This window comes from Micromonospora sp. 15K316, assembly GCF_004348525.1.
Taxonomy (GTDB): domain Bacteria; phylum Actinomycetota; class Actinomycetes; order Mycobacteriales; family Micromonosporaceae; genus Micromonospora.
Map to the genome: position 1 here is coordinate 1 of NZ_SMKG01000029.1, position 42,490 is coordinate 42,490.

The following is a 42,490-nucleotide window of genomic DNA, read 5'->3' on the forward strand; positions in this document are numbered from 1 at the left end:
GGTCAGGTGGTGAGGGCTTGGGCGAGCGCGTAGCCGACGGCGGCGGCGGCCAGGCCGGCGGCGACGCTGCCCAGCGTGTTGGCCAGGGCGGGCAGCCGGCGACCGGACTGGGCCAGCCGCAGCGTCTCGTAGCTCAGCGTGGACCAGGTGGTGAGCGCGCCGCAGAAGCCGGTGCCGACCAACGCGCCGACCGCGGGCGTGACCGGCAGCCCGACCAGGGCGCCGAGCACCAGCGAGCCCAGCACGTTGACGGTGAGGGTGCCCCACGGGAAGGCCGAGCCGAACCGGGCCTGCACGGCCCGGTCGGCGAGGTACCGGAGCGGGGCGCCGACCGCCGCGCCGAGCGCGACGAGGAGCATGCTCATCGGCCGCTCCGCCGCAGCAGCCGACCGGTGAGCGTGTCACCGGTCCAGACGGCGAGCAGCGCCCCCACGACCGTGCCCACCAGGTACGCGAGGGCGATGCCCGGCGCCCCCACGACGAGCGCCTGGTGCACGTCGACCACGTACGTGCTGAAGGTGGTGAAACCGCCCAGCACGCCGACGCCGAGGAACGGCCGGGCCAGTGGCGGACCGCCGCCGGCCGCCCGCAGCACCGCCATCAGCACGCCGATGAGCAGGCAGCCGGTCAGGTTGATGCCGAAGGTGGCCCAGGCGAAGGTGGCCGGGCCGTGCGGAAGGGCCGCGTGGAGGCCGGCGCGGGCCAGCGAGCCGAGCACCCCGCCGGCGGCGATCGCGCCCAGCACCGCCAGGGGGCGGCGGGTCACCTCCCGCCGGTCGCCCGGTAGCCGCAGGTCGACGTCGGGGTCGACCCGCCGCCGCGGCCGCTGCGTCACCCGTACCCCTCTCGTCGCGGATCGGCCGTGCCCGCCTCGCTCACCGGCGCGCCGACGCCGACCCACGACGCCGGGGCGCGCTGCCCGACGGAGCGCCGGCCGCGCCCACCACAGCTGTCGAGCAGCTCCCCCGACGGACCGAGGGCGGTGACAGGGGGCCGTCCCGCCGAGCCCGCGCGGCGGCGGGAGGCGGAACCGTGCAAGATCACCGAGCCTCAGGATACGCGCGCACGGACGGGTCGGGTCAGCGGAGTGCGACGACGGCGGCGTCCGCGCCGCCGCGCCAGAGGGTGCCCACCTCGCGGTAACCGGCGTCGCTCAGCGCCGCGAGGTGCCATGAGACGGGCGGTGTCCACTCGGGGCTGTGACCGGCCGGGTAGATGGCTTGCCGGCGCTCGACCAGCGGCGCGAGGGCCGGGTCGTCGCCGGCCCGCTGCCACCAGTCCGACCAGGAGAGCACGGCGCCGGCGGCGTATCGGGCGGCGCGGCGGACGTGGGCCCGGGCGGCGAGCCGCTTGGTGAGCTCCGGCAGCGCGTCGTCGGGCATGTGGTCGGCGTTGACGAGGATCCCGTCCGGCCGCAGCACCTCACGGAGCTCGGCGTAGAGCCGGGTGAGCCGCTCGGCCGGCAACCAGTGCAGGGCGGTCGCGGTGAGCACCGCATCGTACGCCCGGTGGGGGAGCGCGGTCACCCAGTCGGCGCGGCTCAGGTCTGCGGTGACCACGGTGGCCCGCCCGGCCAGCGAGGCCTCGGCGATGGCCAGCAGCGCCGGGTCGAGGTCGAGCACGGTGACCTCGGCGTCGGGGAAGCGGGCCAGTGCCCGCAGCGTGATGGTGCCGGTGCCGCCGGCGAGGTCGAGCAGCCGTGGGGGTACGCCGTCGGTGACCGCGTCGACCGCGTCGAGCATCGCGGCGAACCGGTGCTCGCGGTCCGGCAGGTACGCCTCCTGCTGCCGGTCCCAGCTCTCCTGCCAGGCCACGGCGTCAGTGATGTAAGGGCTCATGCCCGATGAGGCTAGTTACGCAGCAGGCCGCCTGTCCAGAGCTTGTTGCAAAGAATGTGCAACAAGGGGAGATGGTCGGGCGATGGTCCCTCGTCGGGTCGCTCCGTCCTGACCCGGCGGGGTGTGCCCGCCGGCGGCAGAGCGTCGACTCGCCCCGCCGCCGGTCGGGCCGTCAGGCCGCGCCGACCGCTTCCCGCAGTTCCTGCTCGGTCGGGTGCTCCGGCCGCCGGGCGGCCAGTCGCAGCGAGAGGAGCAGCACCGCCAGGCCGGCCAGGGTGAGCACGGCACCCGCCCAGATCGGTGACGTGTAGCCGAGCCCGGCGGCGATGGTCAGCCCGCCGACCCAGGCGCCGAGCGCGTTGCCGACGTTGAACGCGGCGATGTTCGCCCCCGAGGCCAGCGTCGGCGCCTGCCGGGCGTAATGCATGATCCGCATCTGCAGCGGCGGCACGGTCGCGAAGCCGAAGCCGCCCATCAGCACCAGGGCGGCGAGGGTCGCCGCCTTGTTCCCGGCCGTCAGCGCGAAGGCCGCCAGCACCACCGTGAGCGCGGTCAGCACGACGACAAGCGTCCGGGACAGGGCGACGTCCGCCGCCCGGCCGGCGAGCAGGTTTCCGGCGAACAGCCCCACCCCGAAGAGCACCAGCAGCCACGGCACCGAGCTGGACGCGAAGCCGCTCACGTCGGTGAGGGTGTAGGCGATGTAGGTGAAGGCGCCGAACATGCCGCCGAAGCCCAGGACGGTGATCACCAGCGAGAGCCAGACCTGCGGGTGGGTGAAGGCCCGCAGCTCGCCGCGGAGCCCGCCGGTCGGGGCGTCGGCCGCCCCGGCCGTGCGGCCGGGGACGAGCAGGGCCAGGCCGACCAGCGCGACGACCCCGATGACGGTGATCGCCCAGAACGTCGAGCGCCAGCCCAGGTGCTGGCCGAGCAGCGTGCCGAACGGTACGCCGAGCACGTTGGCGATGGTCAGCCCGGCGAACATCATCGCGATGGCGCCGGCCCGGCGGGCCGGCGCGACGAGCCCGGCGGCGACCACCGCGCCGATGCCGAAGAAGGCGCCGTGGCAGAGCGCGGCGACGACCCGGCCGACCATCATCATCGAGTAGCTGCCGGCGACGGCCGAGAGCAGGTTGCCGACGATGAAGAGCACCATCAGGCCGAGGAGCACCTGCTTGCGGGGCAGCCGGGTGACGGCGGCGGTCAGGGCGACACCGCCGATGGCGACGCTCAGCGCGTAGCCGGAGATCAGCCAGCCGGCGACCGGCTCGGTCACCGAGAAGTCCGCGGCCACCTCGGGCAGCAGGCCCATGATCACGAACTCGGTGAGCCCGATGCCGAACGCGCCGATGGCGAGCGCGATCAGGCCGGCGGGCAGGGACTGGGAACGTGCGGACATGAGTCCTTCCCGTCAGGCTAGGAGAATGATTGCAAGCGTGTGCAACTACACGCGCGAGCAACTAGATAGTTGCACGCGCGCTATACCGGCGCAAGCGTGATAGCCTGGCAGTGGTCCGCACCACTGGAGGGAAGCGGCATGGGCATCGGCGACGACGCGGTGGAGGTCCGCGCGCAGGGCTGGCGGATCCTCGCCGCGCTGCACGGACACATCGAGACCGCCCTCGAACGGGCGCTACAGGCCGACCACGAGCTGTCGGTCGTCGAGTACACGGTGCTCGACGCCCTCTCCCGGCAGGACGGCTGGCACATGCGGATGCGCCAGCTGGCCCGCGCCGCCGCGCTCTCCGGCAGCGCCACCACCCGGCTGGTCACCCGCCTCGAGGAGCGCGGCCTGCTGGCCCGGATCCTCTGCGCCGACGACCGACGCGGCATCTACACCGAACTCACCCCGGCCGGTTCCGACCTGCTCGACCGGGCCCGGCCGACCCACGACCGGGTGCTTGCGAACGCACTGGCCGAGGCCGAGCAGACCCCGGAACTCGCCCCCCTGGTCGACGCCCTGCACCGCCTGCCGGCGCCCCACTGACCCGCCCCGGGAACGCCGCCCGGCCGCCGCTTGACCTCAACCCGACTTCATCGTCGAGGCTGATCCCAGCGACGAGCGAGGCGGAGGACGCGGTGCGGGTGATCGAGGTGGCCGAGTTCGGCGGCCCGGAGGTGCTGACGGTGACCGAGGCGCCCGAGCCGACGCCCCGGCCCGGCGAGGTGCGGGTCGAGGTGGCCGCCGCCGACGTGCTCTGGGTGGAGACGGCGATTCGCCGTGGCGCGGGTGGCGAGCACTTCCCGGTCCGGGCACCGTACCGGCCGGGCGTCGGGGTGGCCGGGATCGTCGGCGCGGTGGGCGGGGGCGTCGACCCCGCCTGGACCGGGCGGCGAGTCGTCACCCGCACCGACGAGCGCGGCGGCTACCTGGAACAGGCGGTGGTGCCGGTCGACGCGCTGCTGCCGGTCCCCGACGGTGTCTCCCTGCCCGACGCCGCCGCGCTGCTGCACGACGGCGTGACCGCCGTGGGTCTGTGCGACCTGGTGCCGCTGCGCCCCGGTGACCGGGTGCTGGTCACCGCCGCCACCGGCGGGCTCGGCGCCCTGCTGGTCCAGCAGGCGCGGGCGGCCGGCGGTTACGTCGTGGCGGCCTGCCGGGGTTCGGCCAAGCGCGCGGCCGCCTACGGGCTCGGGGCGGAGCTCGCCGTGGACTACACCGAGCCGGGCTGGACGGGCCTGGTCCGGGCGGCGACCGGCGGGCTGGACGTGGTCCTCGACGGCGCCGGCGGCGGATACGGGCGGGCCGCCTTCGACCTGCTGCGCGCCGGCGGCTGGTTCTCCGCCCACGGCACCCCGGCGGGGGAGTTCGCGGTGCCCGACGCCGACGCCGCCGCGGCCCAGGGCATCACCGTCCTGAGCATCGCGGACGTGCAGTTCGACGCCGAGCGGCGACGCCGCTACCTGCGGGCCGCGCTGGAGGCCGCCGCGGCGGGCCGGATCAGGCCGCTGATCGGGCAGACGTTCCCGCTGCACCGGGCCGCCGACGCGCACCGCGCCATCGAGGACCGGTCGGCGATCGGGAAGACCCTGCTGACCGTCTGACCCGGACCGACCCCGCGATGCCACCCGCGCCCGACGCCCGGGTACCCGGGGTCGGCGTACGGCCGGCGTCGGCGTACGGTTTCCGCCATCGGCGGGCGCGGAACCCACCCGGCTGCCGGTGCGAACTCCCCGCGGGGCACGCGCCGGCGCGCCGGCGGCGACGCGGACGCCGGCCGCGCCACCGTCGCCGCGCAGGAGGAACGATGCAGGATCGCACCCCTCGCCCCGAGGACCTGGAGCCCATCGAACGGGCCGGCGTGGACGAGCTGCGGGCCGTCCAGCTCGAGCGGCTGCGCTGGTCGCTGCGGCACGCGTACGACAACGTCCCGCACTACCGGCGGGCCTTCGAGGCCGCCGAGGTACACCCCGACGACTGTCGTGAGCTGGCCGACCTGGCCCGGTTCCCGTTCACCGGCAAGGCGGAGCTGCGCGAGAACTACCCCTTCGGCATGTTCGCGGTGCCCCGCGAGCGGATCGCCCGGCTGCACGCCTCCTCCGGCACGACCGGCCGACCCACAGTCGTCGGCTACACCCGTGACGACCTGAGCACCTGGGCCCGCCTCATGGCCCGGTCGATCCGGGCCTCCGGCGGCCGCCCCGGCGACCGGGTGCACGTCGCGTACGGCTACGGCCTCTTCACCGGTGGGCTGGGCGCGCACTACGGCGCCGAGGAGCTGGGCTGCACCGTCATCCCGGTCTCCGGCGGGATGACCGAGCGCCAGGTGATGCTGATCCGCGACTTCGAACCCGAGATCATCATGGTCACCCCCAGCTACCTGCTGGCCATCGTGGACGAGATGCGGCGGCAGGGGATCGACCCGCGTACCACCTCGCTGCAGGTCGGCATCTTCGGCGCCGAGCCGTGGACCGAGCAGATGCGCCAGGAGATGGAGCAGCGGCTCGACCTGCACGCCGTGGACATCTACGGGCTCTCCGAGGTGATGGGCCCCGGTGTGGCCAACGAGTGCGTCGAGACCAAGGACGGGCTGCACCTCTGGGAGGACCACTTCTACCCGGAGATCATCGACCCGGTCACCGGTGCGGTGCTGCCCGACGGTGAGCGGGGCGAGCTCGTGCTGACCTCGCTCACCAAGGAGGCGATGCCGGTCGTCCGGTACCGCACCCGGGACCTGACCCGGCTGCTGCCGGGCACCGCCCGCCCGATGCGCCGGATCGAGAAGATCACCGGACGCACCGACGACATGATGATCGTGCGCGGGGTGAACATCTTCCCGACCCAGATCGAGGAGCTGATCCTGCGTACCCCGGAGCTGTCCCCGCACTTCCAGTGCGTACTGGGCCGGCAGGGGCGGATGGACACGCTGACCGTACGGGTCGAGCGCCGGCCCGGCGTGGCCCTCGACGCCGCCGAGCGGGCCGGTGACGCCCTGGTACGCCTGGTGAAGAACACGATCGGGGTGAGCGTGTCGGTCGAGGTGATCGCCCCTGACGGGGTGGAGCGGTCGATGGGGAAGATGCGGCGCATCGTCGACCAGCGTCGGGCGGTGTGACATGGGGGGCGAGCGCAACGCCGCGTACGACATGTTCGACGCCGATCCGGCCTCCCGCGGGCTCGGGGTCGAGCTGGTCGAGGCGGCCGACGGCGCGGCGGTGGCCCGGATGCGGGTCACCGACACGATGATCAACGGGCACGCCATCGCCCACGGCGGCTTCGTCTTCCTGCTGGCCGACACCGCGTTCGCGCTGGCCTGCAACAGCTGGGGCCCGGCCACCGTGGCGGCCGGCGGGGAGATCAGCTTCGTCCGACCGGCGCGCGCCGGTGACCTGCTGACCGCGTCCGCCACGGAACGCACCCGGTACGGCCGCAGCGGCATCTACGACGTCACGGTGACCCGACAGGACGGCGCCGTGATCGCCGAGTTCCGGGGGCGCAGCCGCACCCTCGTCGACCGGCCCGCGCCCGCCGACGCCAGGGCACCCGAGGTCTGAGAGGCACGCCCGGGGCCCGGGCGCTGATCCGCACCCTGCGCGCTGATCCGCACGGCCGGCACCCGAGGTCTGATCCGCACGTCGCCGCCGGGCCGGGGAAGGCCGGCGCGGGCTGCCCGGCGCGCCGACCGGGATGCGGCACGATGACCGGATGGGACACGTCGTGCTCTTCCACTCCGTCTACGGGCTGCGCCCGGCGGTCCTGGCGGCGGCCGAGCGCCTGCGTGCCGCCGGACACCAGGTGTCCACACCCGACCTCTACGGCGTGCCGGCCGCGGAGACCGTCGAGGAGGGCTTCGCCCTGCTGGAGAAGATCGGCCAGGACGTCGTGCTCGGCCGGGCCGCCGAAGCCGTCGCGCACCTGCCGCCGGAGACGCTGCTCGCCGGCTTCTCGATGGGTGCCGGGGTGGCCGGCGCGCTGCTCGCCGAGCGTCCCGCCACCGCCGGGCTGCTGCTCCTGCACGGCACCGGTGGTTCCCCGGCGGCGGTCCGGCCGGGGCTGCCGCTGCAGCTGCACCTCGCCGACCCCGACCCGTACGACCCGCCCGAGGAGGTCGACGAGTGGCGCACGGCCATGACGGCCGCCGGGGCGCGACTCGACGTGTTCCGCTACCCGGGCGTCGGGCATCTCTACACCGATCCGGACGTGCCCGACCACGACGTGGCCGCCGCCGAGGCCACCTGGATCCGGGTCCTGGCCTTCCTCGACGGCCGCTGACCCGTCCTCGGCGGTACGCCGGTGGACGGGCCGCGAGCTCAGGCGGCGGTGCCGGCCACGACGGTGGCGGAACCGCCGGGCGGGTCGGCCCGATCGGGACGAACCGCCGCCGCGCCCGTCCCCGCGTCGTCCCGATCCGACCGGGCGGCCCCGGACGCGGGCGACCACCAGGCGGACCCGACGGGGACTGCGGACCGCCCGGCCGGCAGCCCACGGTCGCCGGCGGATCGACCCGGACGATCCTCGGTCGCCGGGCGGGAGTCGGATCGTCTCGCGGCGTCCAGCCGGGGCGCCGCCGGGGCGGCGTTGACGGGGAACGACGCGGTCGCCGACGGGTCGGCCCGCCCGGATTGGGCAGGGGGCGTCTCGGGCCGGGTGGCGACCCGGCACACCGGCCCGACGGCGTCCCGGACCACCTGCCCCGCCGATCCCGGCTGACCGGCGGCGCGTGACGCGAAGACGGCCCGGAGCCGTCGGGGGAGCCGGTCGGCGGCCACCCGGCGCAGCGCCGGCGTCGCCAGGGCGTACCGGCCCTCGGGGAGGGCGACGAGCAGGTCGGTGGCGCGCAGGGCGGCCAGCGCGGGCCGGGCCTGCCCGGGCGCCCAGCCGAGCAACCGCTCCACGGCGCCGGCGGTGAACCCGTCGGGCAGGATCGCGCCGGCCATCAGCGCCGCCCGCCGAACCCCGTCGAGCCGGTCCACCTCGGCCCCGACCGCGCGTCCCAGCGCCTCCGGCAACTGTGGTGCGGCCGGGTCGGCACCGTCGGCCAGCGAGCGGACGTACGCGACGGCGTGCCCGGGGGTGTCACCGACCAGCGGCAGCAGCCGGGCCAACCGATCCACCGGCTGGCCGGCGCGGACCAGCAGCTGCCGCAGCAGCCGACCGGTCTGCACCGGGGCCAGCGGACGCAGCGGCACGTGGCAACGCCGACCCCGCGCCACGGGCAGCACATCGGCCCGGTCCGTCCCGTGCAGGGTCACCACGGCCAGCGGCAACTCCCGGGCGGCGGCCGCGGTGAACAGGGCGTGCAGGAACCGGTCGACCGCCGGCGCGGCCCGGTCCAGGTCGTCGACCCCCAGCACCAGCGGCCGCTGCGCGGCCAGGCGCAGCAGCACCTCGTGGAACCAGGCCGCCGCCGCGGAGGCGGTGGTGTCCGGTACGGCGAGCAGCCGCTCCAGCGCGGGCACCGCCGTCGCCAGCCGGGCCGGCGGAAGCAGCCCGGTCAGCGCGCCGGAGAGCCGCTCGCGGGCCACCGACGACGGATCCGCCGGGCCGAGACCGACCAGGTCGCGCAGCAGATTGGCCACCGGGGCCAGTGGCTCGTGCGGGTGCGGCGGGCAGGAGGCGACGCACCAACGCACCGGCACCCCGTCGACCACGTCGACCGCCCGGGTCAGCTCGTGCAGTAGCCGGCTGCGGCCGCTGCCGGACGCGCCGGTCACCGTCACCCACTGCGAGCTGCGCTCGCGTACCGCCTGGACGATCCGGTCCCGGGCGGTGGCCAGTTCCCGCCGGCGACCCACGAGGGGGCTGTCGTGCCGTGCGGCCGGCTGCCCGGCCGGCCCCGCCACCCGCCAGACTTCCATCGCCGGCGCCCGGCCGGGCACCGTGAGTGGCGTCAGCCGCCGCTGCGTCAGCAGGCCGGTGGTGGCCCGCCGGGTCGTCGGGCAGCAGACGACCGCGCCCGGCGGGGCGTACTCCTGCAGGCGGGCCGCGGTGGTGATGACCGCGCCGCTGGCCACCCCGTGCCCGCCGTCGCGGGCGGCGGGTAGCTCCACCACCGCCTCGCCCGTGGCCACCCCGACCCGGACCCGCAGCGCGCCGCCCTCGGTCAGCGGCCTCCGCTCCAGCGCCGGCTGGATCTCCAGCCCCGCCCGCAGCGCCCGGTACGCGTCGAACCCGTCCGACTCGCGGGCGCCGAACAACGCCATGACCGCGTCACCGACGTACTTCTCCACGACCCCGTTCCAGCGGCGCAGCACCCCCGCCACGGTGTCGAAGTACGCCCGCTGCACCGCCCGGACGTCCTCCGGGTCGAGCCGGTCCACCAGCGCGGTCGAACCGACGATGTCGACGAAGAGCACGGTCACCGTGCGCCTCTCCTCCGGCACCGGCCAGCGTGCGGAAGAGAGCCGCGGCACGGCAGCGGCGGACGTCGACATGGCCTCCCACCTGCTTTCTCTCCGGTTGACGGCGGATGACCCCAGGAGACTCGCACCCGCGCCCCGGCGACGGATCCGTAGGACGACGTATGTCGGCCGCCCGCAACGGTTGGTCGCATTGCCGACGCGAGGAGCACCACATGGGGCAAACGGCCGTAGAACGGTGCGGGGGCCTGTGACTAGGCTGCGTGCCATGGCCAGCGATGTGGACACTGCACCGCTCGTCGGCCGGGCCGACCTGCTGAAGTCGGTCCGGTCGGCCCTGCTCGACGATGTGGCGCAGGGGCACACCGCAGCCGTCTTCCTCACCGGCGAGAGCGGCGTGGGCAAGACGCGGCTGCTGCGTGAGGTCGGCACGCAGCTGCGCGACGCCGGTGCGCTGGTGCTCACCGGCTCGTGCCTGGACATCGGCGACGCCTCGCCGCTGCACCCGCTGCTCCAGGCACTACGCCGTTTCGACGCCGAACTCTCCAGCTCGCACACTCGCACCTCGTCCGCCGTCCGGTCGCTGCTGCAGATGTTCGCCGACGAGACCGCCGGCCCCGACGGCGCGGGCGCACTGCTGGAGCGGGTCTCCCGTGGGCTGCACCTGATCGCCGAGGGCCGGCCGCTGGTGCTGGTCCTCGACGACCTCCAGTGGGTCGACCGGAGCACCCGGCAGCTCCTGCTCTACCTGCTCGCCGGCCTCGGCGACCTCCAGCTGTCGGTGCTCGCGGCCATCCGGGCCGAGTCGTTGCAGGGCGCGCACCCGCTGCGCCGGGTCCTCACCGAGCTGCGCCGGCTGCGCTCGGTCCGCGTCCTGGACCTCGCCCCGCTCGACCGGGGCGCCACCGAACAGCTCGCCGCCGCGGTGGTCGGCCGTCCGCTGACGGCGGAGTCGAGCGAGCAGGTCTGGCGGCGCAGCGGCGGCAACCCCTTCGTCATCGAGGAGCTCGCCCGGGACCTGCGCGACGGACGTCCCGGCCTCTCCGAGACCCTGCGCGAGATCTTCCTGGCCCGGGTCGACGCGCTGCCCCAGCACGCGCACGCCGTGGTGCACGCCGTCGCGGCCGGGGTGGAGCCGGTGCAGCACTGGCTGCTGGCGCGGGTGGTGCGGCTGCCGGAGCAGGAGCTCATCGACGCCATCCGGGCCACCGTCGCCCACCGGCTGCTGGTCAGCGCCGACGACGGCTACCGGCTGCGGCACCGGCTGGTGGCCGAGGTGCTGGAGGACGAGTTGCTGCCGGCCGAGCGCTCGGCGCTGCACCGCCGCTACGCCGAGGCGCTGACCTCGGCGGAGGCCGAGCTGCACCAGGCCCGGCTGGCGCACCACTGGCGGCTGGCCGGCGAGCCGGCCCGTGCCCTGCCGGCGACGGTCGCCGCCGCGCGGGAGGCGGAGCGGCTGCACGGCTACGCGGAGGCGCACCGGCACTGGTCGGTCGCGCTGCAACTGGCCGACGCGCCGACCGTCGGCGCGCGTACGGTCGACCGGGCGGACCTGCTGGGGCACGCCGCCGAGGCGGCCCACCACTGTGGCGAGCACGCGCGGGCGCTGGCGCTGCTGGAGGAGTTGGCCGGCGCCGGGGGCATGTCCACCTGCGCGCTGCACATCCGCCGGGCCCGCTACCTCGCGGCGGCCGGCCGGTCCGCGCTCGCCGAGGAGGAGTACCGGCGGGCGTTGGAGGCCGACGACTGCACCCCGCGGGAGCGGGCCACCGCCGCCGCCCACCTGGCCGAGCTGCTGCTGCACCTCGGCCGGTACGCCGACGCGGGGCGGCGGGCCCGGGAGGCGCTGGAGCTGACCGCGGTGGTGGACGGCGCCACCTCCGAGGTGGTGCTCGCCAGCGCCGCCCTGGGCTTCAGCGAGGCGTACCTGGAGGACCCGGACGCGGGTCTCGCGGTGGTCCGCCGGGCGCTGGAGATCGCCGAGCAGACGGGCCGCCCGGACGACGTGGCCTGCGCGTACCTGCACCTGGCCGAGCTGCTCACCGGCCCGCTGAACATCCTCGAAGAGGGGGTGGTGGTGGCCCGGCGGGGCGCCGAGCGGGTCGCCGAGCTGGGGCTCGGCCGCACGTACGAGACCCGGCTGCTCGCCATCGCCACCAACGGGCTGTTCCGGGTGGGGCAGTGGGCGGAGGCGGAGAAGGTCGTCGCGGCGGCGCTGCGGCACCGCCCGTCCGGCGCCGACGCCGTCGAGCTGCTGCTGGCCCGCTGCCGGCTCTCGGTCGGCTACGGCGACATCGAGGCCGCCGACCGGGACCTCGACGCGGTCGCGACGGTGCTCGCCGGCGGTGGCGCCCGGCACGTGATCCCGCTGCTGACCCTGCGCGCGGGGCTCGCCATGTGGCAGGGGCGGCACGACCTCGCCCGGCAGGCGGTGCAGCGCGGCCTGACCGAGAGCCGCTCCGACGACGTGGCGATCCTCGCCGCGCTCGTCTGGCACGGACTGCGGGCCGAGGCGGAGGCGCACGCCGGTCGTACCGTTCCGGTGGACCGGACCGCGGTGCGGCGGCTGCGGGACGTGGCCGACCGGGTGGCCCGCAAGAGCGAGAAGGCCGCCCGGCCGGTACGTGACGTGGTGGACGGCTTCCTGGCGCTCTGCGCCGCGGAGGTGAGCCGGCTCGACGAGAACGAGCCGGAGCTGTGGGCCCGGTCGGTGGCCGAGTGGGATCGCCGCAACCACCCCTACCCGGCGGCGTACTCCCGGCTGCGGCAGGCGGAGGCGTTGCTGGCCCGGCGCAGCCGGGTGGCGACGGCCGGCAAGCTGCTGCGTGAGGCGTACCGGACGGCCCAGGGGCTCGGCGCCGTGCCGATGACCTCGGAGATCAGGACGCTGGCCACCCGTGCCCGGGTGACGCTGGAGGAGCGCGATCCGTCCCGCAGCCGTGACACGGCGGGGGATCCGGTGGGCGACGACGAACTGGCCACGCTCACCGCCCGCGAGCGCGAGGTGCTCGCGGCCGTGGCCGAGGGGCTGACCAACAAGGAGATCGGCCAGCGGCTGTTCATCAGCGAGCGGACCATCGGGGTGCACGTGTCGCACATCTTCGACAAGCTCCAGGTCCGCACCCGGGTCCAGGCCAGCGCGATCTACCTACGTAACGGGCGCGGCTGACCCGACCGGCGCGGACCGCGCCGTATACGTCGTTCTACTGATCCGGCGGACAGCGCCGGCTGAGAGGCTGTGCCCTGTCGCGATCGGCGCAGGTGCCGAGCAGCACTGTGGAGGAGAGATGTCGGAACCGGTCTGGGGGCCCGTGCACCGGGACATCGTCGACCTGCTCGCCGACCACCCGGCCGACGTGCCGGCCGTGGTGGATCACCTCACGAAGCTGCAGGACCTGCTGGTCCGGATGCCTCCGCTGCTGGACAGCTGCCCGCTGGCCGACTTCAACCGGCTCTACCTGACCATCACCACGACGGTGCTCGACGGCCTCTACGACGACCGGTTCGTGGACCCGGTCTTCCTGTCCCGGCTCGACGTGGAGTTCGCCGCCCGCTACTTCGACGCGATGCGGCTCTGGACCGACTCCAGCCCGGGCACGCCGCAGGCGTGGGCCTGTCTCTTCGAGCGCATGCACGGCCCGGACGCCCGTCCGCTGCCCTCGGCGGCGGCGGGGGTGAACGCGCACATCAACTTCGACCTGCCGTTCGCCCTGGTCACGACGTTCGACCACCTGGAGTCCGAGCCGGTCGACGGCAGCGACCAGCACCGCGACTACCTCGAGATCAACAACATCTTCGCGGAGAAGATCCCGGGGCTGCGCCGCGGCTACCTGGAGCGTTGGCAGCTACTCATCGACATGCTCAACGGCGACATCGACGACTGGTACCAGGGGGAGCTGGTCGAGTACACCCGCGACGTCGCCTGGCGCAACGCCCAGAAGATCTGGCGATGCCGGCACGACCCGGCCGCCCACGAGTGTGAGCGCAGCCGGCTGGACTCGACGGCCGCGGCGCTCGGTCGGCTGCTGCTCTCGCCCCTCGGGGCGTTCCTGCAGTAGCCGGGACGGGGGGTCCCCGCGTTCCGTCCGGGGGGCGGAACGCGGGGGCGCGTCATCGAAAGGCGCGGGGGAAGCGCCGCCGGTTCGGGGGGACCGGCGGCGCCACGCCGCCCCCGTACCGGCAGGATGACCCGGTGACCCCGTACGAACAGCCGCTGGCCGGCAACGTCACCCGCGGGCTGGTGCGGGTCGGGGACACCGTCCGCCGCCCGGCCGGCCGGTGGACCGACGCCGTGGACGCGCTGCTGCGGCACCTGCACGACGTCGGCTTTCCCGGTGCCCCGCGTCCGCTCGGCCGCGACGCGCAGGGCCGGCAGGTGCTGGAGTTCGTCCCGGGCGAGTGCGGCCCGGTCGACGGCACGTATCCGCTCGGGGAGTTGGCCGGCGTCGGCGCGCTCCTGGCGGACCTGCACCGGGCCACCGAGTCCTTCGTGCCGCCGCCCGGCGCGCTCTGGCAGCCGGCCATCGCGGCCGATCGGGAGGATCTGGTCTGCCACCACGACGCCGCGCCGTGGAACCTGGTCCGGTCGACCCGGGGCTGGGTGCTGATCGACTGGGACGGGGCGGGCCCGGGCTCGAGGCTCTGGGAGCTGACGTACACGGCGCAGAGCGTGGCCGGTATGCGTGCCGACCGGCCGGTCGGCGAGTCGGCGCGCCGGCTGCGCGCCCTGGTCGACGGGTACGGACTGCCGGAGACGGACCGACCCGCTCTGGCGGCGATGCTGCCGCGGCGGGCCGCGGCGATGGTCGAGCTGCTCCGGCGGGGTGCCCGCGACGGGCGCCAGCCGTGGGCCCGGATCTGGACCGAGGACGGGACGTACTGGCAGGAGACCACCCGCTACCTGGCCACCCACGTCCCGCTCTGGGAACGGGCGCTGCTGGACTGACCGTCGGCCCTGACGTTCGGGGTGTCGGTCGCCCGGCACCGGGTACGCCCGCCTCATGACCCTGCCGATCCGGCGCCGGCCCGCCGCCAGACCCCGCCCCGCGCGCCCCGCGCCGTCGCGCCCGGGTGGCCCCACGCCGTGTCCGAACGGCGGTACCCGATGAGCCGACGTTTCCCGTTCCGCTTCGACCCGACGTTCCGTCCGGTGCTGGCGCTGCTCGGCGTCCGGCCGGAGACCGCCTGGGTGGCGGTGGACGAGGAGCGGCTGGTCGTGCGCTTCGGTCCCTGGCGGTTGGCGACCGCCCGGGAGAACGTGACAGGGGTGGAGCGCGGCGGGCCGTACCGCTGGTGGCGGGTGATCGGCCCGCACCTGTCGCTGGTCGACGCCGGGGTCACCTTCGGCAGCAGCACGGCGGCGGGGCTCTGTGTCCGTTTCCGTACGCCCGTTCCCGCGCTGGCGCCCGGGCGGTGGCTGCGGCACCGGGCGGTGACGATCACCGTCACCGATCCGGACGACCTGGCCGGCGTGCTGGGCGGCGCGGGACGCTGAGCGGCTTCCCCGGTTCCGCCGGGCGGGGGCCGGCGTACCCCCTACGGTCGGGGTCAGGAGCCGGCGAGCTGCGGGACGGGGCACATGGCTGAGGAGCACGGGGGGAAGCCGCGACGGGCGCACGGGCGCCGGCAGCCGTCCGGGCCCGGGTCGGAGCTGCGGGCCGCCCGCGACCCGACCCGTGCCGAGCCCGGCGGCCGTCGGGTGACGGTTCCCGAGCGGGTCGCCAGCCCGTCGCGTCCCGCGCCGCCCGCCGGCCGGCTGCACCGGTGGCTCTTCCGGCACCGGGTCCAGCCGGTGGGCCCGGAGGCGGCGGAGGGGCAGGCCCGTACGCACCCCTGGTGGCAGGTGATGTGTCTGACGGGGGTGGACTACTTCTCGACGTTGTCCTATCTGCCGGCCATCGCGGCGGTGGCGGCGGGGGCGCTGTCGCCGCTCGCGACGCTGCTGATCGTCGCGCTGACCCTGTTCGGGATGCTGCCGATGTACCGGCGGGTGGCCCGGGAGAGCCCGCACGGGCAGGGCTCGGTGGCGATGCTGGAGCGGTTGCTGCCGTTCTGGCGCGGCAAGATCTTCGTCCTGGTCCTGCTCGGCTTCGTGGCGACGTCATGGATCATCACGATCACCCTCTCCGCGGCCGACGCGACGGTGCACCTGGTGGAGAACCCGTACCTGCCGGAGAGCTTCCGGGGCACCGGGGTGGCCGTCACGGTCACCGTGGTGATGCTGCTCATCCTCGGCGGGGTGTTCCTGCTCGGGTTCCGGGAGGCGGTGGCGGTGGCCATCCCGCTGGTCGCCGTCTTCCTGGCGCTCAACGCGGTGATCGTGGTGGACGCGATGGCCCGGATCGTCGACGATCCGGGTCTCCTCGCGGACTGGGGCGACGCGCTGACCTCCAGCGTCGGCGGGCCCGGCGACATGCTGCTGACCACCGTGCTCGCCTTCCCTCTGCTGGTGCTGGGGCTCTCGGGATTCGAGACCGGGGTGAGCATGATGCCGTTGGTGTCCGGCCGGGGCGCGGACCGCGAGGCCCGGCTGGCCGCCCGGATCCGCAACACGAAACGGCTGCTCACCACCGCCGCGTTGATCATGTCGGTCTACCTGCTCCTGACCACGTTCGTCACCACGGTGCTCATCCCGCCGGAGGCGTTCCGCTCGGGCGGCCCGGCCAGCGGGCGGGCGCTGGCCTTCCTCGCCCACACCCACCTGGGCGAGGTCTTCGGCACGCTCTACGACATCAGCAGCGTCCTCATCCTGTGGTTCGCGGGCGCCTCGGCGATGGCCGGCCTGATCAACATCGTGCCCCGTTACCTCCCGTCCTACGGCATGGCGCCGGACTGGGCTCGGACGATCCGTCCCGTGGTCCTCGTCTACACGCTGGTCAGTGTCGCGATCACGCTCGCCTTCCGGGCGGACGTCAACGCCCAGGCCGGCGCGTACGCCACGGGGATCCTGGCCATGATGGTCTCCGGCGCGACGGCGGTGAGCATCGCCGCGCTCCGCCGGCAGCGCCGCACCGCCGCCGTCGGTTTCACGGTGCTCACCCTCGTGCTGCTGTACGCCCTGGGCGACAACATCGTCGAGCACCCGGACGGGATCGCCATCTCCAGCCTCTTCATCCTCGCCATCATCGTGGTGTCCCTGATCTCCCGGGTGACCCGGACCACCGAGCTGCGGGCGGAACGCATCGAGTTCGACGAGCCGGCCCGGCGGTTCGTCGCCGAGTCGGTGGCGCACGACGGGCGGCTGCACCTGATCGCCAACAAGCGCAAGGCCGGCGCGCTGAAGGAGTACACGCTCAAGGAGCGGGCCCAGCGGGCGATGAATCCGGTGCCCGGCGCGGCGGACGTGCTCTTTCTCGAGATCGACGTGATCGACCCGTCGGAGTTCAGCCACGTGCTGCGGGTGCACGGGGTGGAGGTGGGCGGGTTCCGCGTCCTGCGGGCCAGCAGCCCGGCGGCGCCGAACGCGATCGCGGCGATCCTGCTGGCGCTGCGGGACGTCACCGGCGTCCGGCCGCACGCCCATTTCGAGTGGTCGGAGGGGAGCCCGATCGCCCACCTGCTGCGCTACCTGATCCTCGGGCGCGGCGACACCCCGCCGGTGGTCCGGGAGATCATCCGTCGTTGCGAGCCCGATCCCGCCCGCCGTCCCGGGATCCACGTCGGCGGCTGAGCGTCGCCCCTCCCGCCCCGCGCGCCCTCGCACTGGCGTCGACCGACTTCACCGGGAGAGGCGAATCGGATGACTCTTCACGTTCGCGCCCGGCCCATCCGGATTGCGTCCGTATCGTGAAGTTTGGTGGGCAGCGGCACGTCGCTCACCCCGCGCCCGGTACGGGCGCGGTCGTCTGATGCAGCCAGGAAGGCAGGACACGATGTCGACGTACCGAAAGGGCCGGCGGACAGCAAGACCCAGGCGGCGGCCCCGATTGTTGATGACCGGCGGGTTGCTGGCAGGCAGCCTGGTCGTGGGCGCTGCCGGGGTCAGCGGCGTCGCGGCCATCCCCGGCGAGCGCGAACTGCCCCTCCTCGACGCGGTCCAGGTCGCCAGCATTCTGGGCGCCGACGACGCGGGTCGGGAGCACCGCGACCGAGCCGACCCGAGGAAGGGGGAGCGGTCACGTGACGGCGCCGGCCGCCCGGACGGTTGGTACGGCGACGGTCGGGACGGCCGGCGAAACGACGGTCCCGGGACGGGGCGCCACCCGGTGCTGAAGGTGCCCTGCGACGCGGACAAGCTCGTGGCGGCGCTCGAGAAGGTCAACGCCCAGGGGGGTGGGTCGCTGCGGCTCGCGCCGAAGTGCACGTACACGCTGACCGAGGCGTTCGACCAGCCCGACGACTACGACGGCGGGATCACGGACGCGCGGCAGGCCGCCGACTCGGCCGAGAACGCGGGCGGGGCGGCACCGAGCCCGTCCGGTTCGGCGCAGAACCCGGCCGGCGCGGCCGAGAACCCGGGCGCCGCGGCCCAGAACCCGGCCGGCGTGGCCGCGAGCCCGTCCGCCGCGGCGGAGAACCCGGGCGGCGCGGCCCAGCCCCCCGGCGACGCGGAGGCTCCCGCGTACAACCCGGCGGACGACAAGGCCGGCCTGCCGGCGATCTACCAACCGATCACCATCGACGGGGCCGGGGCCACCATCGAGCGCGACAGGCACGCCGAGGACTTCCGCTTCTTCACGGTCCGCGACGGCGGCGAGCTGTTCCTGCGCGACGTCGAGCTCCGTAACGGGCGCTCCAAGATCGACGGTGGCGCCGTCCACATCGTGCACGGCGCGACCGCTGTCATCGAGCGCGTCACCGTCGTCCGCAACACCTCGCTCTCGGCGGAGGGCGGCGGCGGTGGCATCTTCAACGACGGCAACCTCGTGGCCACGGACGTGGGTTTCTACGACAACGAGGCGGCCGGCACCGCGGGCAAGGGCGGGGGCCTGCTCAACGGTGGCGTGCTGACCCTGCGTGACGCGACGTTCCGGCACAACAGTGCCAAGGCGTACGGCGGCGGATTCGGCAACTACCGCGGCGCGGCGGACGTCGAGGACGCGGTCCTCGTCGACAACAGCGCGAAGCAGGGCGGTGGTATGGCCAGCTTCTCGGCCCGTACCAAGGTGCTCGACACCAAGGTGCTCGGCAACAGCGCCGAGGTCGGCGGCGGCATCGCCAACTCGGACGCGGTGATCGTGCTGCGCGGTATGACGATCCGGGGCAACACCGCCACCGTCAAGGGTGGCGGGATCTCGACGTTCCAGGGGTTGCTCCCGCTCGACGACAGCGTCGTGGCCGGCAACACGACCGACGGTCTCGGCGGCGGGATCCACGCCGAGAAGTCCAACCTGCTCGTTCGGGGCAGCGACGTCGCCGGCAACGAGGCGATCGGCGCCACCTCGAAGGGCGGCGGGATCTACGCGACCGCCGGCAAGGTGTCCGTCTACACCAGCAAGGTCGTCGGTAACCGCTCGACCGAGAAGCCGGGCGGCCTCTTCGTCGAGCAGGCCCAGGCCCAGGTCGACGACGAGAGCATCATCCGTGGCAACGAGCCGACGAACTGCGCGGGCAGCACCGTGCCGGTGGAGAACTGCTTCCGCTGACGCGGCGTACAGCAGGGCGCACCCGGACGCGCGCGACGGTCCCGATGACCGTCCCGCGCAGAGGGGTGCGCCCTGCCGCGTTCGGCCGAGGCGGCGGCCGGCCGGGTCACCGGCGAAGGCGTCGAGGGGGGCCGGCGTCGAAGCGCCGGCGCGCACCGTGACGGTGCGCGCCGGGTGGGGGAGATCGACTCCTACTTGGACGGCTCCGGCAGCTCGCAGTCGATCTTCGGGTTGGCGCCGATGTAGTTCAACGGGCCCGCCACGATCGTCACCAGGATGGTGCCCGCCTCCGCGCAGTTCGTGTCGTCGCCGCCGTAGTAGCCCCGCTGACCGGCGGCGATCGCACCGATGATCAGCCAGATCACGACCAGGATCCCGAGTATCGAGGTGCCCCGCATGGCGTGCCTCCTGAGGGGGTTGTGGTGGGTGGGGTGCAGCGGATGTACCCAACGGCTCCGATCCGCTAACGGCGCCCCCGATCGGCGACCCCGGTGGGCCGTCCGGCTGGTACGGACCGACCCGGTGGTAGGAGCCGGCATCGGTCGGCCGCACCGGTTCGGGCGCGGCCACTATCGGATCGAGGACGATCTCCACGCTGCCGGCCCCGGCGGACGTAGAACTGGCCTCACGGCGCTCGCCGAGGAGGAGCCATGGACACCCCGACCCCGACCCGGTACATCGACCGCCCCGCCGACGTGGCCTTCGCCGCCCGCGCGCTGGCCGACGGCGCGGTCGTCGCGGTGGCCTTCGCGAACTTCTACGCCCTGGTCGCGCGCCCCGACACGGCGTGCGTACGCCGGCTCAACCTGGCCAAGGGGCGACCGGCGGACCAGGTGGGCAGCATCACCGTGGCCGCGTACCGGACGCCGTCCATGTTCGACTGGGCGCGGATCTCACCCCGGTTGCCCGAGCGCCGGGTGCGCGCACTGATGGAGATCCTGTACGGGGCCGGGCCGTTCGGGTTCCGCGGCCCGGCCGCCGACCGGCTGCCCGACCACCTCACCCGGCACGACAGCGGCATCCGCACCACACAGGTGATCGCCCCGGGGGTGCTCTGCCCGTCGAACGCCTTCCTGGAGCGGGCGGCGGACGAGGCCGGGGTGGACCACCTCGCGATCACCTCGGCGAACCGGTCCCGGCACCTGACCGGCGTCGACGAGGAGCCCGCGCACTGGAAGGCCGACGGCATCGCGGCCGACTTCGCCCACCTGCCCGACCTCGTCCTGCTCGCGCACCGCGACGAGCCGGCCGCCCGCGCCGCGTACCCCGGCTACCTGCCCAACTCGGTCACGCTGCTCTCGTTCCACCGGCCGGAGGGGGAGCGGGAGGAGCCGCCGGTGCTCATCGTGGACCGGCACGGTTCGCTCCACGTCGACCAGGTGCGCCGGGTCGCGGCCCCGCTCGGGCTCCAGGTGCGCCTCGGCGACACCGCCGGGCGGCGGCTGCCGGTGCGGGCGTACGACGGCGCGCTGGTGTGACCCTGCCGGCGAGGGTGCCGCCGGTCGCCCCGGCCGGGGCGGTCAGTGCGGCGGCACCGGTGCCTCGGGCGGGCGCCCCCAGCTGCGTCTGATGTCGGTGACCGCCACCCCGGCGAGCACGAGCATCGCGCCGAGCGAGGTGAAGACCGGCGGCAGGAGGATCGCGAACGGCGCGATGCCGAGCAGCGCCAGCAGCCCGCCCGGGCGGGAGTTGGAGACCCGGCTGAAGACCTCGTACTCGAACGCCGCCCGCCCGGCGAGGAAGAGCGCCGGCCCGCCGAGGATGACCGCGACCCAGGCCGGCGGCGCCGAACCGTCCTGCGGGTGAAGCGCCAGGTCGAAGCCGGCCGCGGTGGTGACCACCCCGGCGATCATCACCAGATGGGTGTACGGGGCGGTGTACAGGAACTTGCTCGGTGACCTCGACCTCTCGATGGCGACCGGCAGCAGCTCGCCGGACTTGTGCACGTAGATCCGCCAGAGCAGCAACGTGGTGGCGAAGGCGATCGCGAAGGACCCGCCGTTCTTCCAGCCCGCGTGCTCCGGGCGGAACATCAACCCGATGGTGAGCACGGCGTCGCCCAACGCGATGATGAAGAACTGCTGGTAACGCTCGGCCAGGTGCTCGGAGGTGACGCTGCGCTGGGCCATCGGCACCACCCCGAGGCCCGGCACCGGGTACGCGAGGCGGAACCCGCCGTAGTCGATGGCCAGCGCGATCGCCCAGCAGATGGCGCGGCCGTGGCCCTCGACGTACCCGCCGAGGATCCACGGCACGGCCGAGACGGCGAACCAGGTGAAGATCCGCAGCGCTCGTCGGCGGGTCTCGGGAGCGTGGCGGACGGCGGGCATGAGGAAGAGGCCCCGGCCGAGGTGGATCGCCACGTACGTGCCGGCGAAGACGATGCCACTGTCGCCGAACGCCTCGGGGATGGCGGTGGTCATCAGCAGGACGCCGAACATCACCTGCACGATCAGCAGCTTGATCTCGGGTCGCTCGGGGTCGTACAGGTCGGTGACGAGGGTGGTGATGGACCAGGTCCACCACACCGCGGCGAGCATGACGAGCGACTGCGCGGCGCGGTACCAGTCCAGCCCGTCGACCATGCCCTTCGAGATGAGGGCGAGCGCGACCACGTAGACCAGGTCGAAGAAGAGTTCGAGCAGGGTGACCCGGCGCGGGCCCTCCGGGTCGCGTACCGGCGCGCGCCGTCGCCGCGGCGCCGGTTCCGGCGTGGCGCTCGGCACGGTCGCTCCCGGTTACCAGGTCGGCAGGCCCTTCGGCCCCTCCGCCTGACCGTAGCGACGTCAGCCCCGGCGTACGCCCGATTCGCCCCCCTTGCTCCGAGCGGTGGCCGAACCCCGGTGCCGTGCCGGCGGGACGAGACGCCCGCCGGCACGGCACCGGGTCCTCGTCACGCCTCGCCCGGGCCCGTCGGCGCCGGCAGCGCGGCCGTCGCCTCGTCCGGTGCGGACGCGAGCAGCCGCGCCTGTTGCGGCCAGGTGGCGAGACCGGGGGCGGCCCGCAGGCCGGCGCCCCGGATGAGCTCGCGCAGTGCGGTCTCGTCAAGGTCGGCAAGCTGCTGGTAGGTCCGGACACCGGCGGCCTGCAGCGCGGCGGCCATCTTCGGTCCGACGCCCTGGATCCGCCGGAAGTCGTCCACCTCGACCGAGGTCGCGGCGACCGGCCGGACCGGCGGGGTGGCGACGGCGGAACGTCGGGTGGGCGGCTCGGCGCGCTCGTCGTCCTCGGCCTTCCCGGCGACGGGTGCTGTCGCCTCCCCGGCAACGGGCCCGTCCGTCGCCGGCCCGCTCGACGGCGTGACCTCGGCCGGCGCGGCGGCTTCCCCGGCGGCGAAGGTCGGCGCGGCGACCGGGGCCTCCTCGGCCCCCTGCTCCGGCGTGACCTCCGCCCGCGGGTGCGGGGTCGGGTCGACGTCGGTCGAGGCCGTGGACGTCGCGGCGACGTCCACCGTTGCCTGCTCGGGATCGTTCGCGGGCACGAGAGCCCCGAACGGGAGGGCCTCGAAGGACGCGGTGTCAGCCGTCTCGGTGGGGGGCGCCGCGGCGTCGGCCGGTTCGGCGGCGCCCGGCTCGCCGGTCTCCGGATCCGGGGTGCTCGCCGGCGGCTCGCCGGTGCCGCTTGCTCCGGCCGCGTCGAGCCGCTCGGCCTCCGGCGCGGGACGCGGTGCGACGACGGGCGCCGGACCGTCGGTCAGCGCCATGTCCGCCCGGTCGACGTCGGACGCCGGGTCGACGGCGCTCGTCGCCGCCGACTCCGCCCCGCCCGGTGGCGCCGCCCCGGCGTCGTCCCGTTCGGCCGGCACTGTCGTCTCGTCGGCGACCGCCTTCGGTGCCGGGTCGATCGTCGCCGCCGGCTGCTCGGCGTCGGTGACGGCGGCCGGCGCCGCAGGGGCGAGCACGGCCGTCGTGGCGGCCGGCGCGCCGTCCACGGTGGCCGGATCGGACTTCCGCGCGCCACGCCGGCCGCGCAGGAACCAACCGCCCGCCAGACCGACCAGCAGGGCGAGTATCACTGTCAGCGACTGCCCGAAGGACCACGCCACGGCAGACCTCCCTCTCACCTCGTCGATGAATAACGTGGGAAAAACTCGCCGCAGCTTCGCATACGCGCGGCCGGGGCGGCCGGGAGGCTCGGGGTGGTACCGACACGGGGGAGCGGTTGGGCACCGACGGATAACGGATCGTGACTCAGCGTGCCGGACGACCGGACGACCGGACGACGACGACCCCGGCGCGCGGGGGCGCCGGGGTCGTTCGTGCGGTGGGCTCAGTCCTCCTCGCCCCGATAGGTGTAGAAGTCGTTGACGAAGTTGCGGCGCAGCCGGGGCACCCGGCTGGTGACGCCGAAGTAGCCGCGCGCCCCGAGCAGGGCGAGCCGGCCGACGACCGGCTTGTACATCCGGTCGTCCCCGTTGGTGCCGCTGCGGTTGAGCGAGTCGGCGACCCGGGCGAACCCGTACGGCACCATCTCCGTCTCGTAGTCGGCGACCGCCTGCAGCAACGTCTTCTCGCCGGCGGTGGCCAGACGCAGTTGCCGGCAGAGCAGCACCGCGTCGCGCAGCGCGGTGTTCGCGCCCACCCCGCGGCCCGGGGTCATGGTGTGGATGGCGTCGCCCAGCAGCGTCACCGTGCTGCTCTTCCACTGCGGCACCGGCTCGGAGGTGCTCACCCGGATCGGCAACGCGCTGGCCGGGTCACCGCGCATCAGCAGCTCACGCAGGCGTGGATGCCAGTTGCCGGTGAGGTCGAGCGCGACCTGCACCAGTTCGTCGCCGCGCCGCTGCATCACGTCGGACGGGAACCGGCGGGCGGCGCTCCACACCACGAGGTTGATGTTGTCGCGGGTCGGGTCGTGCGCCCTCCCCGACCACCGGGACAGCAGGGCCGCGTCGGCCTCGCTGACGCCGGGCTTCAACCGGCCCTCGGCGTCCCACTTGAAGTCCATCACGTGCAGCACGCCCATCATCCCGCCGGTGCCGAAGATCAGCGAGATGCCGCGCTGGAGCCGCTCCGGCAGGAGCGCGCGGGTGTGCTCGGTGAGCGGGATCCGGGTCGCGATGTTGATGGTTCCGGCGTCGCGGGTGACCGCGTGCGGCAGGTACTGCCGGCGGACCGCGGAGTGCGTGCCGTCCGCGGCGACGAGCAGATCCCCGCCGGCGCTGGTGCCGTCGGCGAAGTACGCGGTGACCGTACCGTCGTCACGCTGCTCGTAGTGGGTGAACGTCTTGTCGAAGTGGACGACGTCCTCCATACCGGTGAGCAGGACCTGGCGCAGCGTCATCCGCGCCACCGACCGCTCGGTGTCGACCGGGTGGGTGTCCGGCCGCAGCTCGAACGACGCGGTCCGGCGCATGCGTTGGGTGATGACGTTGAACCAGCGCGGCGAGCGGGCGCAGGTGGCCAGGTAGATGTCGAACAGCTCCGGCGGCAGGCACTCGCGCAGCGCCCGGCTGCCGGTCGGACCGATACCGACCCGGTAGCCGAGCAGCCCCTCGCCGCGGGTGCGGTACCGCTCGTAGACGGCGACGCTGATCCCGGCCCGGCGCAGCCCGTGCGCCAGACACAGGCCCCCGGTGCCCGCGCCGACGATGAGCACGTGCGGCGCTGTGGCGGACACGGCGGCCCTCAGCCGGCCGCGCGCGGCGCGGGCGCGGCGACCGCGTCCCACCGGTAGAAGCAGCCGGCGATGGCGTCCCGCGGGGAGCGCCAGGTGGGCAGGTACGGCGAGGTGTGCGCGGAGAGCCGCTCGTTGACCTGGCGGTAGAGGGGATGGTTACGGGCCTCGCCCAGCGCCTCCGGGGCGACGTCGGCGGTCTCCATCAGGTGCACGAAGACGTCGTGCAGGCAGTACAGCGATCGGTGCGTGACGCCGGTGAGCCCGGGCAGCTCGGTGGCGTCGGACTCGGCGAAGATCTGCGCCACCCGGCCCTCCGCGCCGGGGGCGATCCTGCTCACGATCAGTAGACGGCTCATCGGACCCCTTCCACCGGTGGCCCACGTCGCGGGCCACGGAACTGTCGTGTGGCCCACGGTGCCGTCCGGCCTGTCACCTTCCCGTCACGCGTTGCGCCGCGTCGGTGACGCCGGGCGGGGCGGACCGCCGGTGGCGCGGCCCGGGTGACCCGGGGACCGGCGCGCGGTGCCACCGTCGCGGGTCGCCCGGCGGATCGGGGCGAGCGTGTCGTCGAGCAGCGCGCACATCGCCGCCGAGGGTTCCAGCCGCAGTTCGCGCCGGAGCAGGTCGCGGTACACGTAGAAGGCGTGCACCGCCTCGAAGGCGTTGCCCTCGGCGAGGTGGATGCGGACCACCAGCCGGTGCGGTGTCTCGCGCAGCGGTTCGGCAGCCATCGCCTCCAGCGCGGCCTGCAGGGCTTCGCCGTGCCGGCCCGCCGCCAGGTGCTGGCCGGCCACCTGCTCCAACATGTGCAGGCGGAGCTGGCGCAGCCGTTCCCGCTCCAGCAGCACCCAGTCGTCGTACCAGCCGGGGAGCAGGTCGTGCCGGCCGGCGGCGAGCGCCCCCGTCGCGTTGCGCGGGTCGTCGCCGTCGCGTACCCGGCCGGCGGTGCCGACCAGCTCGTCGACGTCGAGCCGGACGGACGGGTCCAGCCGTACCGTGTCGGCGCTGACCGTGAGAGGACAGCACGGGTCCTGCCGCAGCCGCCACAGCGCGGTGCGCAGCGAGGAGAGCGCCCGCTCCTCGGCGGCGTCGGGCCAGAGCAGGCCGGCCAGTTGGCAGCGGGTGGCGCCGGGGCGCAGCCCGATCAGCGCGATCACCCGCTGCAGGCCGCGCGGCACCACCACCGGCGTCTCTCCGTGCAGCAGTTGGAAGCCACCCAGCAGGCACAGCGAGACCTCGGGGCCGGAACGGCTCCCGGTCGACGGCACGGACGGATCAGCGGCCACGGCGGCACCCCCTGCGGAACGGTCGCTCCGGCTGTCTGCTGTGTCCCCCGGCGCGGCTGCCCCGTGACACCGCTGTCGTCGCTTCGCCGTGGCTGCGGCGTCGCGCCGGGCCGCCGGGCTGACCGTGACGAAGATTATCAATAATCGTCACTCTGAGTCAACATGGTGGTGGCGGCGCTCAGCGCTCCGGAGAATCCGTGAGACCCGTTCTGAACTGCGGGAATTTGCCGTTTGGGAAAGGGTGGGCAGAGGCGACGCATAGGCGGTACACAGCTTGCGTCAACGCAGCGTCACCAACCACTGTTGCCCGTGTACCCAGTGTGGTGACGCCGTCGTGACGAGCCGCACCGCATGGTGGCGGCAGTCGTCCGGCTCGTCCGGCGCCCGGCGCGCACGCCCGGTGAGCGCCGTGGGGGGAGGCCCGTTCATGGATCGATCGCTCATCGTCGCGAAGGTGATCCCGACCGCGGAGGCACAGGTCGCCGAGGTGTTCGCCGATTCCGACGCCACGGAGCTGCCGCACCTGGCCGGGGTACGGCACCGGTCGCTGTACCGCCTGCACGACCTCTACGTGCACCTGCTCGAGACCGAGCTGCCCGGGGACGCCGCGGTGCAGGCCGCCCGCAGCCACCCGGAGTTCGACCGGGTCAGCGCGCGACTGCGGCCCTACATCACCCCGTACTCGCCGACCTGGCGTTCGCCGCGCGACGCGATGGCGCGCTGCTTCTACCGCTTCGACGCCGACGCGCCGGCCGGGCGGCGGCCATGACCGCCACCGCGCCGCGCGAGGAGCAGCTCTGGTCCCGCTGCGCCGGCTGCGCCACCCTGCTCTACCGCAAGCGGCTCCGTCGCAACCTGGACGTCTGTCCGGAGTGCGGGGTGCACGCCCGGCTGGGCGCGCCGGACCGGCTGCGGCAACTGGTGGACCCGGACTCGTTCCGGCCGCTGCCCGACGACCCCGCCGAGGTGGACCCGATCGGCTTCGTCGACGTGGTGCCGTACCCGCACCGGCTCACCGCGGCCCGGACCGGCACCGGCCTCGCCGAGGCGGTGCTCTGCGGCACCGCGACCCTCGGCGGTCACCCGGCAGCGCTCGCGGTGATGGACTTCCGTTTCCTCGGCGGCAGCCTCGGTTGCGCCGTCGGCGAACTGATCACCCGGGCCGCGGAGCGCGCGCTCGAGGAGCGGGTGCCGCTGATCCTGGTCACCGCCTCCGGCGGGGCCCGGATGCAGGAGGGCGCGCTGTCGCTGATGCAGATGGCCACCGTCAGTCAGGCCGTCGCCGCGCTCCGCGAGGCGGGCCTGCTCACGGTCAGCGTGCTCACCGATCCCACGTACGGCGGCGTGGCGGCCTCGTTCGCCACCAACACCGACATCGTCGTGGCCGAGAGCGGGGCCCGGATGGGCTTCGCCGGCCCGCGGGTGATCCGCCAGGTCACCGGCCGCGCGTTGCCCGACGGCTTCCAGACCGCAGACTTCCTGCTCCGCCACGGTCAGGTCGACATGGTGGTGCCCCGCCGGGCGCTGCGAGGTCGGCTGGTGGCGCTGCTCGCCGCGGCCCGCGCCGGCCGTCCGCGCCCGGCCGGAGCGTCCGCACCGGCGACCAGTCCGCCCGTGCCCCGGCAGCAACCGCCGCCGACCGTCACCGCCGACGCGCCGGCCGACGGGACCGACCCGTGGGCGACCGTACGCCTGGCGCGGCATCCCGGCCGGCCCACGACCCTGGACTACCTGGAGTCGGCCTTCGACGGCTTCGTCGAGCTGCACGGCGACCGGCTCGGCGGCGACTGTCCGGCCGTGGTCGGCGGCCTCGCCCGCCTCGACGGACGGCCGCTCATGGTGATCGGCCACCAGAAGGGACACACCACCGCGGAGCTGGTGGCCCGCAACTTCGGCATGGCCAGCCCGGCCGGGCACCGCAAGGCGCTGCGGCTGATGCGTCTCGCCGCCCGGCTCGGCCTGCCCGTCGTCACGCTGGTGGACACGCCTGGCGCCGATCCGGGTGTCGGCGCGGAGGAGCAGGGGCAGGCCGCGGCCATCGCGGAGAACATCCTCGCGCTCACCGTGCTGCCCACCCCGGTCGTCGCGGTGATCACCGGCGAGGGCGGCAGCGGCGGGGCGCTCGCCCTGGCGGTGGCCGACCGGGTGCTGATGCTCCAGCACGCCGTCTACTCGGTGATCAGTCCGGAGGGCTGTGCCGCGATCCTCTGGCCGGACCGCTCGGCCGCTCCGCAGGCCGCCCGCGCGCTGCGGCTCACCGCCCCGGACCTGCACCGCCTCGGTGTGGTGGACGAGATCGTGCCGGAGCCCGTCGACGCCGCACACGACGATCCGGACGCCGCCGCCACGGCGCTGCGCGAGGCGGTGCGGGCCAACCTGTCCCCGCTGCTCGACCTGCCGCCCGCCACCCTCGTACGCCGTCGCCGCCAGCGTTTCCGTCGCTTCGGCGCGGCCCGCGCCGGCAGCCGGGCGGGTGCCCGGTGACCGCCGGCGCGGCCCGGCCGCGGGCCGCGGCGAACGCCGAGACCGTCCCGGACGGCACCGACCCGGCGGCCGGTACCGACGCCGTGCTGGCGGGGCTGCGCCGGCACGCCCGGCAACTGGTCGCCGAGCTGGCCGGGCCGGTACGTCGGGTGCGGCTACGCAGCGGTGAGACGGTGCTGGAGGTGGAGTGGCACGGCGGAGGCGCCCCCGCCGAGGCCGTCGTGCCGCAGCGACCGGCGCCGGTCGAGCAGTTCACGGCCGAGCCCGCCGAACCGGCCGAGCCCGCCGACCACGCGATGGTCCGCGCGCCCATCGTCGGCACCTTCTACCGGTCCCCGGAGCCGGGGGCGGCGCCGTTCGTGGCCGTCGGCGACCTGGTGCGCCCCGGGCAGGTCGTCGGGATCGTCGAGGCGATGAAGCTGATGAACGAGGTGGCCGCCGAGCGGGGTGGCCGCGTCGTCGCCGTGCTGGCCGACGACGGCCAACCGGTGGAGTACGACCAGCCGCTGGTCGCGCTGGAACCGGCCTGAGGTGGTGTGGGATGTTCGAGAAGGTGCTGATCGCCAACCGTGGTGAGATCGCGCTACGGGTGCTGCGCGCCTGCCGCGAACTCGGTGTGCGTACGGCCGTGGTCTACTCCGCCGCGGACGCCGACTCCGCCGCCGTACGCCTCTCCGACGAGGCCGTCCGGATCGGGCCCGCGCCCAGCCGGCGCAGCTACCTCAACGCCGCCGCCATCGTCGAGGCGGCCCGGCAGGTGGGGGCCCAGGCGGTGCACCCGGGGTACGGCTTCCTCTCCGAGGACGCCGACTTCGCCGAGATCTGCGCGGAGAACGGGCTCACCTTCATCGGCCCGCGGCCGGAGGTGATGGCCGCGCTGGGCGACAAGTCGTCCGCCCGCGCCCTGATGAGCCGGGCCGGGCTGCCGCTGCCGGCGGGGAGCGTCGAGCCGGTGCCCACCGTGGACGCGGCGGTCGAGGTGGCCGCCGGGATCGGCTACCCGGTGATCGTCAAGGCGGCGGCCGGCGGCGGTGGACGGGGCATGACAGTCGTCTGGACCCCGGCCGACCTGCCCCGGGCGTACGCGAAGACCCGCGCCACCGCCCAGAAGGTCTTCGGCGACGATCGGGTCTACGTCGAGCGGTACCTCACCGACGCCCGGCACGTCGAGGTGCAGGTGCTCTGCGACGCCCACGGCAACGGTGTGCACCTGGGCACCCGCGACTGCTCCGTACAGCGCCGGCACCAGAAGCTCATCGAGGAGGCGCCCGCGCCGGCGCTCTCCGCCGCCACCCTCGACACGATCGCGGAGACCGCGCTCCGTGGCGCGCTCGCGGCCGGCTTCACCGGCGCGGGCACCCTGGAGTTCCTGGTCGACGCCAAGGAACGGTTCCACTTCCTGGAGATCAATTGTCGGATCCAGGTGGAGCACCCGGTCACCGAGATGATCACCGGTGTCGACCTGGTGCACGAGCAGCTGCACATCGCCGCGGGCACGCCGCTGCGCCTGCGGCAGGAGGAGATCCGCCTGCACGGGGTCGCCGTCGAGTGCCGGGTCAACGTGGAGGATCCGGAGCGCGACTTCGCCCCGACCCCCGGGCGGCTGGAGCGCTTCGTCCCGCCCGGCGGACCGTTCACCCGCGTCGACACCCACGGATACCCCGGCTACCTGGTCGGGCCGCACTACGACTCGCTGCTGGCCAAGGTGGCGGTCTGGGCACCCGACCGGGAACTCGCCCTCAACCGGCTCGAACGGGCGCTCGACGAGTTCGACGTCGCGGGGCCGGGTGTCCGGACCACGATCCCGTTCGCCCGGCGGGTGCTCGACGACGCCGAGTTCCGCAAGGCCCGCCACCACACCGGACTGGTCGACCGGCTGCTCACCACCACCGCGCCGGCGGCCACCCCGGACCCGCCGGTGGCGGCCCGCCCGTCGACCACCGCCGAACGCCTGACATCCGACTGAGGAGGACTGATGACCGTCACCCAAGGCCAGCCGCTGACCGCCGCGATCACCGACATCCTGGTGACCCACTGCGGGCTGGACCCCGAGGTCGCCGCCCGCGCGCCGGCCGCCTCCCTGGAGGAGCTGGGCCTGGACTCCCTCGCCCTGCTCGAGCTCTCGGCGGTGGTCGCCGACCGGTACCGGGTACAGATCCCCGAGCAGGCCGCGCAGCTCAGCATCCCGGCGGTGGCCGACCTCGTCGCCCACAGCACCGACGGGCCCACCACCGCGCACGCCGTGCCGACGCAGCAGCGCGGCGAGCGGCCCGGCCACACGGAGAACAGCATCGTGATCGCGGCGCCGCTGCCGCTGGTCTGGGAGATCACCAACGACGTGGCGAACTGGACCGAGCTCTTCACCGAGTACGCGGTGGTGGAGATCCTCCAACGCGACGGCGACACGGTGCGGTTCCGGCTCACCATGCATCCGGACGAGAACGGCATCTCGTGGAGCTGGGTCAGCGAACGCACCGCGGACCCGGCCACCCGCGAGGTGCACGCGCACCGGGTGGAGACCGGGCCGTTCGAGTACATGCGGATCCACTGGCGCTACACCGAGGAGCCGGCGGGCACCCGGATGGCCTGGACGCAGGACTTCTCGATGAAGCCGACCGCGCCGGTGGACAACGCCGGAATGACCGACCGGATCAACGCCAACAGCGCGGTGCAGTTGGCAGTCATCAAGGAGCGGATCGAGCGCCGGGTGCAGACCGGGGAGCTCACGGTGACCGGAGGCGACGATGAGTGAGCGGACGGTGGGCCTGGTGGCGGCCGACGCCGTAGCACCCGACCGGCGTCGCGGTGGTGAGCTGCGGGTGCTGCTCGGGCCACGGACCGTCGGCAGCACCTCCGGTTTCATGGGGGTGGCCCGGCTGGGCCCGGGCGAGCGCATCGCGGAGCACTACCACCCGTACAGCGAGGAGTTCCTCTACGTCGCCCGTGGCGCGATCACCGTCGACCTGGACGACCGGCCGGTGCCGCTGGCCGCCGGTGAGGCGCTCTACGTGCCGATCAACGTACGGCACCGGCTGCGCAACACCGGCGACGAGCCGGCCGAGGTGGTGTTCCACCTCGGACCGCTGGCGCCCCGGCCGGAGCTCGGCCACGTCGACACCGAACTGGCCGAACAGCGGGGCATCTCGTGAGCGCGAGGAGTGAGCCGGGGTTGCGAGCCCCGCAGTCGCGAAACATGGGTGATCTCGTGAGCGCGAGGAGTGAGCCGGGGTTGCGAGCCCCGCAGTCGCGAAACATGGGTGATCTCGTGAGCGCGAGGAGTGAGCCGGGGTCGCGAGCCCCGCAGTCGCGGACCGGGGTGCCGTCGTGAGCGGGCGCCGCACGGTGGTGACCGGGATCGGCGTGGTCGCCCCGGGCGGCGTCACCCGGGACCGGTTCTGGAAGTCGATCACCGAGGGACGGACGGCGACCCGCCGGATCACCTTCTTCGACCCGTCGCCGTTCCGGTCCCGGATCGCCGCCGAGTGCGACTTCGATCCGGTCGCCGCCGGGCTGACCGAGGCCGAACGATGCCGCGCCGACCGGTACGTGCAGTTCGCGCTCGCCTGCGCCGACGAGGCCGTCGCCGACGCCGGCCTGGAGCTCACCGAGGCCGAGCGGGACCGCACCGGGGTGGTGCTCGGCACGGCGGTCGGCGGCACCATGGCGCTGGAGCAGGAGTACGTGACGGTCTCCGACGGCGGCCGGCGGTGGCTCGTCGACGCGGCCCGGGGCGGCCCGTTCCTCTACCAGGCGCTGGTGCCCAGCAGCCTCGCCGCCGACGTCGCCTGCCGGTACGGGCTGCACGGCCCGGCGCAGGTGGTCTCCACCGGCTGCACCTCCGGCATCGACGCCATCGGGTACGCCCACCAGCTGATCGCCGACGGCGAGGCGGACCTGGTGTTCACCGGCGCCGCCGACTCGCCGATCTCTCCGGTCACCGTCGCCTCGTTCGACGCGATCAAGGCGACCAGCCCGGACAACGACGACCCGGCGCACGCCTCCCGCCCGTTCGACGCCGACCGGCACGGGTTCGTGCTCGCCGAGGGGGCCGCGGTGCTGGTGCTGGAGGAGGCCGAGCACGCCCGGCGGCGCGGCGCGCACGTCTACTGCGAGGTCGCCGGGTACGCCAGCCACAGCAACGGCTACCACATGACCGGGCTGCGGCCCGACGGGGTGGAGATGGCGCTCTCCATCGAGGCCGCGCTGCGCCAGGCCCGGCTGGCTCCGGAGCAGGTCTCCTACATCAGCGCGCACGGCTCCGGCACCCGGCAGAACGACAGGCACGAGACCGCCGCCTTCAAGCGGGCGCTCGGCGAGGCCGCGTACCGGGTGCCGATCAGTTCGATCAAGTCGATGGTGGGCCACTCGCTGGGCGCGATCGGTTCGATCGAGATGGCGGCCTGCGCCTTGGCGATCGAGTTCGGGGTGGTGCCGCCGACGGCGAACTGGACCACCCGCGACCCCGAGTGCGACCTGGACTACGTGCCGAACGAGGCCCGCGAGCTGCCGGTCGACGTGGCGCTCTCCGTGGGCAGCGGGTTCGGCGGCTTCCAGTCCGCCATGATCTTCCGGCGCCTGTCGAAGGCGGCCGCGTGACCGCGCGGGCGGTGGTCACCGGCATCGGGGTGGTCGCCCCGAGCGGCATCGGCGCGGCGGCGCACTGGCGGACGGTGCGGGACGGCACCCGGCGCACCGGGCCGATCACCCTGTTCGACCCGACCGGCTACCCGACCCGCCTCGCCGGTGAGGTGACCGGTTTCGAGGCCACCGGGTACGCGGAGAGCCGCCAGCTGGTGCAGACCGACAGGTGGACGCACCTCGCGTTCGCCGCGACCCGACTGGCGCTGTCCGACGCCGGACTGCCGGAGCACGCGCCCGACCCGTACGGCTACGCGGTCACCCTGGCCAGCTCCTCGGGCGGAAACCTGTTCGGTCAGCGGGAGCTGCAACGCCTCTGGGGCGGGACGTCGCGCACCGTCGGGGCGTACCAGTCGATCGCCTGGTTCTACGCGGCGAGCGTCGGGCAGCTCTCCATCCACCACCAGTTCAAGGGGCCGTGCGGGGTGCTGGTCAGCGAGGCGGCAGGTGGCCTCGACAGCCTGGCGCACGCGGTCCGGTCGATCCGCCGGGGCACCCCGGTGGTGATCGCCGGCGGCACCGAGTGCCCGCTGAGCCCGTACGCCCTGGCCTGCCAGCTGGCCGGCGGGCTGCTCAGCGACGTCGCGGACCCGGAGCGGGCCTACCGGCCCTTCGACGCGACGGCGAGCGGCTACCTCCCCGCGGAGGGTGGGGCGGTCTTCGTCGTGGAGGAGTTGGGGCACGCGCTGGCCCGGGGCGCCCGGATTTACGGTGAGCTGACCGGCTGGGGCGCCACGCACGACGCCGTCCACACCGGCCCGGAGACGGCGGGGAGCCCGACCCAGTACGCCCGCGCGATGCGCATCGCCCTCGACCGGGCCGCGATCGGGTCGGACGAGGTGGACGTGGTGCTGCCCGACGCGCTGGGCGTGCCCCGCTACGACCGTACGGAGGCCGGCGCGCTGCGGGCGGTCTTCGGCGCCCGGCGGCCCCCGGTCAGCACCTCGAAACCGCTGACCGGCCGGGCGCACCAGGGGAGCGCGGCGCTGGACGTGGCGACCGCGCTGCTCGCCTTCCGGCACGACACGCTGCCCGCCTCCGCCGGCCCCGACGAGGTGGCCGCCGGCTGCGAGCTGGACTTCCTGCGGGAGCACCGGCGACCGCGCAGCCGGGTGGCGATGGTCTGCGCGCGGGGCTTCGACGGCTACAACAGCGCGCTGGTCCTGCGCGGGGCGGCGCCGGTGAGGGAGGACGAGGATGAGTGAACGGCGGGCGCGGGTGGTGTTCCTGGTCCGGGTGCCGGCGGAGCGTACCGAGGCGTTCCTGGCCGCGTACGAGGCGATCCGTCACCAGGTGGCCGGCGGGGTGCCCGGGCACCTGGTGGATCAGGTGTGCCGGTCGTCGGCCGACCCGGAGCAGTGGCTCATCACCAGCGAGTGGGAGCGCCTCACCGACTTCGAGACCTGGGAGCGCAGCTCGGAGCATCGGGAGCTGGTCCGGCCGATGCGGGAGTGCTTCACCGACGCCCGCTCGCTGCGCTTCCACGTGCACGCGCAGACTCCGACGCCCGTCTGACGCCGGGCCGCGCGGCGGCGCCCCGGGTGCGCCCCGCGTGCCGCTGTGGCCCGGCGGTCCCGCGGCGGCTCACCGGTCCAGCGTCACCTCCGCGAGGTAGACACAGGTGCGGCCCTCGTGGGACGAGTAGTAGCTGACCCAGAGCCGCTCGTCGTGCCAGACCAGGCCCGGGTAGCTGGTGTCGCCGCCGGACGGGACGGTCACGAGTTCGGTCAGCTCGCCCCGCTCGGCGTCGAGGGCGCAGATCGCGGTGCGGGCGCGGCCGTCGAGCAGGCGTACCCCGGCCACCAGCCGGCCGTCCGGCAACCGCAGCAGGGCCGGCCCGCCCACCTGGACCCCCAGGTCGATCCAGTGCCAGTCCCGGTACGGCGGGCGGGCGCGGCCGAGCTGTGCGGTTGCCGTTTCCCGATCGCGGCGGAGCAGGCAGAGCGCGGTCCCGTCGGGCTCGAAGACCAGGCCCGACTCGTTCGGGTAGCCGTCGGCGAAGAGCGTCGGCACCGCCGGCCGCAGGTCGATGCCGTCGCCGCTGCGGTAGAGGCGCGCGAAGCGCGGTTCCCGGGTGGAGTAACCGACGCCCCACATGGCGTCGCCGTGCCAGGCGGCTCGCCACATCCACACGTCCCGCTCGCCCACCGGCGTCGGGTCGCCCCAGCGGTGGCCGTCGGCGGAGAGCCAGGTGACGGTCCGGAAGGACTTCGTTGACTCACCTGTCGCCGCGGCGGCGTACAGCTGGAGCCGGCCGTCGGGGCGGGTGACGAGGCGCGGGTCCCGCAGGTCGGCCCCGTCGCGGCTCAACAGGGCGGCGGAGGCCCAGTGGCGACCGTCCGGCGAGACGAGCACCCGGACGACCCCGTCGCCGGAGACGTGCGAGCCGCCCTCCCGGAACACGCAGAACCACCGGTCCCGGTGCCGGGCCAGGTCGGTGAAGGCGTTGTGCGGTGCGCTGTCGCCGATGCGGCGTACCGCGGTGACCGTTGCTCGGGTGGTGCGGCCCATCGGTGACGGGTTCATGCGCGGCGGCCTCCTGGCAGGGGCGTCCGGTCCGGCCGCTCACGTTAGGGCCCGAAGCGGGCATCCGGACGGCCTCCCGGCGAACGCCCGGCGAACATCCGCCGGCGGCCGGTCCCGGAGCCGCCCGGGTGCCACGGTCAGTCCGGCGACGGCGTGGCCGGCGGCCGGTACGCGGCGGCGAGCCGCTTCGGTGCCCGGTCGCACCACGCCTCGACCATCAGCTCGGTCAGCTCGGACCGCCCGATGCGCGCGAGCCGGACGAGCACCGCCGGGTACCCGTCGAGGTGGGGGACGGTGAAATAGACCGACGGGTCGTCGGCGAGCAGCGCCTCCTTCGCGCCCAGGTCGGGCACCCGGGCGCCGAGGATCGGGCCGTCCGGCGCGTCGTCGCCGAGGACGGCCCGGTCGGCCGCGCGCAGCGGACGTTCCCACACGAACGCCTTGTCCCGTACCCGCCAGGCCGGCAGGCCGCCGTAGGACGGGTGCTCGCTCGTCTTCGGCAGCGTGGCCGCGATCCGGCGGACGTCCTCCCAGGTGGCCATGGCCCCAGCGTAGGTCGACCGGTCCGCGTCGCGGCTCACCGGCGAGTTGACACACCGCGTTCACCGCATGGCAAAGCGCCACCACCGCCGTTCCCGTGTCCTGGGTGGACGGTCATAATGGGCCGCATGGTTGCCTGGGAGTACGCTCTGCTGGTCCGCCGCTACCAGGGGCAGGGCCGCAATTTCCACGTGTCGTTCGTCTGGTACGGGCCGGACGGGTCCCGCAAGGACATCACCGCGTACGGCGACACGGCGATCGCGCATCTCAACCGGGTCGGCCGGGAGGGCTGGGAGCTGGTCTCCGCCGCCGAGGACGTCAACAACGTGCAGGGCAGCACCGAGGTGCACCGCTACCACCTCAAGCGCCCCCTGGCCTGACCCCGCCCCGGGCCCATTCGCCGTTGATCAAGAGGTTCGCGTCAGGGATCGATCCGTCCGTGACGCGAACCTCTTGATCAACAAGGTCGGCTCAGGTGAGGTCGACGGTGGGGTAGAGGGGGAAGCCGGCCAGCAGCTCGCCGGCCTGACGGCTGACCTTGTCGGCGACCGCCGGGTCGAGCGCGTACTTGGCCTTCGAGGCGGTGCCGTCCGGATTCGCGCCGGCGTTCGTCTGGCTCAGCACGGTGTGGATCAGCTCGGCGATCGTGTCCATCTCCGCCGTGCCGAGGCCGCGGGTGGTGAGCGCCGGGGTCCCGATCCGGATGCCCGAGGTGTACCAGGCGCCGTTCGGGTCCTGCGGCACCGAGTTGCGGTTCGTGACGATGCCGGCGTCCAGCAGCGCCTGCTCGGCCTGCCGGCCGGTCAGCGCGTACGACGTGACGTCGATGATCGCCAGGTGGTTGTCGGTGCCGCCGGTGACCAGGGTGGCGCCGCGACGCAGCAGCCCCTCGGCGAGCGCCTGGGCGTTGGCCACGATCCGCTGGGCGTAGTCGGCGAAGTCCGGACGCCGGGCCTCGGCGAGCGCGACCGCCTTGGCCGCCATCACGTGCGGCAGCGGACCGCCGAGCACCATCGGGCAGCCCCGGTCGACCTGCTCGGCCAGCTCCGGCTGGCAGAGCACCATGCCGCCCCGGGGGCCGCGCAGCGACTTGTGCGTGGTGGTGGTGACGATGTGCGCGTGCGGCACCGGGTCGAAGTCGCCGGTGAGGACCTTGCCCGCCACCAGGCCGGCGAAGTGCGCCATGTCGACCATGAAGGTGGCCCCGACCGAGTCGGCGATCTCCCGCATGATCCGGAAGTTCACCCGCCGGGGGTACGCCGAGTAGCCGGCGACCAGGATCAGCGGCTTGAACTCGCGCGCCGCCTCGGCGACCTTGTCGTAGTCGATGAGGCCGGTCTCCGGGTCGGTGCCGTAGCTGCGCTGGTCGAACATCTTGCCGGAGATGTTCGGCCGGAAACCGTGGGTGAGGTGACCGCCGGCGTCCAGCGACATGCCGAGCATCCGCTGGTTGCCCAGCTCCCGGCGCAGCGCGAACCAGTCCGCCTCGGTGAGGTCGTTGACGTGGCGGGCCTGCGCCTTCTTCAGCGCGGGCGCCTCGACCCGGTCGGCCAGCACCGCCCAGAAGGCGACCAGGTTCGCGTCGATGCCGGAGTGCGGCTGGACGTACGCGTGGGCGGCGCCGAACAGCTCCCGGGCGTGCTCGGCGGCGAGCGCCTCCACCGTGTCGACGTTCTGGCAGCCGGCGTAGAAGCGGCGACCCACCGTGCCCTCGGCGTACTTGTCGCTGAACCAGTTCCCCATCGCCAGCAGCGTGGCCGGGGAGGCGTAGTTCTCACTGGCGATCAACTTGAGCGATTCGCGCTGGTCCGCCAGCTCGGCGGCGATGGCGCCGGCGACCCGGGGCTCGACGGCGCGGATCACCTCGAGCGCGCTGCGGAAGGCGGTGGATTCGGCGTTCGGCGACGACATGCGACCTCCTACTGACGTGCGGAAGGCCCAGGCGCTCGGCATGCGTCCTCGTGACGGGGCCGCTCCCCGATGGTTCTCCATCCCCACGCGCCAGTAACGGCCCGCCCAGATCCTACCGAACCGGTGGTCACCCGCCCGGGCGACCTCGGTCCGGGGCCGGCGGTGGGCCGGTGCGGTTGGGCGGGCCCGCACGGGGCACACCGGTAGTGGGGCGTCGCGACCCCGGAGGGGGTGCGCGAGCACCTCCCGGACGAGAGGAGCAGGACCATGACCGAACCGGGCAGCGGACGGCCGCTCGCGGTGGTGACCGGGGCGTCCAGCGGCATCGGGTACGAGCTGGCGGTCCAGTTCGTCGAACACGGCTTCGACCTGATCGTCGCGGCCGAGGACGACGGCATCGGGCCGGCCGCGGCCCGGCTGCGCCGGGACGGTGGACCGCGGGTGCGGCCGGTCCGCGTCGACCTGGCCCGCCCGGCCGGGGTGGAGGAACTGGCCGCCGCGGTCGCCGCCACGGGACGCCCGGTCGAGGCGCTGGCCCTCAACGCCGGCCGGGGCGCCGGCGGCCCTTCGTCGGCGGCACCGACCTCGCCGACGAGCTGAACATCGTCGATCTCAACGTGCGCTCGACCGTGCACCTGGCCAAGCGGCTCCTACCCGACATGGTGGAACGGGGCGCGGGGCGGGTGCTCTTCACCTCCTCCGTCGCCTCGACGATGCCCGGCCCGTTCCAGGCGGTCTACAACGGGTCGAAGTCGAACGTGCAGTCCTTCGCCGAGGCGCTGCGCACCGAGCTCAAGGACACCGGGGTCACGGTCACCTCGCTGATGCCCGGGCCGACGGAGACCAGGTTCTTCGATCGGGCGCAGATGCAGGACACCCGGCTCGCCGCCGGGCACAAGGACGACCCGCGTACGGTGGCCGAGCAGGGTTTCGAGGCGCTGGTGCGGGGTGACCCGACGGTGACCGCCGGTTCGCCGCGGAACAGGGTGCAGACGGCGATGGGCAAGATCGTGCCCGACCGCCTCAAGTCCGAGGGGCACCGCAGGCTGGCCGAGCCGGGCTCGGCGAGCTGACCGGTCCGGGGCGACCATCTTCCGGCCGACACCGCCGGGACAGGGTGCCGGGCCCGACGCGACGCCGGGCCCGGGATGCCCCGTGGTTCAGGCCGTCGCCGCGTCCAGCGCCTTCTTGACGGCCTTCGGATCCGTCGGCTTGCGCGGCGCGCCCGCCCGCATCTCGATCATCCGCGCGCCGATCTCCTGGAGCTCCTTGCGCCCCAGCTGGTCACGCACCGTGGGGAACCACTCCTGCTCCTCCTCCTCGACGTGGTGCAGCACGTTCTCGATCAGCACCGTGGTCTTGGCGTTGAAGTGCTCGTCCTCGGCGTCCATCGCGAACAGCTCGGCGCAGAGGACGTCCGCCACGTGGTGCTCCTCGTACGACTCGAGGATGTCGTCCTCCAGGTCCGGCAGGAGCCGACGGACCTCCGGGTACATCACCTCGTTCTCCAGGTAGGTGTGCACGGTGAGCGCCTCGATGATCTGCCCGACCAGCTTCTGCCGCTGGCTCGCCGGGCCCTCCTCGGCGTCCTGGAACGCCTTGAACAGACGGCGCATCTCCTTGTGGTCTTCCTTCAACAGCACGATGGCATCGGTGGACACCGGCGGACCTCCTCGACGTGTCGGTTGATCGTCCGGTACCCCGACGGTGAACTGCGGAAACAGTCAAATGGCGTATCGCGCCGCGTCGTCGCCGGTCGGCTGGGCGCCGGTCGCCGTCAGGTGCCCGACCTCGTTGAAGCCGTCCAACCGGAGGCGGCCGAACTCGTCGGCGGACCACGAGGTGATCGAACAGTTCGCGATGACGTGCTTGCGGCCCAACGCCATCAGCTCCTCCTCGGTCAACCCCTGGAAGAGGTAGCAGAGCAGGAAGACCAGCGCGTCGTGGCCGAAGATCACCACCCGCTGTCCGGCGTGGTCGTGGCGCAGGTCGGCGAGGACGCTGCGCAGCCGCAGCGCCACATCGGTCCACGCCTCACCGCCGGGCGGCCGGTGGTAGAACTTGCCCAGCCGGTCGCGCCGCTCGTGCTCGTCGGGGTGGCGCACCCGTACGCCGTGCGGGGTGAGGCCGTCGAAGACGCCGAGGTCCCGGTCGCGCAGCCGTTCGTCCCGGCGCAGCGGCAAGCCGCTGCCCGCCAGGGCCAGCTCTCCCGTGCGCCGCGCCCGTAGGTACGGCGACGTCAGCGCCACCTGCGGGCGCCGCTCCGGTGGTAGCGCCGCGAACCAGCGGCCCGTGGCGCGTGCCTGCTCCTCGCCGGCCGGCGAGAGCGGTACGTCGGCGTCGCGCTCGGTGCGCGGCACCGCCTCGGCGCCGGAGGACCGTGCCCGCTCGGCGGCGATGTTGGCGGTGCTCTCCCCGTGCCGGACGATCCAGAGTGCTGCCGGCTCCGTCATCTGTCCCACTCCATGCCCGGGTTCGTCCCTGGGACAACTGCCGCTCGGGAGCCGGAGTTACGCCGCCGGGCCCCCGCTCCGCAGATGACGTGGCCGGGCGGACCGGTGGGCGGCGGCGCGGGTACCCACCACGAGGACCGCCGACCGCTACCGTGTGAGACGTGGCGACGACGGCCGAGGAGATCCGGGTCGGTGAGCGGGTGGTCCGCGTCTCCAGCCCGGACAAGCCCTACTTCCCGGAGCGTGGGCTGACCAAGATCGACGTTGTCCGCTACTTCCTCGCCGTCGGCGACGGGATCCTGCGCGCGCTGCGCGACCGGCCGACCATGCTCGAACGCTGGCCGCGCGGGGTCTTCGAAGGTGCGAAGATCGGCACCCGGCAGGACAACCGCGGCGACGCCTTCTACCAGAAGCGACTGCCGGCCGGCGCTCCCGAGTGGGTGCGGACCGCGCACATCACCTTCCCCAGCGGCCGGACCGCCGACGAGGTCGCGCCCAGCGAGTTGGCCGTGGTGATCTGGGCGGCCAACCTCGGCACCCTGCGCTTCCACCCGTGGCCGGTCTCCGCCGCGGACGTGGAGCGTCCCGACCAGCTCCGGATCGACCTCGACCCGATGCCGGGCGTCGACTTCGCCCAGGTCGTGCCGGTGGCCCACGAGGTACGGGCGTTCCTCGCCGAGCTGGGGCTCACCGGCCACCCGAAGACCACCGGCGGCCGGGGGTTGCACATCTACCTGTCGATCGAGCCGCGGTGGAGCTTCGGCGACTGCCGGCGGGCGGTGCTCGCGCTCGGCCGGGAGATGCAGCGGCGCCGGCCCGACCTGGTCACCACCACCTGGTGGCGGGACCAGCGGGACCGTCCGGTCTTCGTCGACTACAACCAGATGTCCCGCGACCACACGATGGCCTCGGCCTACTCCATCCGGCCCACCGCCCGGGCGCTGGTCTCCGCGCCGCTGGACTGGGCGGAGCTCGACGACGCCCGGCCCGAGGACTTCGACGTGGTCACCGTGCCGGCCCGGTTCGCCGAGCGGGGCGATCCGCACGCCGGCCTGGACGATCAGCGCTTCTCCCTGGAGCCGCTGCTGGAGCTGGCCGACCGCGAGGGACTGGAGGCCCCGCCGGAGCGCTGACCGGCGGGCGGCGGAGCGGTCGCGCCTACGCCCAGGGGCTGGTGACCCCGTCGAACTCCTCGAAGACCAGCCAGGTGCGGGTGGAGAGCACCCCGGGAATGCCCTGGATCCGGCCCAGCACCACGTCTCGCAGCGCCGCGTTGTCCGGCGCCCGCACCAGCGCCAGCACGTCGTGGTCGCCGCCGAGCAGCGCCGCGTGCTCGATGTAGCGCACCTGCGCGAGCTCCGCGGAGACCTCGCGCCAGGTGTTCTGCTCGATGGTCAGCGCCACGTACGCCGAGGTGCCCAGGCCGGAGGCCTCCGGCGCGACCTGGGCCCGGAACCCGGTGATCACGCCGTCGCGCAGCAGGCGCTCCACCCGGGCGTACGCGTTGGTGCGGGAGATGTGGATCCGTTCGGCGAGCGTACGCACCGACGTACGTCCGTCCCGGACCAGTTCGTCCAGGATCCGGCGGTCCACCTCGTCCAGCGGACGGGACGAACGTCCCGCGGCAGCGGTCGGCGTTGCTTCGGGACCGGTCTTCTGGCTCACCGGGGCTCCTCTCGCGTGCCGTTTGTCTCACGTTCATGGTGGATCTTGAGCAAAACATCCGCAAGGCTGGAGCATAGGGCCACCACACGTCCCAGGAGGTCCCCGCCGTGACGACCACACCCCAGGCGGTCCGCAGGGCATCCCCG

Annotated in this window: 42 protein-coding genes and 1 riboswitch; of the genes, 25 read left to right on the forward strand and 17 right to left on the reverse strand. The window is 74.2% G+C overall.

Annotated features, from left to right (window positions below):
- Positions 1 to 2: 2 nt before the first annotated feature.
- From crcB to E1211_RS09390, 4 genes are all read right to left on the reverse strand, one after another.
- Positions 3 to 365: a fluoride efflux transporter CrcB gene (gene crcB, locus E1211_RS09375; RefSeq protein WP_132347491.1), complete on the reverse strand. Its 363-nt coding sequence runs from the start codon at positions 363 to 365 to the stop codon at positions 3 to 5.
- A complete protein-coding gene (locus tag E1211_RS09380; RefSeq protein WP_132347493.1) occupies positions 362 to 835 on the reverse strand; it encodes a CrcB family protein in 474 nt (157 codons plus the stop codon). Before E1211_RS09380 ends, crcB begins: the two co-directional genes overlap by 4 nt.
- A 244-nt stretch (positions 836 to 1,079) precedes the next feature.
- Positions 1,080 to 1,838, reverse strand: a complete 759-nt coding sequence (locus E1211_RS09385; RefSeq protein WP_132347495.1) for a trans-aconitate 2-methyltransferase — start codon at positions 1,836 to 1,838, stop codon at positions 1,080 to 1,082.
- Between the two features lie 172 nt (positions 1,839 to 2,010).
- Positions 2,011 to 3,237: an MFS transporter gene (locus E1211_RS09390; RefSeq protein WP_243709455.1), complete on the reverse strand. Its 1,227-nt coding sequence runs from the start codon at positions 3,235 to 3,237 to the stop codon at positions 2,011 to 2,013.
- 138 nt (positions 3,238 to 3,375) lie between these two features.
- On the opposite strand from E1211_RS09390, the gene E1211_RS09395 reads away from it, so the two are divergent.
- The 5 genes from E1211_RS09395 to E1211_RS09415 all read left to right on the forward strand — a co-directional run bounded on the left by E1211_RS09395 (position 3,376) and on the right by E1211_RS09415 (position 7,551).
- Positions 3,376 to 3,825, forward strand: a complete 450-nt coding sequence (locus E1211_RS09395; protein WP_132347497.1) for a MarR family winged helix-turn-helix transcriptional regulator — start codon at positions 3,376 to 3,378, stop codon at positions 3,823 to 3,825.
- A 92-nt stretch (positions 3,826 to 3,917) separates the two neighbouring features.
- Complete coding sequence (locus E1211_RS09400; protein WP_132347499.1) at positions 3,918 to 4,883, forward strand: zinc-binding dehydrogenase; 966 nt, start codon at positions 3,918 to 3,920, stop codon at positions 4,881 to 4,883.
- A 203-nt stretch (positions 4,884 to 5,086) separates the two neighbouring features.
- Positions 5,087 to 6,394 carry a phenylacetate--CoA ligase PaaK gene (gene paaK / locus E1211_RS09405; protein WP_132347501.1) on the forward strand — a complete coding sequence of 436 codons (1,308 nt, stop codon included), beginning with the start codon at positions 5,087 to 5,089 and terminating at the stop codon, positions 6,392 to 6,394.
- A gap of 1 nt (position 6,395) precedes the next feature.
- Positions 6,396 to 6,833 carry a hydroxyphenylacetyl-CoA thioesterase PaaI gene (gene paaI, locus E1211_RS09410; RefSeq protein WP_132347503.1) on the forward strand — a complete coding sequence of 146 codons (438 nt, stop codon included), beginning with the start codon at positions 6,396 to 6,398 and terminating at the stop codon, positions 6,831 to 6,833.
- Between the two features lie 151 nt (positions 6,834 to 6,984).
- Positions 6,985 to 7,551 (forward strand): dienelactone hydrolase family protein, encoded by a 567-nt coding sequence (locus E1211_RS09415; RefSeq protein ID WP_132347505.1) that lies wholly within the window; start codon positions 6,985 to 6,987, stop codon positions 7,549 to 7,551.
- A gap of 38 nt (positions 7,552 to 7,589) precedes the next feature.
- Here the strand turns inward: E1211_RS09415 and E1211_RS09420 are convergent, their stop codons facing one another.
- Positions 7,590 to 9,713 (reverse strand): adenylate/guanylate cyclase domain-containing protein, encoded by a 2,124-nt coding sequence (locus E1211_RS09420; protein WP_132347507.1) that lies wholly within the window; start codon positions 9,711 to 9,713, stop codon positions 7,590 to 7,592.
- A 193-nt stretch (positions 9,714 to 9,906) separates the two neighbouring features.
- On the opposite strand from E1211_RS09420, the gene E1211_RS09425 reads away from it, so the two are divergent.
- The 6 genes from E1211_RS09425 to E1211_RS32960 all read left to right on the forward strand — a co-directional run bounded on the left by E1211_RS09425 (position 9,907) and on the right by E1211_RS32960 (position 19,222).
- Positions 9,907 to 12,807: a helix-turn-helix transcriptional regulator gene (locus E1211_RS09425; RefSeq protein WP_132347509.1), complete on the forward strand. Its 2,901-nt coding sequence runs from the start codon at positions 9,907 to 9,909 to the stop codon at positions 12,805 to 12,807.
- A gap of 118 nt (positions 12,808 to 12,925) precedes the next feature.
- Entirely contained in the window at positions 12,926 to 13,696 is a 771-nt protein-coding gene (locus E1211_RS09430) for a DUF5995 family protein (protein WP_132347511.1), read from the forward strand.
- A 134-nt stretch (positions 13,697 to 13,830) separates the two neighbouring features.
- Positions 13,831 to 14,583 (forward strand): phosphotransferase enzyme family protein, encoded by a 753-nt coding sequence (locus tag E1211_RS09435; protein ID WP_207915314.1) that lies wholly within the window; start codon positions 13,831 to 13,833, stop codon positions 14,581 to 14,583.
- 159 nt (positions 14,584 to 14,742) lie between these two features.
- A complete protein-coding gene (locus E1211_RS09440; protein ID WP_132347513.1) occupies positions 14,743 to 15,132 on the forward strand; it encodes a hypothetical protein in 390 nt (129 codons plus the stop codon).
- Between the two features lie 84 nt (positions 15,133 to 15,216).
- Entirely contained in the window at positions 15,217 to 17,307 is a 2,091-nt protein-coding gene (locus E1211_RS09445; RefSeq protein ID WP_243709456.1) for an amino acid transporter, read from the forward strand.
- Positions 17,308 to 17,842: 535 nt separating this feature from the next.
- Entirely contained in the window at positions 17,843 to 19,222 is a 1,380-nt protein-coding gene (locus tag E1211_RS32960; protein WP_371686139.1) for a hypothetical protein, read from the forward strand.
- Between the two features lie 191 nt (positions 19,223 to 19,413).
- Here E1211_RS32960 and E1211_RS09455 read toward each other — a convergent pair whose 3' ends face one another.
- Complete coding sequence (locus tag E1211_RS09455; protein WP_120682100.1) at positions 19,414 to 19,620, reverse strand: hypothetical protein; 207 nt, start codon at positions 19,618 to 19,620, stop codon at positions 19,414 to 19,416.
- A 252-nt stretch (positions 19,621 to 19,872) separates the two neighbouring features.
- Here E1211_RS09455 and E1211_RS09460 point away from each other — a divergent pair, with 252 nt between their 5' ends.
- On the forward strand, positions 19,873 to 20,700 hold the full coding sequence (locus tag E1211_RS09460) for an L-threonylcarbamoyladenylate synthase (RefSeq protein WP_132347515.1): 828 nt from the start codon (positions 19,873 to 19,875) through the stop codon (positions 20,698 to 20,700).
- 42 nt (positions 20,701 to 20,742) lie between these two features.
- Here the strand turns inward: E1211_RS09460 and E1211_RS09465 are convergent, their stop codons facing one another.
- The 5 genes from E1211_RS09465 to E1211_RS09485 all read right to left on the reverse strand — a co-directional run bounded on the left by E1211_RS09465 (position 20,743) and on the right by E1211_RS09485 (position 26,127).
- Positions 20,743 to 21,948: a low temperature requirement protein A gene (locus E1211_RS09465; protein WP_132347517.1), complete on the reverse strand. Its 1,206-nt coding sequence runs from the start codon at positions 21,946 to 21,948 to the stop codon at positions 20,743 to 20,745.
- A gap of 167 nt (positions 21,949 to 22,115) precedes the next feature.
- Positions 22,116 to 23,267, reverse strand: coding sequence for a helix-hairpin-helix domain-containing protein (locus tag E1211_RS33345; protein ID WP_243709458.1), 1,152 nt, complete (start codon positions 23,265 to 23,267; stop codon positions 22,116 to 22,118).
- Positions 23,268 to 23,491: 224 nt separating this feature from the next.
- Positions 23,492 to 24,841, reverse strand: coding sequence for an NAD(P)/FAD-dependent oxidoreductase (locus E1211_RS09475; RefSeq protein ID WP_132347519.1), 1,350 nt, complete (start codon positions 24,839 to 24,841; stop codon positions 23,492 to 23,494).
- A gap of 8 nt (positions 24,842 to 24,849) precedes the next feature.
- Entirely contained in the window at positions 24,850 to 25,197 is a 348-nt protein-coding gene (locus tag E1211_RS09480; RefSeq protein ID WP_132347521.1) for a TcmI family type II polyketide cyclase, read from the reverse strand.
- 84 nt (positions 25,198 to 25,281) lie between these two features.
- Positions 25,282 to 26,127, reverse strand: coding sequence for a BTAD domain-containing putative transcriptional regulator (locus E1211_RS09485; protein ID WP_132347523.1), 846 nt, complete (start codon positions 26,125 to 26,127; stop codon positions 25,282 to 25,284).
- A gap of 427 nt (positions 26,128 to 26,554) precedes the next feature.
- Between E1211_RS09485 and E1211_RS09490 the strand changes: the two genes are divergently transcribed.
- From E1211_RS09490 to E1211_RS09530, 9 genes are all read left to right on the forward strand, one after another.
- Positions 26,555 to 26,896 (forward strand): TcmI family type II polyketide cyclase, encoded by a 342-nt coding sequence (locus E1211_RS09490; RefSeq protein WP_132347525.1) that lies wholly within the window; start codon positions 26,555 to 26,557, stop codon positions 26,894 to 26,896.
- Positions 26,893 to 28,611, forward strand: coding sequence for an acetyl-CoA carboxylase carboxyltransferase subunit alpha (locus E1211_RS09495; protein WP_132347527.1), 1,719 nt, complete (start codon positions 26,893 to 26,895; stop codon positions 28,609 to 28,611). Before E1211_RS09490 ends, E1211_RS09495 begins: the two co-directional genes overlap by 4 nt.
- An 83-nt stretch (positions 28,612 to 28,694) precedes the next feature.
- Positions 28,695 to 29,141: an acetyl-CoA carboxylase biotin carboxyl carrier protein gene (gene accB, locus E1211_RS09500; protein WP_243709459.1), complete on the forward strand. Its 447-nt coding sequence runs from the start codon at positions 28,695 to 28,697 to the stop codon at positions 29,139 to 29,141.
- Between the two features lie 11 nt (positions 29,142 to 29,152).
- Positions 29,153 to 30,577: an acetyl/propionyl/methylcrotonyl-CoA carboxylase subunit alpha gene (locus E1211_RS09505; protein WP_132347531.1), complete on the forward strand. Its 1,425-nt coding sequence runs from the start codon at positions 29,153 to 29,155 to the stop codon at positions 30,575 to 30,577.
- 9 nt (positions 30,578 to 30,586) lie between these two features.
- Positions 30,587 to 31,363 (forward strand): SRPBCC family protein, encoded by a 777-nt coding sequence (locus E1211_RS09510; protein WP_132347534.1) that lies wholly within the window; start codon positions 30,587 to 30,589, stop codon positions 31,361 to 31,363.
- The gene (locus E1211_RS09515) at positions 31,356 to 31,760 is read left to right on the forward strand and encodes a cupin domain-containing protein (RefSeq protein ID WP_132347536.1); all 405 of its coding nucleotides are present in this window, start codon (positions 31,356 to 31,358) and stop codon (positions 31,758 to 31,760) included. Before E1211_RS09510 ends, E1211_RS09515 begins: the two co-directional genes overlap by 8 nt.
- A 175-nt stretch (positions 31,761 to 31,935) precedes the next feature.
- Entirely contained in the window at positions 31,936 to 33,207 is a 1,272-nt protein-coding gene (locus tag E1211_RS09520) for a beta-ketoacyl synthase (protein WP_132347538.1), read from the forward strand.
- The gene (locus E1211_RS09525; RefSeq protein ID WP_132347540.1) at positions 33,204 to 34,454 is read left to right on the forward strand and encodes a beta-ketoacyl synthase N-terminal-like domain-containing protein; all 1,251 of its coding nucleotides are present in this window, start codon (positions 33,204 to 33,206) and stop codon (positions 34,452 to 34,454) included. The genes E1211_RS09520 and E1211_RS09525 overlap by 4 nt, the downstream gene beginning before the upstream one ends.
- On the forward strand, positions 34,447 to 34,764 hold the full coding sequence (locus E1211_RS09530) for an antibiotic biosynthesis monooxygenase (RefSeq protein ID WP_132347542.1): 318 nt from the start codon (positions 34,447 to 34,449) through the stop codon (positions 34,762 to 34,764). The genes E1211_RS09525 and E1211_RS09530 overlap by 8 nt, the downstream gene beginning before the upstream one ends.
- Positions 34,765 to 34,833: 69 nt before the next feature.
- Here E1211_RS09530 and E1211_RS09535 read toward each other — a convergent pair whose 3' ends face one another.
- Entirely contained in the window at positions 34,834 to 35,775 is a 942-nt protein-coding gene (locus tag E1211_RS09535) for an exo-alpha-sialidase (RefSeq protein WP_132347544.1), read from the reverse strand.
- A 137-nt stretch (positions 35,776 to 35,912) separates the two neighbouring features.
- Positions 35,913 to 36,317, reverse strand: coding sequence for an MmcQ/YjbR family DNA-binding protein (locus E1211_RS09540; RefSeq protein ID WP_132347546.1), 405 nt, complete (start codon positions 36,315 to 36,317; stop codon positions 35,913 to 35,915).
- Positions 36,318 to 36,434: 117 nt separating this feature from the next.
- Between E1211_RS09540 and E1211_RS09545 the strand changes: the two genes are divergently transcribed.
- On the forward strand, positions 36,435 to 36,695 hold the full coding sequence (locus tag E1211_RS09545; protein WP_132347548.1) for a hypothetical protein: 261 nt from the start codon (positions 36,435 to 36,437) through the stop codon (positions 36,693 to 36,695).
- 91 nt (positions 36,696 to 36,786) lie between these two features.
- Here E1211_RS09545 and E1211_RS09550 read toward each other — a convergent pair whose 3' ends face one another.
- A complete protein-coding gene (locus tag E1211_RS09550) occupies positions 36,787 to 38,226 on the reverse strand; it encodes a glycine hydroxymethyltransferase (protein ID WP_132347550.1) in 1,440 nt (479 codons plus the stop codon).
- Positions 38,227 to 38,244: 18 nt separating this feature from the next.
- Positions 38,245 to 38,334, reverse strand: a riboswitch (ZMP/ZTP riboswitch).
- 159 nt (positions 38,335 to 38,493) lie between these two features.
- Between E1211_RS09550 and E1211_RS33705 the strand changes: the two genes are divergently transcribed.
- Entirely contained in the window at positions 38,494 to 38,826 is a 333-nt protein-coding gene (locus E1211_RS33705) for an SDR family NAD(P)-dependent oxidoreductase (protein WP_256371316.1), read from the forward strand.
- 17 nt (positions 38,827 to 38,843) lie between these two features.
- Positions 38,844 to 39,299, forward strand: coding sequence for an SDR family oxidoreductase (locus E1211_RS33710; protein ID WP_256371317.1), 456 nt, complete (start codon positions 38,844 to 38,846; stop codon positions 39,297 to 39,299).
- 87 nt (positions 39,300 to 39,386) lie between these two features.
- Here E1211_RS33710 and E1211_RS09560 read toward each other — a convergent pair whose 3' ends face one another.
- Complete coding sequence (locus E1211_RS09560; protein ID WP_132347552.1) at positions 39,387 to 39,887, reverse strand: hemerythrin domain-containing protein; 501 nt, start codon at positions 39,885 to 39,887, stop codon at positions 39,387 to 39,389.
- A gap of 63 nt (positions 39,888 to 39,950) precedes the next feature.
- The gene (locus E1211_RS09565; protein ID WP_132347554.1) at positions 39,951 to 40,679 is read right to left on the reverse strand and encodes a histidine phosphatase family protein; all 729 of its coding nucleotides are present in this window, start codon (positions 40,677 to 40,679) and stop codon (positions 39,951 to 39,953) included.
- A 161-nt stretch (positions 40,680 to 40,840) separates the two neighbouring features.
- On the opposite strand from E1211_RS09565, the gene E1211_RS09570 reads away from it, so the two are divergent.
- Positions 40,841 to 41,812, forward strand: coding sequence for a DNA polymerase domain-containing protein (locus tag E1211_RS09570; protein WP_132347556.1), 972 nt, complete (start codon positions 40,841 to 40,843; stop codon positions 41,810 to 41,812).
- A 25-nt stretch (positions 41,813 to 41,837) separates the two neighbouring features.
- Here E1211_RS09570 and E1211_RS09575 read toward each other — a convergent pair whose 3' ends face one another.
- On the reverse strand, positions 41,838 to 42,344 hold the full coding sequence (locus E1211_RS09575; RefSeq protein ID WP_132347558.1) for an Lrp/AsnC family transcriptional regulator: 507 nt from the start codon (positions 42,342 to 42,344) through the stop codon (positions 41,838 to 41,840).
- Between the last annotated feature and the right edge of the window lie 146 nt (positions 42,345 to 42,490).

What these genes read in the sequence shown, in the direction of transcription:
- crcB (WP_132347491.1), bottom strand. Translation starts at nt 365, where the DNA reads ATGAGCATGCTCCTCGTCGCGCTCGGCGCGGCGGTCGGCGCCCCGCTC.
- E1211_RS09385 (WP_132347495.1), bottom strand. Translation starts at nt 1,838, where the DNA reads ATGAGCCCTTACATCACTGACGCCGTGGCCTGGCAGGAGAGCTGGGAC.
- E1211_RS09390 (WP_243709455.1), bottom strand. Translation starts at nt 3,237, where the DNA reads ATGTCCGCACGTTCCCAGTCCCTGCCCGCCGGCCTGATCGCGCTCGCC.
- E1211_RS09395 (WP_132347497.1), top strand. Translation starts at nt 3,376, where the DNA reads ATGGGCATCGGCGACGACGCGGTGGAGGTCCGCGCGCAGGGCTGGCGG.
- paaK (WP_132347501.1), top strand. Translation starts at nt 5,087, where the DNA reads ATGCAGGATCGCACCCCTCGCCCCGAGGACCTGGAGCCCATCGAACGG.
- paaI (WP_132347503.1), top strand. Translation starts at nt 6,396, where the DNA reads ATGGGGGGCGAGCGCAACGCCGCGTACGACATGTTCGACGCCGATCCG.
- E1211_RS09415 (WP_132347505.1), top strand. Translation starts at nt 6,985, where the DNA reads ATGGGACACGTCGTGCTCTTCCACTCCGTCTACGGGCTGCGCCCGGCG.
- E1211_RS09420 (WP_132347507.1), bottom strand. Translation starts at nt 9,713, where the DNA reads ATGTCGACGTCCGCCGCTGCCGTGCCGCGGCTCTCTTCCGCACGCTGG.
- E1211_RS09425 (WP_132347509.1), top strand. Translation starts at nt 9,907, where the DNA reads ATGGCCAGCGATGTGGACACTGCACCGCTCGTCGGCCGGGCCGACCTG.
- E1211_RS09430 (WP_132347511.1), top strand. Translation starts at nt 12,926, where the DNA reads ATGTCGGAACCGGTCTGGGGGCCCGTGCACCGGGACATCGTCGACCTG.
- E1211_RS09440 (WP_132347513.1), top strand. Translation starts at nt 14,743, where the DNA reads ATGAGCCGACGTTTCCCGTTCCGCTTCGACCCGACGTTCCGTCCGGTG.
- E1211_RS09445 (WP_243709456.1), top strand. Translation starts at nt 15,217, where the DNA reads ATGGCTGAGGAGCACGGGGGGAAGCCGCGACGGGCGCACGGGCGCCGG.
- E1211_RS09455 (WP_120682100.1), bottom strand. Translation starts at nt 19,620, where the DNA reads ATGCGGGGCACCTCGATACTCGGGATCCTGGTCGTGATCTGGCTGATC.
- E1211_RS09460 (WP_132347515.1), top strand. Translation starts at nt 19,873, where the DNA reads ATGGACACCCCGACCCCGACCCGGTACATCGACCGCCCCGCCGACGTG.
- E1211_RS09480 (WP_132347521.1), bottom strand. Translation starts at nt 25,197, where the DNA reads ATGAGCCGTCTACTGATCGTGAGCAGGATCGCCCCCGGCGCGGAGGGC.
- E1211_RS09490 (WP_132347525.1), top strand. Translation starts at nt 26,555, where the DNA reads ATGGATCGATCGCTCATCGTCGCGAAGGTGATCCCGACCGCGGAGGCA.
- E1211_RS09495 (WP_132347527.1), top strand. Translation starts at nt 26,893, where the DNA reads ATGACCGCCACCGCGCCGCGCGAGGAGCAGCTCTGGTCCCGCTGCGCC.
- E1211_RS09505 (WP_132347531.1), top strand. Translation starts at nt 29,153, where the DNA reads ATGTTCGAGAAGGTGCTGATCGCCAACCGTGGTGAGATCGCGCTACGG.
- E1211_RS09510 (WP_132347534.1), top strand. Translation starts at nt 30,587, where the DNA reads ATGACCGTCACCCAAGGCCAGCCGCTGACCGCCGCGATCACCGACATC.
- E1211_RS09515 (WP_132347536.1), top strand. Translation starts at nt 31,356, where the DNA reads ATGAGTGAGCGGACGGTGGGCCTGGTGGCGGCCGACGCCGTAGCACCC.
- E1211_RS09530 (WP_132347542.1), top strand. Translation starts at nt 34,447, where the DNA reads ATGAGTGAACGGCGGGCGCGGGTGGTGTTCCTGGTCCGGGTGCCGGCG.
- E1211_RS09535 (WP_132347544.1), bottom strand. Translation starts at nt 35,775, where the DNA reads ATGAACCCGTCACCGATGGGCCGCACCACCCGAGCAACGGTCACCGCG.
- E1211_RS09540 (WP_132347546.1), bottom strand. Translation starts at nt 36,317, where the DNA reads ATGGCCACCTGGGAGGACGTCCGCCGGATCGCGGCCACGCTGCCGAAG.
- E1211_RS09545 (WP_132347548.1), top strand. Translation starts at nt 36,435, where the DNA reads ATGGGCCGCATGGTTGCCTGGGAGTACGCTCTGCTGGTCCGCCGCTAC.
- E1211_RS09550 (WP_132347550.1), bottom strand. Translation starts at nt 38,226, where the DNA reads ATGTCGTCGCCGAACGCCGAATCCACCGCCTTCCGCAGCGCGCTCGAG.
- E1211_RS33705 (WP_256371316.1), top strand. Translation starts at nt 38,494, where the DNA reads ATGACCGAACCGGGCAGCGGACGGCCGCTCGCGGTGGTGACCGGGGCG.
- E1211_RS09565 (WP_132347554.1), bottom strand. Translation starts at nt 40,679, where the DNA reads ATGACGGAGCCGGCAGCACTCTGGATCGTCCGGCACGGGGAGAGCACC.